At 37.0% G+C, this 57,671-nt stretch carries 34 protein-coding genes, 3 tRNA genes and 2 pseudogenes (2 of these 39 cut by a window edge); 19 read left to right on the forward strand and 20 right to left on the reverse strand.

Features of this window, described 5'->3' with window-relative positions:
* From cyoB to gpsA, 4 genes are all read left to right on the forward strand, one after another.
* On the forward strand, positions 1-1,747 hold the 3' portion of the coding sequence (gene cyoB, locus AC6ER9_RS04580) for a cytochrome o ubiquinol oxidase subunit I (protein WP_497075191.1). Its footprint begins 272 nt before the window's first position; 1,747 of the gene's 2,019 nt are visible here — the last part of the coding sequence; the start codon falls outside the window, past its left edge; the stop codon is at positions 1,745-1,747.
* The gene (locus AC6ER9_RS04585) at positions 1,744-2,412 is read left to right on the forward strand and encodes a cytochrome (ubi)quinol oxidase subunit III (RefSeq protein WP_497075192.1); all 669 of its coding nucleotides are present in this window, start codon (positions 1,744-1,746) and stop codon (positions 2,410-2,412) included. The genes cyoB and AC6ER9_RS04585 overlap by 4 nt, the downstream gene beginning before the upstream one ends.
* Positions 2,412-3,080: a cytochrome o ubiquinol oxidase subunit IV gene (gene cyoD, locus AC6ER9_RS04590; protein WP_497075193.1), complete on the forward strand. Its 669-nt coding sequence runs from the start codon at positions 2,412-2,414 to the stop codon at positions 3,078-3,080. The genes AC6ER9_RS04585 and cyoD overlap by 1 nt, the downstream gene beginning before the upstream one ends.
* A gap of 401 nt (positions 3,081-3,481) precedes the next feature.
* Positions 3,482-4,486 (forward strand): NAD(P)H-dependent glycerol-3-phosphate dehydrogenase, encoded by a 1,005-nt coding sequence (gpsA, locus tag AC6ER9_RS04595; RefSeq protein ID WP_497075194.1) that lies wholly within the window; start codon positions 3,482-3,484, stop codon positions 4,484-4,486.
* A 2,221-nt stretch (positions 4,487-6,707) separates the two neighbouring features.
* On the opposite strand, the gene fabI is transcribed toward gpsA, so the two are convergent.
* From fabI to fabA, 3 genes are read right to left on the reverse strand one after another with little or no spacing between them, the layout of a single operon-like run.
* Complete coding sequence (gene fabI / locus AC6ER9_RS04600) at positions 6,708-7,526, reverse strand: enoyl-ACP reductase FabI (protein ID WP_497075195.1); 819 nt, start codon at positions 7,524-7,526, stop codon at positions 6,708-6,710.
* Between the two features lie 44 nt (positions 7,527-7,570).
* Positions 7,571-8,794 carry a beta-ketoacyl-ACP synthase I gene (gene fabB / locus AC6ER9_RS04605; RefSeq protein WP_497075196.1) on the reverse strand — a complete coding sequence of 408 codons (1,224 nt, stop codon included), beginning with the start codon at positions 8,792-8,794 and terminating at the stop codon, positions 7,571-7,573.
* 57 nt (positions 8,795-8,851) lie between these two features.
* Positions 8,852-9,361 carry a 3-hydroxyacyl-[acyl-carrier-protein] dehydratase FabA gene (gene fabA, locus AC6ER9_RS04610; protein ID WP_497075197.1) on the reverse strand — a complete coding sequence of 170 codons (510 nt, stop codon included), beginning with the start codon at positions 9,359-9,361 and terminating at the stop codon, positions 8,852-8,854.
* 233 nt (positions 9,362-9,594) lie between these two features.
* Between fabA and irrA the strand changes: the two genes are divergently transcribed.
* Entirely contained in the window at positions 9,595-10,134 is a 540-nt protein-coding gene (gene irrA / locus AC6ER9_RS04615) for an iron response transcriptional regulator IrrA (protein WP_497075198.1), read from the forward strand.
* Between the two features lie 19 nt (positions 10,135-10,153).
* On the opposite strand, the gene AC6ER9_RS04620 is transcribed toward irrA, so the two are convergent.
* The gene (locus AC6ER9_RS04620) at positions 10,154-10,714 is read right to left on the reverse strand and encodes an SH3 domain-containing protein (RefSeq protein WP_497075199.1); all 561 of its coding nucleotides are present in this window, start codon (positions 10,712-10,714) and stop codon (positions 10,154-10,156) included.
* A 1,309-nt stretch (positions 10,715-12,023) separates the two neighbouring features.
* Between AC6ER9_RS04620 and AC6ER9_RS04625 the strand changes: the two genes are divergently transcribed.
* Positions 12,024-12,263 (forward strand): hypothetical protein, encoded by a 240-nt coding sequence (locus AC6ER9_RS04625; protein ID WP_497075200.1) that lies wholly within the window; start codon positions 12,024-12,026, stop codon positions 12,261-12,263.
* Between the two features lie 659 nt (positions 12,264-12,922).
* Here the strand turns inward: AC6ER9_RS04625 and rpsU are convergent.
* The 3 genes from rpsU to AC6ER9_RS04640 all read right to left on the reverse strand — a co-directional run bounded on the left by rpsU (position 12,923) and on the right by AC6ER9_RS04640 (position 16,153).
* A complete protein-coding gene (rpsU, locus tag AC6ER9_RS04630; RefSeq protein ID WP_497075201.1) occupies positions 12,923-13,156 on the reverse strand; it encodes a 30S ribosomal protein S21 in 234 nt (77 codons plus the stop codon).
* Positions 13,157-13,344: 188 nt separating this feature from the next.
* A complete protein-coding gene (locus AC6ER9_RS04635; protein ID WP_497075202.1) occupies positions 13,345-15,018 on the reverse strand; it encodes a formate--tetrahydrofolate ligase in 1,674 nt (557 codons plus the stop codon).
* Positions 15,019-16,076: 1,058 nt separating this feature from the next.
* Positions 16,077-16,153 (reverse strand) — tRNA-Arg (locus AC6ER9_RS04640).
* A gap of 368 nt (positions 16,154-16,521) precedes the next feature.
* Here AC6ER9_RS04640 and AC6ER9_RS04645 point away from each other — a divergent pair.
* The 3 genes from AC6ER9_RS04645 to pgi all read left to right on the forward strand — a co-directional run bounded on the left by AC6ER9_RS04645 (position 16,522) and on the right by pgi (position 22,660).
* Positions 16,522-17,673: an efflux RND transporter periplasmic adaptor subunit gene (locus tag AC6ER9_RS04645; protein WP_497075203.1), complete on the forward strand. Its 1,152-nt coding sequence runs from the start codon at positions 16,522-16,524 to the stop codon at positions 17,671-17,673.
* On the forward strand, positions 17,670-20,804 hold the full coding sequence (locus AC6ER9_RS04650; protein ID WP_497075204.1) for an efflux RND transporter permease subunit: 3,135 nt from the start codon (positions 17,670-17,672) through the stop codon (positions 20,802-20,804). Before AC6ER9_RS04645 ends, AC6ER9_RS04650 begins: the two co-directional genes overlap by 4 nt.
* Positions 20,805-20,995: 191 nt before the next feature.
* The gene (gene pgi, locus AC6ER9_RS04655; protein WP_497075205.1) at positions 20,996-22,660 is read left to right on the forward strand and encodes a glucose-6-phosphate isomerase; all 1,665 of its coding nucleotides are present in this window, start codon (positions 20,996-20,998) and stop codon (positions 22,658-22,660) included.
* A 606-nt stretch (positions 22,661-23,266) separates the two neighbouring features.
* Here the strand turns inward: pgi and AC6ER9_RS04660 are convergent.
* Positions 23,267-23,497, reverse strand: a pseudogene (locus AC6ER9_RS04660) (helix-turn-helix domain-containing protein); the annotation flags it as partial.
* On the opposite strand from AC6ER9_RS04660, the gene AC6ER9_RS04665 reads away from it, so the two are divergent.
* Genes AC6ER9_RS04665 through AC6ER9_RS04685 form a run of 5 tightly spaced genes read left to right on the forward strand, consistent with a single transcriptional unit; the run spans position 23,496 to position 26,954 of the window.
* Entirely contained in the window at positions 23,496-23,720 is a 225-nt protein-coding gene (locus tag AC6ER9_RS04665; RefSeq protein ID WP_497075206.1) for a hypothetical protein, read from the forward strand. The pseudogene AC6ER9_RS04660 and the gene AC6ER9_RS04665 sit on opposite strands and share 2 nt — an antisense overlap.
* A 45-nt stretch (positions 23,721-23,765) precedes the next feature.
* Positions 23,766-24,236 (forward strand): phage tail protein, encoded by a 471-nt coding sequence (locus AC6ER9_RS04670; protein WP_497075207.1) that lies wholly within the window; start codon positions 23,766-23,768, stop codon positions 24,234-24,236.
* Positions 24,233-24,487 (forward strand): tail protein X, encoded by a 255-nt coding sequence (locus AC6ER9_RS04675; protein ID WP_497074126.1) that lies wholly within the window; start codon positions 24,233-24,235, stop codon positions 24,485-24,487. Before AC6ER9_RS04670 ends, AC6ER9_RS04675 begins: the two co-directional genes overlap by 4 nt.
* On the forward strand, positions 24,487-25,467 hold the full coding sequence (locus AC6ER9_RS04680) for a phage late control D family protein (protein ID WP_497075278.1): 981 nt from the start codon (positions 24,487-24,489) through the stop codon (positions 25,465-25,467). Before AC6ER9_RS04675 ends, AC6ER9_RS04680 begins: the two co-directional genes overlap by 1 nt.
* Complete coding sequence (locus AC6ER9_RS04685) at positions 25,464-26,954, forward strand: replicative DNA helicase (RefSeq protein ID WP_497075208.1); 1,491 nt, start codon at positions 25,464-25,466, stop codon at positions 26,952-26,954. The genes AC6ER9_RS04680 and AC6ER9_RS04685 overlap by 4 nt, the downstream gene beginning before the upstream one ends.
* Before the next feature lie 219 nt (positions 26,955-27,173).
* Here AC6ER9_RS04685 and AC6ER9_RS04690 read toward each other — a convergent pair.
* The 5 genes from AC6ER9_RS04690 to rplU form a co-directional block, all read right to left on the reverse strand.
* Positions 27,174-27,263 (reverse strand) — tRNA-Ser (locus AC6ER9_RS04690).
* 1,684 nt (positions 27,264-28,947) lie between these two features.
* A complete protein-coding gene (gene ptsP / locus AC6ER9_RS04695; RefSeq protein ID WP_497075279.1) occupies positions 28,948-31,455 on the reverse strand; it encodes a phosphoenolpyruvate--protein phosphotransferase in 2,508 nt (835 codons plus the stop codon).
* 926 nt (positions 31,456-32,381) lie between these two features.
* Positions 32,382-32,585 (reverse strand): hypothetical protein, encoded by a 204-nt coding sequence (locus AC6ER9_RS04700; protein WP_497075209.1) that lies wholly within the window; start codon positions 32,583-32,585, stop codon positions 32,382-32,384.
* 313 nt (positions 32,586-32,898) lie between these two features.
* Positions 32,899-33,168, reverse strand: coding sequence for a 50S ribosomal protein L27 (rpmA, locus tag AC6ER9_RS04705; protein WP_497075210.1), 270 nt, complete (start codon positions 33,166-33,168; stop codon positions 32,899-32,901).
* Between the two features lie 14 nt (positions 33,169-33,182).
* On the reverse strand, positions 33,183-33,659 hold the full coding sequence (rplU, locus tag AC6ER9_RS04710; RefSeq protein ID WP_497075211.1) for a 50S ribosomal protein L21: 477 nt from the start codon (positions 33,657-33,659) through the stop codon (positions 33,183-33,185).
* Positions 33,660-33,951: 292 nt separating this feature from the next.
* Here rplU and AC6ER9_RS04715 point away from each other — a divergent pair.
* A tRNA-Ser gene (locus AC6ER9_RS04715) sits at positions 33,952-34,041 on the forward strand.
* A gap of 465 nt (positions 34,042-34,506) precedes the next feature.
* Here the strand turns inward: AC6ER9_RS04715 and AC6ER9_RS04720 are convergent.
* The 6 genes from AC6ER9_RS04720 to AC6ER9_RS04745 all read right to left on the reverse strand — a co-directional run bounded on the left by AC6ER9_RS04720 (position 34,507) and on the right by AC6ER9_RS04745 (position 41,509).
* On the reverse strand, positions 34,507-35,730 hold the full coding sequence (locus AC6ER9_RS04720) for an MFS transporter (RefSeq protein WP_497075212.1): 1,224 nt from the start codon (positions 35,728-35,730) through the stop codon (positions 34,507-34,509).
* Positions 35,720-36,247, reverse strand: a complete 528-nt coding sequence (locus tag AC6ER9_RS04725; protein ID WP_497075213.1) for a hypothetical protein — start codon at positions 36,245-36,247, stop codon at positions 35,720-35,722. Before AC6ER9_RS04725 ends, AC6ER9_RS04720 begins: the two co-directional genes overlap by 11 nt.
* 1,238 nt (positions 36,248-37,485) lie before the next feature.
* The gene (locus AC6ER9_RS04730; protein WP_497075214.1) at positions 37,486-37,623 is read right to left on the reverse strand and encodes a hypothetical protein; all 138 of its coding nucleotides are present in this window, start codon (positions 37,621-37,623) and stop codon (positions 37,486-37,488) included.
* A gap of 148 nt (positions 37,624-37,771) precedes the next feature.
* Positions 37,772-38,977 (reverse strand): ATP-grasp domain-containing protein, encoded by a 1,206-nt coding sequence (locus AC6ER9_RS04735; protein WP_497075215.1) that lies wholly within the window; start codon positions 38,975-38,977, stop codon positions 37,772-37,774.
* On the reverse strand, positions 38,974-40,188 hold the full coding sequence (locus tag AC6ER9_RS04740; RefSeq protein ID WP_497075216.1) for an MFS transporter: 1,215 nt from the start codon (positions 40,186-40,188) through the stop codon (positions 38,974-38,976). The genes AC6ER9_RS04735 and AC6ER9_RS04740 overlap by 4 nt, the downstream gene beginning before the upstream one ends.
* A gap of 544 nt (positions 40,189-40,732) precedes the next feature.
* On the reverse strand, positions 40,733-41,509 hold the full coding sequence (locus AC6ER9_RS04745) for a class I SAM-dependent methyltransferase (protein ID WP_497075217.1): 777 nt from the start codon (positions 41,507-41,509) through the stop codon (positions 40,733-40,735).
* A 631-nt stretch (positions 41,510-42,140) separates the two neighbouring features.
* Here AC6ER9_RS04745 and AC6ER9_RS04750 point away from each other — a divergent pair.
* Complete coding sequence (locus AC6ER9_RS04750) at positions 42,141-43,358, forward strand: MFS transporter (RefSeq protein WP_497075218.1); 1,218 nt, start codon at positions 42,141-42,143, stop codon at positions 43,356-43,358.
* A 308-nt stretch (positions 43,359-43,666) separates the two neighbouring features.
* Here AC6ER9_RS04750 and AC6ER9_RS04755 read toward each other — a convergent pair whose 3' ends face one another.
* Entirely contained in the window at positions 43,667-43,936 is a 270-nt protein-coding gene (locus tag AC6ER9_RS04755) for a hypothetical protein (RefSeq protein ID WP_497075219.1), read from the reverse strand.
* A gap of 942 nt (positions 43,937-44,878) precedes the next feature.
* On the opposite strand from AC6ER9_RS04755, the gene AC6ER9_RS04760 reads away from it, so the two are divergent.
* The 3 genes and pseudogenes from AC6ER9_RS04760 to AC6ER9_RS04770 form a co-directional block, all read left to right on the forward strand.
* Positions 44,879-45,382, forward strand: coding sequence for a helix-turn-helix domain-containing protein (locus tag AC6ER9_RS04760; protein ID WP_497075220.1), 504 nt, complete (start codon positions 44,879-44,881; stop codon positions 45,380-45,382).
* 1,107 nt (positions 45,383-46,489) lie between these two features.
* Positions 46,490-51,600: pseudogene (locus AC6ER9_RS04765) on the forward strand (Vomp family autotransporter).
* A 900-nt stretch (positions 51,601-52,500) separates the two neighbouring features.
* Positions 52,501-57,671, forward strand: partial view of a Vomp family autotransporter gene (locus tag AC6ER9_RS04770; RefSeq protein WP_497075221.1) — the 5' portion only. 1,930 nt of this gene lie beyond the right edge of the window; the window shows 5,171 of its 7,101 coding nt (coding positions 1-5,171); the start codon lies at positions 52,501-52,503; its stop codon lies beyond the right edge, outside the window.

A 57,671-nucleotide genomic window follows, 5' to 3' on the forward strand; every position in this document is an offset into this window, starting at 1 on the left:
TCTTGGGAGTGAAGCAGCGGGTTATTTGCCCCCTGATCATTTTGATCAAATTTTTTCTGCGCATGGCACGATCATGATTTTTTTCATGGCCACGCCCATTTTATTTGGTCTTTTCAATTATCTTATACCGCTTCAAATTGGTGCGCGTGATGTTGCTTTTCCCTTTGCAAATAATCTAGGTTTTTGGATTACGGCAGCAGGGGCGATCTTGATTAATATATCACTCGGTGTTGGTAATTTTGGCCGTGGTGGTTGGCTTATGTATCCACCTTTTACAGAGTTGCAAACAAGTCCAGATACAGGGGTGGACTATTATTTATGGTCACTTCAGCTTTCTGGTATCGCGACAACAATGGGAGCAATCAATTTCATTGCAACGATGATTAAGATGCGTGCTCCTGGCATGACAATGATGAGAATGCCGATCTTTTGTTGGAGTGCTTTTGTTAGCAATGTTCTTATTTTAGTTATTTATCCTGTTTTAACTGTAGCCTTTGCACTCTTGGCATGTGATCGTTATTTAGGCATGAATTTTTTTACCAATGTTGGTGGTGGCAATCCGATGGTATGGATTAACTATGTCTGGATCTTTGGTCATCCTGAGGTTTATGTTTTGGTTGTTCCTGCTTTTGGAATTGTTTCTGAAATCGTGTCGACTTTTACGTCGAAACGCCTCTTTGGTTATATCTCCATGGTATGGGCCATGTTGGTTATTTTAATTCTTTCGCTTCTTGTTTGGGGACATCATTTCTTCACAATGGGTGGCGGTGAAGCTGTAAATACTTTCTTTGGTATTGCGACAATGATTATTGCTGTCCCAACGGGTGTAAAAGTCTTTAATTGGTTGCTTACTATGCAGAAAGGTCGTATACGTTTTGAGCCTCCAATGCTTTGGTGTATGGGGATGATCTTTACGTTTGTTGGTGGTGGGTTAACCGGTGTTTTATTATCGATTGTTCCTGCTGATTGGCAATTTCATAATTCGCTGTTTTTGGTAGCGCATTTCCATCATACAATTATTGGAGGTGTGGTTTTTGCTTATTTAGCAGGACTTGCTTTTTGGTTTCCAAAAGCTTTTGGTTATAAACCAAACCGCATGTTAGGTATTGCTTCTTTCTGGTGTTGGTTTGTTGGTTTTTACCTTGCTTTCTTTCCCGTTTATGCGCTCGGTTTAATGGGGGCAACACGTCGTCTTCAACATTACATGGAACCTAGTTGGCAGCCAATGTTTGTAATAGCAGCACTGGGTGCTTTTATTATCTTGCTTGGTATCCTTTGTTTTGTTCTGCAAGTTGTTTTGGCAATTTGGTATGGTATTAAACATAAAGGACATTTGCCGGTAACGATAAATGATTCTTGGGGTGATGCACGGACCCTTGAGTGGTTTACTTCTTCACCACCTCCTTCCTATAATTTTGCTCTTCTTCCGAAGATAGAGTCTGATGATGCTTATTGGAATATGAAGAAAAGTGGTTATCAACGTCCGACAAGTGGATTTACAAAAATTCATATGCCGTCGAATACATCGGCTGGAATTATTGCTGGCTTCTTCTCACTAGTTGTTGGCTTTGCGCTTGTTTGGCATATTTGGTGGCTTGTTGCGGTCGGGCTGATTGGTTTTATTGCAACACTTTTGTGTCATTCATTAACAGGTGATCATCATGGTTATTATATTCCAGCTGAAGAAGTACAAAAAACTGAAGATGCCTTTACAGCTGTTCTTAAAGAACAAGGAGTGACAGTATGAGTGCTGTAACAATGAATAACGCGAGTACAGTGGATGAGCTTCATCATGATAGTAGCTCGGTCATGACGTTTGGTTTTTGGGTCTATATTCTTTCAGACTTGATTCTATTTTCGACACTTTTTTCAAGTTTTGCTGTTTTTTCTGCTTCTTATGGTGGTGGTAAAGCGGGCAATGAATTTATAGATTTAAAGTTTGTTTTGGTTGAGACGGCTTTCTTATTGTTGTCATCAATTACTTATGGGTTTGCAATGGTACAGGCACATAAGAATAACATCAGTGGTGTGCGTTTATGGATGGCCATTACCTTTGTACTTGGAGGCTGCTTCATTGCTATGGAGCTTTACGAATTCCATGAATTATTGGGTGAGGTCTTTTATTACGATCCTCGTGCTTATGCTGGTATTGACCCTGTAACAGGTTTACAGCTTTTTGGACGGGAGATACTTTCTGCTTATTGGTCAGCATTTTTTGCTTTGGTTGGCACCCACGGACTTCACGTAAGTGTTGGTCTTCTTTGGATGGTGGTGATGTTTTTTCATCTTCGTCGGAGTGGTTTAGATAAAGATAATAAAACACGTTTAGCATGTCTTTCTATTTTTTGGCATTTACTTGATATTGTGTGGGTTGGTGTTTTCACCATGGTTTATTTATTAGGAGCGTTGTGATGAGCATGCAAAATGAAGCACATGGTCCCAGTACTGGTTCCTATTTGATTGGTTTTATTCTGGCTGTATTTTTCACTTTGGGTTCTTTTATTCCTGTAATGTATGGAATGATGGAAAGTTGGGCCATTAGTACAAAGGTTGCATATCTTATTGGGATGGCACTTATCCAGATTATAGTACAAATTGTTTTCTTTTTGCACTTGAGCTCTGGTCCAGATGCAAAGTGGAATTTAACTGCTTTATGGTTTGCTGCTATTTGCGTTTTTATTATTATTGGGGGAACTTGGTGGGCTATTTCCCATTTGAATTATAATATGATGGGTGGTTCAGGACGTGTTATTGAACCGAAAATATCGGGTGTAGACGGTGCTTCAGTATCTGAGCCATTGTCAAATAAAGATATATCTGTGAGAAAACAGCCAGAAAAGATTCTGGATTCACAAATGCCTATGGAGCAAACGCCGGATATGCAAACTCCTGTGGATCAAGTTCCTAGTTCAGAAATTCCTATGGAGCAAGTTCCAAGTATGCAGTCTCCTGTTGATCAAGTACCTGGTTCAGAAATGCCTATGGAGCAAGTTCCAAGTATGCAAACTCCTGTTGATCAAGTACTTGGTTCAGAAACTCCTATGGAGCAAACACCAGGTGTGCATTCTCCTGTAGAATAGTTGTGAGAAATGCTTGTAGGGCTGATGCGGACTGTATCAGCTCTTACAAGGTGCTACTGTAGAAATTCTTAGGATATGAAAGAGGGGACTTAAGTGTAAGATATCAGTGAAATGCGTATCATGATTTTGACTGTGCTTTTGTTTTTAACAAGACGGTCCATTGAGTGTTTCGTCAAGCTTTAAAACAAATAGCTATTGTAGAATATACAAAGAATGGTTTTTATAAAATTCAATATAAAGAAAGAGAATGTAAAAAAACAAGTTTTTATGTTGTGTGCGATAAAGCTACGAAGAAATAACATTTTAGTTTTATAGGATTTATATTAAAGATAACATTGAAGTTATTTGTAATAATAAGAAGCAGTTGAAATCGAAAATTTAGAGAATAAACAGAAAGTTTAATGAAAACCATTGCGATGACAGTTATTGGTGCTGGTTCTTTTGGTACTGCATTAGCGATTGCTCTTGCTCGTAATGGTCATAATGTTGTACTTTGGGGATATAATTCTCAACATATCAAAAAATTACAGGAACAACGTTGTAATCAAATATATTTACCTGATATTCGATTTCCTGAAAATTTATTACTTGAAGTTTCCCTTGAAACTGCCATAACAGCAAGTGATGATATATTAATTGCTGTTCCAAGCCATGTATTTCATCAAGTGTTGTGTAATATTCAGCCTTATTTGGATCAACATTCACGCGTTATTTGGGCAACCAAAGGTTTAGAGCATGGTACTGGACGTCTTTTACAAGAAGTCGTTCGTGAGATTTTAGGTGAAAAAATCCCTTTAGCTGTTTTTTCTGGACCAACTTTTGCTAAAGAACTCGCTCTTGGTTGGCCTACTGCAATGACGATAGCAGCTTCTGATGTTGAGTTTGGTAAAGAGCTACAACAACTTTTTCATTGTGACAAAAATTTTAGAGTTTATAAAAGCTCAGATATGATTGGTGTTCAATTAGGGGGAGCCGTCAAAAATGTTATTGCTATAGGTGCAGGAATATCAGATGGCATGGGATTTGGGGCAAACGCACGAATAGCTCTCATCACACGAGGATTAGCTGAAATCAGTCGTTTAGGGGGCGCTATGGGGGCTGAGCTTTCCACATTCATGGGAATGACAGGTTTAGGTGACCTTGTTTTGACATGTACAGATAATCAGTCGCGTAATCGTCGTTTTGGAATACTTCTTGGTAAAGGAATAGAGATAAAAGAGGCGGAAAAACAAATTGGTCAGGTTGTGGAAGGCTACTTAAATACCAAAGAAGTACATATGTTAGCGCAACGTCAAGGGGTGGAAATGCCCATTGTAGAGCAAATTTATCAAATTCTTTATTGTGGTAAAAACGTAACTGAAGCGGCTAACACATTACTAAGCCGCGCTCTTAAGGACGAAATATAATACGATCCTTGTGTTTTTAAATATTTCCAATCTTAAAAAAATAGAAGCATTCTATGAAGAAATATAAAATAGATTTTGTTGATAATTTTATGAGATAGTTATAACTCGAAAAATTATAGATTTATGTCGTTTGATTTTTTTTATGAAAAATGGCTGAAATATAAAAGCTTTGGTTTTTGTTAAGACATTGCTTTGAAATAAATTATCGTTTCCACTTAAATATGTTTTGTAATACAATGAAAGCGATATTGTGATTTTCTTTTAAACGCATCTCACAATAATATTTACAAACAGAATAATTAGAAGATTTATTGGGGAAAAACATCTCATTTATGTAAGGTATAAGCTAAAAATATCATTTCCTATTACCACAATTTCCAATATTATTTGCCGCGTGTAATAGCTTTTTCATGCTAGATAGGGGGGAGAGGGTTTTGTTTATATAAGCTCTGAAAAAAGATGGGCAACCTAATTTGGTAAGAATATGAAGTTTTAACAATCCAGTTCCCATCTTTACCATCATTTTCTTATTCAGCTTTACTAATTCCAAAAACATCTAAAGCAATATTTTTTAAATCGCCGTAGATTATCTCATGCTTTTGTTTTTTCTTGTTCTTGGGGTATGTTCTCAAGCACAACACAACACTATTGCTCTTTCACGTACTTTTTAAAAGGTATCTCTCAATACATATAATTTCATTCCAAAATGCTACTATAAACAGTATAATTAAAATCTCTGAGAAATACATAAAAACGCATCATGTTTTTTCTCTTAAAGTTTTGTGAAGAAGAAAGCCGAAATTATTACATATTTTTCCAGCTCACCAATTTAGGCTAAGCTTTAACATTTGAGACGGTTCAGAAAGATATTTACACCTTTTCTTTTCCTACAGATTAATTCTGTTTTTTTATATGCAAAAAGCGATTTTTTTGATTTGAATATGAAGGTCTGAAATTGAAAGAATATTATTGTATTTGTGATTATCTTCTAAGTTGAAAAATAATGTGATTATAAAAATAATATTGAGTTGTTTCTATTAAATTAGAATTCTAAATATCGAGAGATTCTCTCATTTCAAATCTCTCTCATGTTGAATCAACAAAAATTATTCTCTTGCACGTTACAAGTAGGAAAAGCCGTGTGGATAAAAACGATTAAGAAAGGACTGAAAATTCTTCTTATAACCCGTCTAAAGTTCTAAAAACTGTTGCTACATTGGGAAGAAAATATAACGATGGTGTCGGCTTTTTTCTTCATAAGCATAAAAACGAGGGCACAATGGCTTTTATGGCTACACAAATGGTTATTCCCATTGCGAAATGGGCTTGAGGGCAAGATGTCTCTTAAAAAAACACTTGAATTGGCAACCTAAGTGTATTGAGTTTAGGGTGTTCTATTTTGCATGAGGATCATGACCCAAAAAGATATGCGATAAACAAAGGCATAATCTTCATGGTTTAAAAATATTGCTGTCGATACTTTTGAAAGTCGTACAGTTGAATTAGAGGATGATGGTAAGGCTTGAAAGATGGCTTATACCTTTATATTCTTTCCATAATTATGTTGTCTCCTCGTTTCAGAGATAAATCAAACAGAGAGATGCAACATATTTGCTCCTATCTGGCCTATACAAAGCTGCAACAGTAGAGAAAGTAATAAACCTGCCTTTGTCCTTATGTTACAGCTTTAGGACTGGATGTTGATTTATAAGCAGTAGAAAAAGTATAGGACTTGTTGGGAAAATAACGCTATAAAACACAAAACTTTCGAGCAAAATAAATGGATTGTAGAGGTATGGCAGCTTTTTATGCAAAACAACAACGCGATATAATTGTCTCTGTGTTTTCTTATCCTTATAGTATAGGGATTTGTACACAGTCCTTTGTGTTATATGTATAAAAATTAATTGAAAAAAATATCAATTATACTTGGCTCGAAAATATGCAAAGAAAGCGTAATTCTACCATAAAATTTCGTTTTTTCTTGTCATCAGAGGGATTAAAAATTTTAGAAATAAGCACGTTTTCTCTCTCGGAATGATTTTTGTATTCTGCGACAGATTATGGTCCCCTTGGTGAGGGTTATATGCCCCATTATATATGCAACAGATTGGTCTTAAAGCCTTTCCCATGATGTGTCGGGTTTAGCGAGACAGCACTCAATATACGATTTAAAGTACCCTATATATGATCAATTTACTTGTTGAAGTCGGATGTTTTTTTATCCCTCTGGGGAATCTTCAGTTTTTTTCAGTTCTTCAAGTATTGGCATAGACATGATGTTATAGCCTGAATCAACATAATGGATTTCACCTGTAACGCCGGATGATAAATCAGAGAGTAAATAAAGGGCAGATTGTCCAATTTCCTGAATATTCACGGTACGACGTAATGGGGCATTACGACGTTGATGTGAAAATATTGCACGTGCAGCTGCAATACCATTACCTGCTAAGGTTCTAACAGGACCCGCTGAAATTGCGTTGACACGGATATTTTGCGGGCCAAAGTCCGCTGCTAAATAACGAACCATAGCTTCTAAAGCAGCTTTAGCAACCCCCATGATATTATAATTAGGCACAACTTGCTGTGAAGCACCATAGGTAAGGGTTAAAAGTGCTCCTCCATTAGGCATAAGCTTGCCTGCACGCTGAGCAATTTCAGTAAAGGAATAAGCTGAAATGACCATTGTACGTTGAAAGTTTTCACGTGTTGTAACATCAACGTAACGTCCTTTTAGCTGATTTTTATCTGAAAAACCAATGGCATGGACAATAAAATCAATCGTTTTCCATTCTTTTTCAAGTTTCTCAAAAACCTCATCAACATTTTCAATTTTTTCAACATCACACTCTAGAACTAATTTGCAGCCAAGCTTATCTGCTAGAGGCTGAACTCGTTTTCCAAAAGCATCTCCTTGATAAGTTAATGCTAATTCAGCGCCTGCTTGTGCGAGTTGACAGGCAATGCCCCAAGCAATTGAATGGTCATTTGCAATTCCCATAATAAGGCCACGTTTGCCCTCCATCAAACCTTTCATATTATTCTCCGTAAGACCGTATTTTTTTCAATTACTAAGAACTTTCATTTATCATAGCGTTGAAAAACAAGCGTTGCATTGGTACCGCCAAAGCCAAAAGTATTTGACAATACGGTATTCAGTTGTTGATGATCACGTCGTTCACGAACAATTGGCATATCAGCAAAAGCTGGATCAAGTTCTTCAATATGGGCACTTTCACAAATAAAATTATGATTTATCATTAATAATGTATAGATCGCCTCGTGGACCCCTGCTGCTCCTAGGGAATGTCCTGTTAGAGATTTGGTGGCAGAAATGGGGGGACATTGATCACCCGCTCCAAAAATACGGCGGATAGCTCCTATTTCAGGAGGATCACCAACAGGCGTTGCTGTTGCATGGGGATTGATATAATCAATTTTATTATTGACTGTTGCAAGGGCCATGCGCATGCATCGTTCTGCTCCCTCTCCTGATGGAGCAACCATATCATGTCCATCAGATGTTGCACCATATCCAACGATTTCTCCATAGATTTTTGCACCACGTGCTTTAGCGCATTCCAGTTCTTCAAGAACCAAAACACCAGCGCCTCCAGCAATAACAAATCCATCACGATTGATGTCATAGGCACGTGAAGCTTTGTGAGGGACGTCATTATATCTGCTAGACATAGCGCCCATGGCATCAAATAAAACAGAAAGTGTCCAATCCAAATCTTCGCAGCCACCGGCAAAGATACGATCTTGCTTGCCATATTGTATTATTTCATAAGCATTCCCAATACAATGATTAGAGGTAGCACAAGCTGAAGAGATTGAATAATTGATCCCTTTTATTTTAAAAAAAGTTGCAAGTGTTGCAGATGCTGTAGAACTCATCGCTTTAGGCACAACAAAAGGCCCAACACGTTTTGGACTCTTTTGGCGTGTAACATCGGCCGCTTCTACGATTGAATGGGTTGAAGCACCTCCAGAACCCATAATAATACCGGTGTGTTCGTTTGATACTTCATGAGGCTCTAGACCAGCATCAGCAATCGCCTGATCCATGGCAATATGATTCCATGCTGTTCCACGTCCATGAAAACGTAGAGCACGTCGATCTACGAGTTCCTCTATATTAATATCGGGTTTACCGTAAACTCTACTACGGAAGCCCAATTTGGCATACTGAGGTGCGTAAGAAATCCCAGATTTTGCTTCATATAAACTGGTTAAAACGGTCTCTGGATTATTTCCAATTGCAGAGACAATTCCCATTCCAGTTACAACAACTCGACGCATCCATACCTCCTTGTTCCATACAGAATAGTAAAAGATTCTTTCTGATGAAAATAATATTCAATCTTCTTTGAATAAAGCAACGCGTAAATCATTCGCCTTATAAATAGTTTCTCCATCTGCTTTTAGCCATCCATCAGCTATTCCTAAGACTAAATTTCCACGTCGAATACGCTTAAAATCTATTTCATATTCAAGAAGTTTGGTTTTTGGTGTTACCATACCTGACAACTTTACTTCACCTGTTGATATAGCCCTACCTTTCCCTGGTTCCCCCAGCCAACCAAGAAAAAAACCTGTTAATTGCCACATACCATCCAACCCAAGACATCCTGGCATAACGGGATCACCTATAAAGTGACAATTAAAGAACCATAGGTCTGGTGTAATGTCAAATTCGGCGCGAACCATTCCTTTGTCGTATTTACCACAAGTTTCACTGATTTGAGTGATTCGATGAATCATCAACATTGGTGGTGCCGGCAATTGCGCATTACCCTTACCAAACATTTCGCCGCGAGCGCAGCTTAGAAGCTCTTCATAAGTGTAGCGAGACTTTTGTTCAGCCATGGTTACTCCATTTATTTGTATATATCTTTATTTCTGCGCTTTTCTTCAACTTACTTTTAGAGCAAATTGTAAAGAGAGGGAAATGATTTTATATCATTTTTAGTGACAAAAGCTCTTTTTTATGTATTCTACATAGGTAATTATTTAAGAATGGAATACAAGATTGCACCATATTATTCCCATTTTTTTGTATTTTTATCCTATTGGAGCGAGAAGGCATTTTGGTTTGTAACATGTCAGGGAGTCCAGACAATTTGGATATGAAGGAAGAGCAACAGTTCACAAAAGAGTCTGGAGAAGGTGTGCAATATGATTCCACTTCTATGTTAGAAAAACGTTTGCGTGAAAATGGTTTGCGTCCAACACGTCAGCGATTGGAACTTGCGCATATGATTTTTTCTCAGGGAAATCGTCATATTACTGCTGAAGAGCTTTATGAGGAAGCGGTGAGGGCCGGTGTTCCTGTATCCTTAGCAACGGTTTACAATACGCTGCATCAATTTACGGAAGCGGGATTGTTACGGATTATTGCCGTAGAAGGTTCGAAGACTTGGTTTGATACAAATACCTCTGATCACTACCATTTTTATATAGAAGGTAAAAATCGTATTCTTGATATTCCTTGCAATTTGGAAGAGTCTCCCATTATTGAGAATTTACCTAAGCCACCAGAAGGTATGGAAATTTCACATGTTGATTTGATTATACGATTAAAACCGAAAAATCAGTTTCGTGATAGGGAGCAAGAATATTCAATGAGGAATAAAAATTGAACTTGGTGCGTTTGAGCATTCACCAGCCTTTTATTTTTTCATCAGGATAGATTCCCCACAGTTGAGATTGATGAAGCCATCCATGAATATTATTAAGAGTGATTTCGCACCATTGTCCATCGCATTGGTGAATATTGCCAATGACATTAGGCTCTACTTCTGCTACAAGTTCTGCATTGTCAATGGGTTTTTTTCGTAGCATGAGCCTTTTTGTTTTATCTTTTTGCCATGGAATCGTTATAGCTGTTCGCTTTCCTGATAAAAGTGATTGATACACCCACCCTTCATCACCTTCCGCATCACGAATTTTACGCCATTGATCATATTCTTGGATGATTTCAATAGGTAATCCCTTTTTTTGATAGGTGAAAATGATAGAATAGTTGCTTCCTGGTCCAACGCGCACATTAACACGGTTAGGTTTAATCGAAGCAAATCGCGGAAGTGGTAAACCACTGGGTCCTAAATTTTGATTCAATGTTTGTGCATGCAACAAACGCGGTGAACCCAATACAATGACTTTTACGATTAAAATACATGATGCGAGCATTAAAACGCGAAACCAACGAGAATTTTGCACACTGAACTCCTTTATTTCATCATATATTGGTCATTTAAAATCTGGAAGATAAGATTGGAGACTAATAAAATTATGCCATATCGCTCGTTAAAGAGATCTAAACAATGAAAAAATTGTTATGAAAAGAGCAAAATAAGGAAAACAAAAGTTTAAATTTCTTAGTATTTATGTAGGGGGAGTTATAAATAAATATTGGATTTTTAGTAAGCTATATGTGTGAGAAAGTTATTAAAATAGCAAAGTATATTGTGGCCAAGGCAGTTTTTGTATAGGGAATCAGAGCTAAAATATTCTCTCTTTTTTCTAAGAATATTTCTTTAAATAAAAACACAGTTATGCATACGAAAACTGTTTGGTAAAAAATTATGATATGGCTTGAGAAGACAGCTTTAAATGGACCAAATAATACGATGAATGAAGTACTTAAGCGTAAAAATTGAGCAACATTATAGGATAGATTTATATATGAAGAGCTAATTTAAACAGAATAGTTTATCCATGATAATCTATTGCATAAAATTTGCTATGCGATAATCTTATGCAAAGATAATGCTTATCCATATGGTAGGGAGAGCGATACTATAATTCTATTTCACAGCTCTTAAAGTTATACAGTTCCTATTATTGAGAGCATTCATAAAAAGCATTTTATTTTATTTGCATATGACCCTCGCTTGTTGAGGTACAAAAAATTTGATTTACAATGACAATTTATCATCATGAATAGCTTAGGATTCTCTCGTTTTAAATCTCTTTCATGTTAAATCAATCAAAATCATTTGCTTGCACATTACAAGCGGGGGAGTCCGTGTAGATAAGAAACTGTATAAGAAAGGAATAAAAAAGGCCTCTTATGAATCGTTTTACGTACCAAGGGTTGGTCCGCAACACTCAAAGGCTGGAAAAGTGTATGATGGTGCCAGCTTATTACTTCATAAGCGTAAAAATGGGGGTGCCCAATGGATTGATCGTTATACCATTCACGGGTGCTGCCGTGAAATGGGCTTGAGGATGTTGAAAAATGTTTCTTTAAAAAAGCTCGTGAATTGGCAACTATTTCAAGGATATAGCTCTAGATGTTTTTGAAAGACGTAAAGCTGAATTAAAAGATGGACGATAAGAATGGGAACTGGTTTTCACCTTTAAAATTCCATATTTTCCCTAATTTAGGTATGTCTGTTCGTTTCAGAGATTACACAAACTAAAGATATGCAATACTCTTTCCTCTATTTGATGTACAAAAGCTGGAGCAGCTCGTGCTGCACTAAATCGTCTTAATATTTGTCTTAAACATGTGGTTTCTCTGAGGTTGAATGTTGACTTACAGGCAATAGAAAAAACAAAAAATCTCTTAAGGTCGACAAACATTATAAAACCATTATTAGATCCGCAATGGATTGGAAAGATGTGCTGGCTTTCACACAAAACGCTTTGTCAAAAAACAACAATGACGCATTTGGCTTTGCATCACTTTACCCTTACAGGTATGCGTAAACGCTTTTTTCGTCATATTCGTGAAGATCAGATTGAACTCAGTATAAAAAGTTGAATGCAATAGGTGGGGATTTGAAATGAGATCAATGATATAAGTGATGAGTAGAAGAAATTTATTAAGAAAAGAGAATCTGTAGTGCAGAAGCTGAAATTCTTCATTCTTTAGAGATATGTAAAGAGATGTGGAATTATATCGTTTCATTACATAAATGAAAAAAAGAAGATTATGTATTGTCATACCTTTATCCACGCAAAATCGCATATTGCGACAGCCACTTGTGTTTTGAACTTGATCTAAAACCTTCGAAGAATACAGGATATTCAAAGACCAAAAAAAGAAAATCATCACGGGATTTGCATAGGAGAAACAGCTAGTTGAAAGATAACAAAAGGGAAGAAAATTATAGCGAAAAGTGATAAGTAAATATCTGACACTCATCCACATTATACATAGAAACAAGTTTCTTAAATATCAAAGTATCGTTTGTTATCTATTTTCTGAAAATTACAAAAGTAAAATAAACTTCACCCCTATGATAAAAAGCTTATCACTTTCAGATAATTAACACATCAGTTTATATAACTCAAGCACTAGACAAAATTGCCAAAAAACACCACAGCTAAACAACCTGTTACAATTATCCATGAAGATAAAACTTTTTCAGTAGCTTATTGTATACTACTTACGCAATTCTATAACGCGTTAAAAGTATATCATTTTACTGCAACAGTTCGCCCGTTACTAATAAAACCTTCTCTTTGCGCACGCTTACGAGCAAGCTTACGTGTACGACGAATAGCCTCAGCTTTTTCGCGAGCACGCTTTTCAGATGGCTTTTCATAATAACTACGCATTTTCATTTCACGGAAGATACCTTCACGCTGCATCTTTTTTTTCAATGCGCGGAGCGCTTGGTCAACATTATTATCACGAACGAGTACTTGCACTATTTATCCTGCTTTTTTTCAGTGTCATAAATGATAGGAAAAACCCACGTCCTTTTAAAGGCATATCCAAAAGGACAAAAGCTTATATCACATAAATAAGACATTTGTCTATATTGCTTTTTAAAATTCTATTTCTTTTTGCAATAAAAGGTTTGTTATAGTGAATGATAGAGTTAACGGTTATAAACTTATGAAAGTCCTTGTATTTGATCATTTTTGTCAAGATAAATTTTTTCAGCAGTAGGATAATGCGGTAAACCGGGCATCGTCATAACATCTCCACAAATAACAACAATAAAACCAGCTCCCGCACAGAGACGAACCTCTCGTACAGGAATTTCAAAATCAACAGGTGCACCATATTGCTTGGGATCAGCAGAAAAAGAATAAGGTGTTTTTGCCATACAAATAGGGTAAGTGCCAAAACCTTCTTTTTCCCAAGATTCAAGTTGCTTAAGAATAGGAGTTGAGATGATAGCGCCACGCCCGCCATATAGTTTTGTTATAACACAATTAATTTTTTGAATAAGGGGAATATCATCTTGATAGAGAACTTGAAAATGAGAATCTTGTTTTTCAATTAAGTCAACGAGTTCTTGTGCAAGTTCTACAGCGCCTTTTCCACCTTGTTCCCAATGCCTACAAATAATCGCTTTGTGTCCAGTTGTGGTAACTATTTTTTGTAATGTTCTTATTTCAGCATCGCTATCGCTGTTGAAATGATTAATTGCGACAACACAAGGGATACCGTAGAGCTTCATATTTTGGATATGTCGTAAAAGATTCGCTGCTCCCTTTTCTAAAGCGGTAATATTTTCTTCTGTCAGATTATTTTTATCCACACCACCATTCATTTTTAATGCACGAATCGTTGCAACAATTACTGTTGCATTTGGTACAAGACCTGCTTGTCGACATTTAATGTTGAAAAACTTTTCTGCTCCAAGATCAGCTCCAAATCCTGCCTCTGTGACAACATAATCCGCAAGTTTTAAAGCGGTTTTTGTTGCTATAACGGAGTTACAACCATGAGCAATATTGGCAAAAGGTCCTCCATGAACAAGAACAGGATTATTTTCAATTGTTTGTACAAGATTGGGTTGTATAGCATCTTTAAGAAGAACGGCCATGGCACCTTCCGCATTGAGATCAGCCACTGTCACGGGTGTTTTGTCATAACGATAGGCAACAATAATTTTTTTAAGCCTTTGTGTAAGGTTTTCTAAATTTTCAGAAAGGCAAAGAAGTGCCATAATTTCTGATGCAACAGTAATATCAAAACCTGTTTGGCGCGGAAAACCATTTGTTATGCCTCCCAATGAAATGACAATATCGCGCAATGCACGGTCATTCATATCAAGAACGCGTTTCCAAACAATGCGACGTGGATCAATGTTGAGAGTATTTCCCCAATAGATATGATTATCGATCATTGCAGCAAGAAGATTATGAGCCGCCGTAATAGCATGAAAATCACCGGTAAAATGCAAATTAAGGTCATCCATTGGGATGACTTGCGCATAACCACCACCAGCAGCCCCACCTTTTACACCAAAACAGGGTCCTAAAGACGGTTCTCTCAAAGTAGCTATTGTTTTTTTTCCGATGAGGTTAAGAGCATCACTCAGTCCAACGGTTGTTGTTGTTTTTCCTTCTCCAGCAGGTGTAGGATTGATAGCTGTGACGAGGATAAGTTTACCATCTGGATTTTTATTGAGCGATTTTATGTAGGAGGACGCAATTTTAGCTTTATCATGGCCATAGGGAATGAGATTTTCATGTGAAATGCCAATTTTTTGTGCAATTTCAGTAATATGTTTCTTTTTAGCAGTGCGAGCAATTTCAATATCTGTTTGAGGCATGGAAAAATTCTTTAAACTAAACTTTTATTAATAGTTGATATCTACATTCTATGAATTAATGAGAAGAACGCATAGAGAATAGAAGGTGCAAGATATCATAAAGGTCGATGATATGCTGTGCAAGAGATAATCCTAAAAGAACGCAAGAAGAGTTTTATCGTTTTTTTTGGAAAAAACTCTGCGTTCTAATTATTGATAATTTATTAGCAAGCCTAATATCATTCTTCAATATCAGCAGCCCATGATGAACATTCGAAGCCAAGTTTTTGGGTAATTAATTTAAGAATTTTTTACGCAAGCGGTATTGTTACACTTTTTATTCTCAGCTTTTTATATATCAAGAATTACGTCAACTCTAGAAGTTTTGTTAAAGAGGATTGTGTTAGAAGAGCAAAGATTCTCTAAAAGGTGTTCTAGGATATCTGATTTTAAAGTTTAAATCATGATGATAAACAAATAATTTTAAAGTTATTTGTTTTAAACAGTAAGAATATGTTGAGTATTTCATTCAATAAAAATATCTCGAAAAGATTTTTTTATTTTAGAAAAAGTGTTGCTGACATTAATGGATATCATAAGTGTTTTATGGTACTGCGTTTGAGAAGTCGTTTATTTGTTATTTCAAGCCATACGCTGAAAAAGTTTTATAGAGTGGTAAACCGGAATTTATGACAGCACATCTGAAGACCACTTTAAAATAGGACGATCAGAAAGAAATAAAATATTTAGAAATATTCATTGATGGAAAAGGTCAAAATAAGCCTGTAAAAATTATCAACGGATCAAGAAATATAATCCAGAAGAGCTTTAAAACAGGCACATAAATTAAGAAAAGAAAGCAACAGTATATGACCAATGCACACAATCGCTACAATTAGTGCTAATAAAAGCATCTTTGGATTGAATTGAAGGTCGCATAACATCTCATTCTATCAAAATTTTTAAAGAAACGACTCAATTAATAGAAGAAAGAAAGGCTATAAAAAGATCAAAGATAAGCAAAAAATAAACCCAAAGGGTTCGAATTTCTAAGTTAAGATACTGAATTTATTTATAGATGGCGCACCCGAAGAGATTCGAACTCCTGACCCCCAGATTCGTAGTCTGGTGCTCTATCCAGCTGAGCTACGGGTGCATACACTTCGATTTTCTACATTGTCTAAGACACAAGGGTTCCTAATCGTTTCATTAAAGAAATGCAAGTGAAACTTAAATTATAATCAAAAAAATATCTTTTTCTATGAAATATTTTTAGAAAGAGCATGATAGATTATGGTTTTAGTTGGATTTTTGATCAGACCACTTTATTTTTTTGATCGTATAAAGCAATATGAACGATAGTTAACTTGACGTTTTTTTCTATGAAAGATAGTCAAGCAAGGGTGAGATATGTTTTTTTACAGCGGGGGGTAAATATGTACCTGCTGTTTGGTTTTTTTGTAAAACGCCGATATTACTGTTGAAAACTATTTCAGATCAATATGACACAGTGAGGGTGAATGTATGGCGTCATTAAAAAAGATCTTTCCATTGGTATTTTTTATTATCATTTTAATGGTTACTTATTGGGCTGGGAAACAGAGTGCAAAACAACCTATTTCTATGGCGGATAAAACAAGTGTATCGTATAAAGCTTCAAAGGGAGAAACGGGAAGACCACCGACGAATGTTGTCGTTGATTTTGTAAAAACTGAAGACTTTTATGAACACCTTAACGTTTTAGGAAGTGGACAAGCACTTGAAGAAGTCGAGCTTACCCCTTTATCGCCAGGTGTTATTGATAAATTTTTTGTGTCAGCCGGTGCAAAAGTAAAAGTAGGTGATATGATTGCGAAGCTTGATTCTAAAAAAGAGGAAATAGCGGCTGCAAAAGCAAAAGTACAACGAGATAATGATGCATTAACGCTTTCGCGCATTCTTAAATTACGAGCTAGTCATACAGCAACAGAAGTTCAAGAAATTACGGCACGCTTAGAGTTAGATAATGCAAATTTGGTTTTACGGAATGCTGAGGTTGATCTCGACCGGCGAACAATTCGTGCACCAATCTCTGGAGTTGTCGGTATTTTACCTATTGATGTGGGAAATAACGTGACCCTTAACACGGTCATTGGCCGTATTGAGAATAGAGAACGTATTTTAGTCGATATATGGGCTCCTGAGCGATATGTATCACGCCTTCATAAAGGAGATGAGGTAACGGCAATATTAACTGCGCAACCAGATAAATCTTTTGTTGGTCATATTTATGCGATTGATAATGTCGTTGATCCAGAAAGTCGTACACTTCATGTTCAGGTTGAAATCAATAATGAAAAAGATACGCTCATGTCTGGTATGTCCTTTTCTATTGTTCTGCAATTTCATGATGGTTCTTTCCCTGTTGTTAATCCTCTTGCGATTCAATGGAACAGTAAAGGGTCATTCGTTTGGCGTGTGAGAGATGGAAAAGTAGAGTCGATACCTGTATCAATTATTCAGCATAAAGCAGATCAAGTTTTTGTAAAAGCTTCTCTAGAAGATGGTGATAAAGTTGTTATTCAAGGGGTACAAACGCTTTATCCAGGAAGTAAAGTAACTATTGATAACCCAAATGATGATTCAAAATCCCATCAACAGAAATTATCAGCAGTTTATAGAACGGATATACAATGAGCCAAGAGTTGAGCACAAAACAGCCAATGTCACAGGCGGAACAAGGTGGTCTCATTGCCTTATTCATTCGCAGACCGGTTTTTACTTTTGTTTTAAATGCGCTGATCATCATTGCAGGATTTGCAGCATGGTTGAATGTTGATATTAGAGAGTTACCCGATGTTGATACGCCTGTAACAACAATTGTGACACTGTTTTCTGGTGCGTCGGCAGAGACAATTGATCGTGAAGTAACAAAAATTATAGAAGATGCTGTTTCTCGTGTTTCAGGTGTTAAGACGATTTCTTCAACATCTTCTTTTGGAAGCTCCTATGTACAAATTAATTTTAATGTTGGCGTTGATTTGAATGTAGCAGCATCTGATATCCGTGATGCTCTATCTCGCGTTACTTATTCTTTACCTAAGGATGCGGATGCTCCTTTGATCATTAAAGCAGATTCGAATGCTGCTGCCATGATGTATTTGGCTGTGACATCACCAACAATGAGTATTGATGATTTAACAATGATTGTAGACGATAAGATTGTTGATGCGGTTTCTGCTGTTGATGGCGTTGGTGATGTACAGGTTGATAATGCTCGCAAAAAGATTTTTCAGATTGATATAGATCAAGCAAAACTTGCAAGTTATGGATTAACTGTCGCAGATATTTCACGTGTTCTTGCTGATATGAAAACAGATGTTCCAGTAGGGTCAATACGCAATTCGAAGCAAACTTTAGTTGTCCGTGCTACTGCGCGTTTAACAACACCAGAAGCTTTTGAACAAGTTGTTTTAAAGCCTCATGTACATCTTCGTGATGTTGCGCATGTTACTTTATCACCGGATATAGAAGACGTTATTCTTCGTATCAACGGAAAAACAGGGGTTGGATTAGGTATTGTACGTAAAGCTCAATCCAATACTCTTGATATTTCTGAAGGTGTGAGAGCCGTTGTCGATAATCTCAAAAATATACTGCCTTCTTCCGTACATATAGAAGTTGTAAATGACGATGCGACTTTTATTAAAAGCGCACTTCATGAGGTTGAGGTTGCGTTGATCATTGCTATTTTAAGCGTTATCTTGGTTATTTTTCTTTTTCTCAGAGATATTCGTGTAACGCTGATCCCTGCTGTATCTCTTCCAGTCGCTTTGATTGGTACTATTGCAGCTATTTATCTTGTAGGGTTTTCATTAAATATTCTCACATTTTTAGGGCTTGTTTTGGCAACAGGGCTTGTTGTCGATGATGCCATTGTGGTTCTGGAAAATATTGTTCGACGGCGCAATATGGGGATAGGTGTTAGAGCTGCTGCAGTGTTAGGAACCCGTGAAGTCTTTTTTGCTGTTATTGCAACAACATTGACTTTAGTGGCCGTATTTGTGCCTATCTCCTTTCTTCCTGGACAAGTTGGAGGACTCTTTAGAGAATTTGGGTTTGTTTTAGCAATTGCTATTTTGCTTTCTGCAATTGTTGCCTTAACGCTTTGTCCTATGTTGGCTTCACGTTTTCTCAAAGAATATGTTGAGGAGACAGAGGAAAAGACCCATTATTTGGCTTTTTTATATAAATGGGGTTCTCTGCTTCATGAGGCATATACTTACACTTTGCATAAGTGTTTAGAAAAGCCTTGGGCTGTTGTTGTTGCTTCACTTGTTTTTGCAGCTCTTTGCGTTGGAGGCTATACGAAGTTGCAACAAGAATTAACACCAGCAGAAGACAGAGCTCTCATCTTTTTGGTCATTAATGGGCCACAAGGTATTTCAGCAGAATATTTGAACAAACAGATAGAGAAAATTGAAGAAAGTTTTCAGCCATTACGTGATGCGGGTGAAATTTCTGGCAGTTACTCTATCGTGGGTATTGGTGGTGCACCCAATACTGCTTTTTTGATTTTAAAACTTTCACCTTGGGATAAACGTGTACGCTCTCAGCAAGAAATTGTAAACGATATTAATGAAAAGGTTCGACAATTTCCGGCAGTTTTTGTGTTTGCAGCGCAGGGAAACTCTCTAGGTGTGAGAGGAACGGGGCAAGGGTTACAATTTGCCATTCTAGGCGATGATTATGCAGCATTACAACCCGTTGCTGATAAGTTGGTACATGCTTTACAAGCTGATTCACGTTTTATTCGTCCACGTCTTACTGTTGATGCTAAACAACCGCAATTTTTTATTGAAATCAATCGAAAAAAAGCCTCTGATTTAGGGATTGATATCACCAATTTGGGCGATACATTACAAGCAATGTTGGATGGTAAAAAGATTGGTTCCATTAATGTGGATAATCATTCTTACGATGTTAAATTGATATCGCGTAAAAATTCTATGAAGAGTCCTAGCGATTTAGAAAATATTTTTTTAAAGACCAAAGACAATCGATATATTCCTTTATCGGTTATTGCGCGTTTGCATGAAAAAGCTATCGCTCCCCAATTAAAACGGGAAAAGCGCATGAGTGCTGTTATTTTAAGCTCAAATCTTGCTCAAGGTATTGCTTTAGGGGAAGCTTACCAAGCTGTACAGAACATTGCTTCTCCTTTGTTATCGAAAGGAACTTACATTGTTCCCTTAGGGGAAGCCGAAACGCTTAACGAAACATCTTCCAGTTTTATGATTGTTTTTGGCATTGCCTTTTTGATTATTTTACTCATTTTAGCGGCTCAGTTTGAAAGCTTTATTTCAGGATTCATTATTATGGCTATTGTGCCATTAGGGATTGGTTGTGCTGTAATTGCTATGCTCTTAAGTGGTGTGAGTCTTAATATTTACAGTCAAATTGGGTTAATTTTGTTAATTGGTATTATGGCAAAAAATGGTATTCTGATTGTTGAATTTGCAGATAAATTACGTGATCAGGGAAGAAGTGTGCGTGAAGCTGTGGAAGAGGCAGCAAATATTCGTCTGCGTCCAGTTTTTATGACAATGATTTGTGCCATTTTAGGGGGTGTCCCTTTGGTTTTAGCTAAAGGGGCTGGTGCAGAAGCGCGTGTAGCTTTAGGTTGGGTGATCGTTGGTGGTTTAGGTTTAGCAACGGTTTTTACGCTTTATGTCACACCGGTTGTTTATCTTTTTTTAGGGCGTTTTATAAGATCAAAAGTAGAAGAAGATTTGCGCTTAGCACAAGAACTTAATCAAGTTAAATGATAGTTCGAGTAGAAAAAAATTTGAATGTTTATTCTTGTAAAAAATATCATTTTCGGATCTTGTTTTTTTACTTTTACGTTCCTTCATTTTTTGTGTGAGCAGTGAAAAGAGCGAGCAATCAAGGAGACACTTTTTACTTTATTATTGTTTGGGCCTAGATTTCATTATCAATAACCGTATAGGATAAGCTTATGGGAGATAGCTTTTCGATTCGAGATGAAAAGGCTTTTGAAGCCGTATTAAAAGCTTTAAGGAGGCATGCTGCAGAGGATGGGGTCTATGATATTCGTCGGCATTTTTTAGCAGATGACCAGCGTTTTTCCCATTTTTCTCTAAGGCTTGATGATCTTCTTTTTGATTTTTCAAAATGTGGTGTAACATTTAAAACATTACAGCTTCTTGATGAGTTAGCTGTTGCAGCAGACGTATTGGGGCGGCGTGATGCTATGTTTTCGGGTAAAGCCATTAATACAACTGAAAAACGCTCCGTTCTTCATATTGCATTACGTTTACCGGCTGATGAAATTTTCATGTTGGATGGTCATGATCTCATTCGTGATATTCAAGATGTTCTTGAGGATATGGAAAGATTTGCTGAAAAGGTTCGTGATGGAAGTTATAAGGGAAGTTGTGGAGAGAAAATAAGTGATATTGTCAACATTGGTATTGGTGGTTCTGATCTTGGTCCTTCAATGGTTACATATGCTTTAAAACCTTATCATGATGGTCCACGTTGTCATTTTGTTTCTAATGCTGACAGCGCTCATATTTCTGATACTCTCTCCATTTTAAATCCGGCAACAACACTGTTTATCATTTCTTCTAAAACTTTTACAACGGCTGAAACAATGGCGAATGCTCGAGTTGCTCGTCAATGGATTCGTTCACATTTAGGGGAAGAAGCTATTCATACACATTTTGTTGCTATCTCGAGTGCGCTTGATAAAGTGGCCGAATTTGGCATAGATTCCACAAGAGTTTTTAAATTTTGGAATTGGGTTGGAGGCCGTTATTCAATTTGGTCTGCTATTGGACTTATTGTAATGTTTGCAATAGGAGGGCAAAATTTTCGCCAATTTCTCAATGGTGCTTTGCAAATGGACCAGCATTTTAAAACCATGCCTTTGCATAAAAATATTCCTATTCGCTTTGCTCTTTTAGGTTTTTGGCATCGTGTTATTTGTGGTTATTCATCACGCTCTATCATTCCCTATGCACAGCGTTTAATACATTTTCCAGCTTATTTACAACAACTTGATATGGAATCAAATGGTAAACAAGTTTCGTTGGATGGAAAACCATTAAATTTTTCAAGTGGTCCAATCGTTTGGGGTGATTCTGGAACAAATAGCCAGCATGCTTTCTTTCAGCTTCTGCATCAAGGAACAGATGTTGTTCCAGTAGAGTTTATTTTATTTATAAAAGGGCATGAGAAAAATTTACATTCTATGTATGAAATATTGCTGGCAAATTGTTTAGCACAATCAAAGGCTTTGATGAAGGGTCGTAGTATTGAAGACGCGCGCCATATATTGATAAAAAATGGTGTTGATGAGCGTGAAGCAGATCATTTAGCACTTCATAGAAGTTTTAAAGGAAACCGTCCCAGTATGATGCTGGTTCAAGATTTATTAACACCTTTTACACTTGGTCGTCTCATTGCGCTTTATGAGCATCGTATCTTTGTTGAAGGTATTTTAATGAATATTAATTCATTTGATCAATGGGGTGTTGAACTCGGTAAAGAATTAGCAAATGAATTACTCCCCATTCTTCGTGGCGAAAGTAAAGCGGATAATCGCGATAGTTCAACATTAGGGTTGCTCGCTCATATTCAAGCAAGACGTGAAAAATAAATATAATTTGATCATAGATTCTGTACGAATTAAGCAAAGGTAAAGTGAGAGAGAAATATGAGATAACTCTCTATGTTACTCTGCGTTTCCCTACGGTCTAAATTGAATTTTGGTCATAGAAAATTAAAAAAGGATAAAAACTATCAAAATGAGAATTTATTAGAATAAAGGGCAAAAAGCTTTGAAAAGTCTTGACCTTCTTAGGTTTTTTTTAAAATCTTTTGAAAAAATGGATTGGTATTGTAGTTTGACACTAGGTTTTGTACTAAGTGGGATTAGTTAGGAATACGTGATAATTTATTGTTTTTATGTATAAAATTTAGCATTAAATGCGTGTTTTGTCAAAATCAATTTTTACACCGGAAATTGCAAAAAATTCTAAAAAAGAGCGAAAATCGGAATTTGAGCGTAAATAATGAGAGAAAGCTTTGAAAGGTCTTTGAAAATCCTTTGAAGATTTTTAAAAAGTCTTTGAAAGCCCAGAAAACCGCTTTGAAGACCCTTTGAAAAAAATCCAATAAGATGTGAAGCCAACTCTAAAATCAACCTAAAATGACCAAAAAGCAAAAAAGATTTTCATAGTAATTTTTCATTTTAAATGATGTTTTAGATGGAATTTTGGTGTGCTTTTAAGTGTGCTCTTTCAGCTTCGATTTGACGCTTTAAATGTAATTTTAGAAGAGGCAAGGTCAGCTCGACTTCTTCCGTGTCGTTGATGTCTTGAATTAACTCTTGCAGTTTTTTATAAAGTTCCGCCGCGAGTTCCGCTATATCTTCAGGGGGGAGTTTTATATTTTCATCGCGATAGGTTGTATAAACTATGCGACCAAGTTTTTTGGGAGGCAAAACGTCTATCCAAGCACTTGTGCAATTTGCAAGCGCAGGGCATGGCAATGCCCCTCTCACAGAGCGGCGAGAGAAAGAGCGCGTCCCCATCACGCACAATCAAAATGTCACGGTGCATGTCAATGGCGCACGTGATCCTGTTGCAACAGGTTATGCGGTTCGTCATGCTTTGCAACGGGCAGGAGCCAATGCCTTGCACGGCGGAACAGAGTAATGGAGAGAACAAAATGAGGGGGAATAGAATGAGGGGAAGAGGGGAATGCAAGATCCTTTGCTGATGTTAGGACCGCATCAATTTTATGTGGACTGGTTAAATTTTCAATCTTTTGAGGAAGAGTTTTCTGCTTCATGGGTTTGCTTAGAACGTTTTGGCCGTTCCCCTAGTTTGCAATTTACCGGCTATGGCAATGATCCCAAAACCATCCACGGGGTATTGTTTCCAGAAGAGTTTGGAGACCGTGCGGCTATTGATGCTATCACCAGAACAATTCGAAGAGCCAAGCCCGTTCAGATGATCCGTTGGATGCGTGATGATAGCTACAGTGCTTTGATGCATGGTTTAGTCGTGATTACCCATATTCGTAAAGACCATGATTACATTAACCGTTCTGGTCAATCGGGGCGCATTCGCTATTCCATAAGCCTGTTACCGTTTTTTGATTGGGGAAAACCGCAAGGTCAATATCAAATAGGGCAATACCAAGAGGGGCAAGAGGAGGACACCCCATGAAGATTCCCGCAAAGCAGTTTGTGGTCGAGCTTGAGGATATGAGTTTAGATCTGATTTGTTATCACCATGCCTTGTCTGTTTTAGGAGACCGGCGGCAAGCGGGTTTATTAAAAGGCTATTTAGAAGCCACGCTGGAGGCTAATCCAGAGATTGCGGGATATGGGGCTTTTTTACCGCGGGGCTTAAAAGTCTTTTTGCCTGAATTTGTCTCATGCGAAAAGAACAGTGTGGTCAAACGGCTATGGGATTAATGCGCACATATCCCTTTATTGAGGTAAGGGTGGGGGAGAAACTTGTTCATGAGGTTTTTTACCAGCGTCTTTTAACGGCAACCATCACGGATAATACGAGTAATGAAGCCGATAGCTTTGAAGCAGAATTTGATGATAGCGGCAATGATTTAGAAGTTCCAGCAGCGGGTAGCACACTCCAAGTCACCTTTGGTTATGAGAACAGCATTCGTGCCTTTATGGGGCGTTTTGTTGTCGAATCGGTGATCAGTTGTGGGGGCAGTGATGGAGAGATTTTACGCCTTTGTGGCAAAAGCGCTTCCATGCGTGCGGAGATCAAAGAACAGGTGAGCGAACATTTTGACCATCAAACCGTTGGCAAGATTGTTGAGACCCTTGCCAAACGTCATGGCTATCAAGCAAAGGTTAGTCCCCAATTTACCAAACAAACCTTGCCTTATGTGGTGCGCACGGATCAATCGGCGATTGATTTTTTAACCCGCCTTGCTGATCGGATGCAGGCGCGTTTTTTGATCAAAGACAATAAGTTTTTATTTTTAAGCGGGGACAATCTTCCCCTCCAGACAATTCATCAACAGGATTGTTCCCATTGGGAATTTAGTCTCGAGCCGCGTACCCAATACGGCACCATTGAAGCCTCTTATTTTGATCGCGCAAAAGGGCAACAGCATTCTGTCAAACATCGCACGGGGTATATGGGGCCCATTCGCCGTCTACGAACCTGCTACCCTTGTGAGAGCCAAGCACAAGCAGCAGCAGCCTCTGAGTCGGAACGTCTTTGCCGCGCGATGGGCAGTGGTTCTGTAAGCCTTGAGGGGCGCCCTGAGATCATGGCGGGTCAACCACTGCTATTGCAAGGGTTCCGTAGAGAAATCAATGGTCCATGGCATGCGGCAACGGTGACCCATCGCTATGAAAAGCAAAGCGGATACACCACAGAAATCACCTTTGAGGCACCAAATCAAGGAAAAGAGGCATGAGAAAATTAAATGTGTTAGAAGCAGAAAACCCAAGAGATACTTTTGCCTCTTCTTTTCGGCAACTGCTCCATAATATTGAAGCAGAACAAGCTTTGCTTGGGGCAATCATGATCAATAATAATGCGCTTGAGAGCGTTGCTGATTTTCTCAAAGCAGAACATTTTTTTGAAGCCCTTCATCAAAGGCTTTTTGATATCATCTCACAAATTGTTCAAAAGGGAAAAGTTGCAGATCCCATTACCATGAAGCCCTTTATTGCAAATGATGAGAAAGTTGGAGATATCACAGTCTTTAATTATGTGGTGCGTTTAGCCAAAGAAGCAGTCACAATCATCAATACTCAAGAGTATGGACAGGTCATTTATGATCTGTTTATTCGCCGCTCTTTAATTAACCTTGGCACTCAAATTGTGAATAGATCTTTTGATGCTCCTCTAGAACTTAGTCCTTTACAACAAATTGAAGCGATTGAAAATCAGTTGTTTGCATTAGCCGAAAAAGGCAAATATGGGGGTGGTTTTGAAAAGTTTAATACCGCCATTACAAAGGCACTTAACATGGCAAGTGCTGCGAAACAGCGTTCTTCAAAGCTTTCTGGTATGGCAACCCATATTAAAAGTCTTGATGCGAAAATGGGTGGGTTGCAAGCATCTGATTTGATTATTCTAGCAGGGCGCCCCGGTATGGGGAAAACGTCCCTTGCAACCAATATTGCTTTTAACATTGCCAATGCTTGCAAGCGTGATAGCAACACAAAAGAAGGTGAAGGGGGGATTGTTGGTTTCTTCTCTCTTGAAATGTCAACAGAACAGCTTGCAACCCGCATTATCTCAGAACAAACGAAGGTTTCTTCTTCTGATATACGGCGGGGGAATCTTTCTGATGATCAGTTTATAAACATTGTTCATATGACGCGTTCCCTTCAAACCATTCCTCTTTATATTGATCAAACGGGGGCTGTATCCCTTGCACAATTGGCTGCGCGTGCAAGGCGTCTTAAACGACAACATGGTCTAGATGTTTTGATCATTGATTATATCCAACTGATGACAAGCGGTTCAAAGCGTTCTTTAGAAAACCGCGTTCAAGAGATTACAGCCATCACTATGGGGCTTAAAGCACTTGCAAAAGAACTCAATATTCCCATCATTGCGCTTTCACAATTATCACGACAAGTTGAAAACCGTACAGATAAACGTCCACAACTGTCTGACTTACGGGAATCAGGTTCAATTGAGCAAGATGCCGATATTGTGTTGTTTGTTTATCGTGAAGAATATTATCTCAACAATGAAGAGCCCCAAGAAGGCACGCTTGAATATCACAAATGGAAAGAGGCAATGGAGCAAGCCAAGGGCAAAGCTGAGGTTATCATAGCCAAGCAACGCCATGGTCCAACAGGAATCGTCCCTCTTGCTTTCCAATCTGACTTTACATGCTTTAGTGATTTAACAGATCATACTCATCTCTCAGAAATATCTGCTTGAGCTCAAAATGATGATCCGATGATTGAGAAGAAAAAAACCATCGATTCTCACAAACAATTACGAATCTTAAAACATCCTTTGAAAGGCCTTTGAAGACCCTTTGAGAACCCCTTAAAAATCATGTGAAAAAAAATAAATTGGTACAAAACCTAGTGGCAAAATATACAAAACCCGCTGGCAAGCTACACTGGTAGGCTACCATATCATTTTAGTTAAATTTGGCGGAGAGAGAGGGATTCGAACCCTCGATATGGTTTCCCATATACACGCGTTCCAGGCGTGCGCCTTCAACCACTCGGCCACCTCTCCAGAAGTCTTGCACTATACCCAGAAAGAAATAACGTGCAAGCCTAAATATACATTCAAAATTCGAAATTCAAATCTATTGATTAAATAAGAGCACATATTTGTTGAATAACAAACACATCCTGTCTTTTTTAAAAAAACTTTTTCCGTGGATAGGCCTGTACAATAATGAAAGTAAAAAGAGTGTTATCAAATCATAAACTTTCATGCTGACTGAAAAACTTTCTGCTTTATTGAAAGAACACTGCTTAAAATTGACATACAGTGCATGTTTTCTGTACAATAAAATAATTAAATCTGTCCTGTTTATTACTATTGATTGCCCCAACAATAAAATAGAATAATAACGCTATGAACTTCTTATATCTCTAACATTAAAATTGCTGCATCTAAATAATAAATTTCATCTCAATAACAATTATTTTCAATCTCCTTTTTACCTTAAGAATGAGGATCCTTAAACACGACAAATCTCATTACAAATTGCTCTCTTAAAATAAGAGCTACCTGCTTCATCACTTTTAGGTTTCATTTTATAGAAAAAATTTAATTTATAATGATAACTTATTTTTTACATTGTTATATCTTCAACTGGTGTAAAGTTTTCTTCTCATACCCTTCTTCATATTGAATGAATTAAAATCACATGCCCATGCATCATCAGCAAGGATAGTATGTAAAAAAACGTTTAAGAGAGAATAAATACCTCTTATAAATTTTATTAACTAACAAGAGCTGTTATAAAACATTGGGGGGATTGTAAAATAAGTAGTAATGGTGTGAACTTGCTCTTTTATGAAGCATAAAGAGGTGAATGGATTGACCATTTAGCAGTTTCGATGTGAAGGGGCTTGGATGTACTAATATTTCTTTAAAACAAGCCTGTGAATAAGCCATCTAATGGCGTTTTGTTTTACGTGAAAGATGTATCCTCATGAAAAATGTGAAAATAAAAGCATGAGGAAATGGGTAATTTCCATCATTTAAAAGATATGGGACACTTTTGAAAGCCGTAAAGTCGAATTAAGATATGATGATAAAGAGATGTTAGTTTGCATCTTTAGGTTTTCATATTCTTTCCAAATTAGGTTGTCCGCTTACTTTAGAGATTATACAAACAGAGATATAGAATATACTCTCCCCCATTTAGCCATACAAAAACCAATAACAGTAGAGAAAGTATTAAATTGCCTTAACAACCTATCTCAAATATGGGTGAGTACTCTAAATTGAGATGTTGATTTACAGACAAAAAATAAAATACTATTATCTTGTTCATTCACGCATTTATTTTAAAAAACATTTTTTAATTCTTGTCACATTCATCCCATAACAATTATGATGCTCATAACGATGTTTATGAATGAGATAAAATCTATTGGATAGCATTATCACGCTATTTACCAACGCCAATTGTTGCAACAACTTTTGTTATTTAAGAAAATCTATGAAAAAGGTATTTATTCTTTATTAAAGTGCTTTTATCCTCACTTTAATCGTACTTATAAAGTATAAAAGGATGATTTTTATGAATTTAAGCCAAATTCGAGGCTCTCATTATATAAAACGATAATTTATCATTATAAATTTATATGTTGCCTGTAATCGCTCCCAAAGACAAATAGTCTTACAATACTAAAGATCTGATGATTTTGCACATAAGCAAGTTCTTTCCTCCTCACATTCTTTACCACCGGATATCCTTGCTTAGAGTGCGTACAGCTCGTGCTGTTTCACATTGTAGTGCTTTTTGTGCTAAAATTTTCATCTCTTCAAAACTATGAGTCTGTAAACACGCTTTTACTGAAGAAATATCGCAAGGTATCATAGAGAGTTCATTAATTCCCAATCCAGTCAAAATCATTGCACCAAAAGGATCTCCAGCCATACCACCACATACACTAACCCAACATTTATGTTGTGCTGCTCCCTGAATAGTCTGATAAATCATACGTAAAACTGCTGGATCAAGGCTATCAGCCTCAGACACAAGGTACGGATTTTGCCGATCAACAGCCATTGTATACTGCGTTAAATCGTTGGTCCCAATTGAAAAAAAATCAACATGAGCGCTCAACACATCTGCCATAATGGCTGCAGCTGGAACTTCAACCATAATACCAAGTTTTAATTTTGGAGCATCAATATCATTGCGGATTTCTTCTGCAATTTTTTTTATAGTAACAATCTCTGAAACAGACATCACCATCGGAAATACAATCCATAGATCTCCGACCTCTTTTGCAGCTCTGTACAAAGCACGTAGTTGAGGCACTAAAAGATCACGCCGACGTAACAAAAGCCGCATTCCTCGAACACCTAAAAAAGGATTGTCTTCTTTAGATAAATGTAAATGCGTAACCTGTTTATCTCCACCAATATCGAGCGCACGAATAATTAATGGCTTATCTCCTACGGCTGCAATCATCGCCCGATATATATCAAATTGGATCTCCTCATCCGGAATATGTGGATTCTCTAAAAATAAAAACTCTGTGCGCATGAGTCCTACACCTTCGGCTCCCAAATCAAGTGCAGCAGGAACCTGAGTTGCATGATTGACATTAGCCATGATACGAATTCTTTGACCATCTGTCGTTTGCATTGGTGTTCTAAACGTACTTATCTCACTGAAACGTTTTTGTACAACAGTATCAAGATGCCTTTGAACATCTTCAACATCTTCAAGCGTAGGATCAAGGTAAATGAACCCGTTATCACCATCAATAATAGCTTGAATATCAGGCTGAACCTCTAAAATATCATCACCTGTAGCCACAACCATCGGAATATCAAGAGTACGTGCCAAAATAGCTGTATGAGAGAGTGGACCTCCCCATGCTGTTGCTAATCCTTTTATTTTTTTACAATCAAGTTGTGCAATATCAGAAGGAGAAAGATCGTTTGTAACCAGAATAACACCACTTGGAATATCATTTAAAAAGAATGTTCTATAGGATGGATTTATTTCCCCTAAAACACGACGACCAACATCAATTAAATTAACTGCGCGTGCTGCTAACAAAGGATTATCTACTTTAGAAAACATATTTGAAAACTGCTGAACTGCTTTATCCCAAGACCAAGCAACACCATGACCTTCTGCTATAAAACGACAAGCTTGAGCTATGAGATTTTCATCTTCAAGCAAAACCATTTGCGCAGAAAAAATCGCAGCAGAATCCGCACCCATACGCATTGTAATATCAGAAATTACAGATGCCATTTTATGTTTTGTTTTTGTAAGCGCATTTTCAAGACATGCTGTACCAACTGCAAAATCAATTGGCTGGTCTATTATGGAAATATCATTTTGCCTTAAAACAAAAATTTTACCAAACGCTAATCCTGAACTTGCTCCAACACCAGAAATACCTTTTTGCATGGAGCGTGGATACCAACCATGAAAGGCCTTTGTTTGAGATTCAATTTCTCTCTCCACGCATTTCTCACGAATACTTACTTTTTTCACAATGGCAATGGCATCATTGAGAAGTTGTGCTCCTTCTGCAGCATCTGTAGAAAAAATTAGAACATCACCATTTTTTGCTCCTAATTGCAATAAACCGACCAAGTTTTTCATTTCAACGGCATATAGACCATGACGAACTCTGATAGAGTTTTGAATCTTTTTCGCAAAATCAACCCAAATAGAAGCTGGTCGTGCATGAAGACCACTTGGATAATCTAAAATCCATTCCTGACACACCGAAAGATCACCAATAAAAGTTTTTTCTTTCTGCATATCTTGATCAAACAGAGTTGTAATAATTTGCTGTTTGTCCGTAGTTGTTGCAAGTAGTTCAAGCTGTTTTGTATCAAATAAAAGAGATGTCAACTTTTTGCAAATTTCTCTATAGCGATCTGGAGACGCTGCAATGGCAATAACCAAATGTGCTTTCTTTCCATCTTGCCACTCAACACCAGCAGGAACTTGTATAACAGCAACAGCATCTTTGATGATTAAATCACTATTTTCAACCAATCCATGAGGAATGGCTATACCATTTCCAAGCCAGGTATTGGTCGTTTCTTCACGTGCGAGCATGCTTGCCAGATAACATTTGTCAACTGCACCAACCTGTACAAGCAATTCAGCAGCAGCTGAGATCGCATCATTTTTATGGTCAAAAGCAGCTGCAAGTTTTACAGATCTTATAGACAAGATTTCACTCTGGGTAAAATCTACATTCATTATTTCTACTTTCTCACATCTCATCATGCATTCAAATCGCCTCACATTTGAACACGAACACCTCTGATAAATTCCTTTTCAAAGCTACACTTCTCAAAATACAAGCTATAAACATCGCTATAGCTCTCTTGTATTTGACGGAATACTGCTAAATGAGCTTCCTAAATACCCTAATATAACCGATAAAACGATTAGATATTACAATTGCGTAGGTTGCTTAAAACCATCATCAGAAAATCTGCTTCTTCACTCCTACTTTACAAAGACAAAACCTCGATTTTTACAGCCCCAATCACCTGAAAAACTATGTTTTTAAAATGCTCTCTTCCCAAATTATTCAATATAACTTGTCATTATTCTCTTTATAAGAAAGCATTCTCCACAATCACTTATAACTTCAGCTAACACTTTAACCCTTCCTCCAAGTTGATTTTACCTAGTGATCCCCTTTTATAAATTTATTACACCATTAAAAATTGCCCCACACAACTTACTATCCTTAAAATTTCGTGCAACTCATCCTATGATACTAAATCCTCCATCATATAACATTGATACATTTTAAGCTAATCCTTTGCTTCAATCAATATCGCAAACACATAATGCCCTCTGTCGCACATTTGCAAAATATGCACATTCCTCAAACACCATCATCGACCACTAAACCTAAGAAAAACTTTATAAAGTAATCTTACTTTCTAGATATTTCGATAAATAAAGCACAAAAACGAAAAACAATTACCGCCTTAACCTTAGCTCTTATGCTAATTAATTTTCAACAATACATAATAAATAGTGGAGTCAGAAAAAATACTCTTGAAGATAACTGATTGCACAGTGGTTATTTTATGTTTTCAGTCCTCTTAAAAAATATAATTTTACGCTCAATTGACTGAAACGCCATATTCCCTTCAAAGCAGCTTTAATCATTCAGTCTTATAGATTTGTATTCCTTCTTTTTTAAATGAAATGCCTCGCGCCGCCCTATTACTCTCTAAAAACATTCTGCCCCCATCACCAGCACACATGCCGATAAACAGAATTCTCTTTATCAAAATGATCGCATAAATAATGTTTTCATTAAATTTATCATAATTTCCAGAAAAAATTGCCTCTCTTATAAAAAACACTAGACTCCTCTTTAATAAATCAGAAAAGACTGTCTCTTTTCGCGATTACCATATATAAGTTTATCAACAAATTTTATGATAATATTAATACCTTCAGCGCAAATATCACACAAGCCTTCTCTCTTATTTAGAAAGTTACTTCCCCAATCCTACTTTTTGCATTGGTACTCTAAATTTATTAGAGTACCAATGCAAAAAGGGAAAGATAACACTCTATCTTTCCCTTCTAACGTTCATAAAATCACAATTTCAATTCAACGAAATGACAAAACCCAATAAAATTCCAGTTGATTTCTAGAGAAAATGCTTCAGATTACTCTGTTGCTTCCACCATAGGAATAACTGAAACATAGGAACGGTTACCAGCTTTCCGTTGAAAAGAAACCTTTCCATTTGATAGCGCAAAAAGCGTATGATCTTTTCCAATGCCGACATTGTCACCTGGATGCCAACGTGTACCACGCTGACGAATAATAATATTTCCAGCAATAACGGTTTCACCACCAAATTTCTTAACGCCTAGACGTTTCGATTCTGAATCGCGACCATTCCGCGATGAACCACCAGCTTTTTTATGTGCCATAGACGCGCTCTCCTTTAATCTTTCTTACTCTTTGATGCTGCAGTCGCTTTTTTCTGCGATGCTGTCTTTTTTTCAGCTGTTTTCTCATCTTTTTTCTCAATAACAGCAGCTTTTGTTTCTTTTTGTGCAGTTGCTTTCTCTTTTATGGGTTTTACTACTGCTTTTTTAGGCTTTGAACCACCCATTAGAATTTCTAAAACACGCAGTGTTGTAAATTCTTGACGATGACCACGTGTCCGTTTAGAATTTTGACGACGGCGCTTCTTAAATGCGATAACCTTGCGCCCACGTGCTTGTTCTACAATCTCAGCTGTCACCAACGCATCAGCAACAACGGGTGTACCAATAACCGCATTGCCCTCTTGTCCAATTATTAATACGTCATTGAATTCAATAACATCACCCGCATTTCCATTTACTTTTTCTACTTTTACCACTTGGTTAGCAACAATGCGGTATTGCTTACCACCGGTTTTAATGACTGCGAACATTTTTTATCCTTCCGTTCACTCCAGCTCTTATTTTCTACCTTGAAATAAGGGAAAATAGGCTGCTTTTTATCAGTCGTAACCACCCTTCAGGAAGGATAAAACCTTCCTCAACACAAACATGCGCAGATTTCCCCACGCTTATATTCTACTTATATGAAGGAATTTCTATTCTCTGTCAATAAAGTCCCACAAAAAAGAAAAAAAGGTTGTACCAAAAACAATTGAAGGGTATCTACCCCTCGTATACTATAATTAACTTAAATAGTGCGTATTTTTGTCGCACTTTAATATTGGAGAGGTGGCTGAGTGGTTGAAAGCACCGCACTCGAAATGCGGCATAGGGGTGACTCTATCGAGGGTTCAAATCCCTCTCTCTCCGCCATTGACTTAAAACGGACTTGTTTATGCTCAGTATGGTATAGCTAAAAGCCTAGAATTTGCAGGTTTTTTTGTTTGCAATTAACTATAGCGTGCCAATCTATGCTTATCATTATCTATCTCCAGATAAAAACTGGTATTGGATTTCCACGCATTTTACAATTTTTAGGATTCTCTTCTCCCGATCTTCAGATTACTAGATCTGGCATAAAATATCTCTTCAATATTATTAAAGGATTTTTGCCAATCACCAACCTTTGATAAATTTTTAGAAACAATGGTGATCATAGGGCTCTTTGCAATTCTACTGATTAACAGACTAAATGTGTTTTATCCGTATCAGAGATAACGAGCACATCAGCTTTTCTCACGCAATGTGCTTATTTAAAATTAATGTTATTGAGTATTTCTACAAAATTTTTATCTCTTACTATAATCATAAAAAAGGAGCGTAATAATTGAATATCGTTCACACAGAATTTTCTTTTATTTCTAAACCTTTTAAGTAGATAGATAGTCCTTGTAAAATAAATAAAGGTGCGCAAAACCCTATGAATATACAAAGGCTGTATAATATAGAAAATGAAAAAAAGTTTGCTGCATATAAAAGCATAATAGAAAATAAAGCTGTTATAATACGCACGCTGGCATCACCTACCAAAATCACCTCAGCTAAATTGTCACTAGGTGTAACAGCTTGACCAATTGTTATCCCAGATACCCTAAAATAAAATTGTCCAATACCTAATAAAAAGCCCATGATATAAAGAGAATATTGGGTGAAATTTAAATATAAAGCGAAAGAAATTGCGATTATTGCAAAAGCTGGTGCGCCCCATACGAAGAAACGAATTAAAGATGGGAATTTCCGTAAATAATAGGATGAAACGAAGCCATTAATTACAAAACCCAGTGCCGACAAAGCAAAAACAGAATTTTGAATGGCTGTAAATTTTATATTATCCGATGTTATAGATGCAAGAACCAATGGCAATAAAACGATAGCCCCTGTATAGAGAAAATTGTTCAAAATACGATTAATCGTCAAAAAACGCAAAGCAGAAATTCGCCAAAGGCACTTAAAACCAACTCCATAAGCTCTTTGGGTTGCTTCTTTCGATGGCTCTTTTATCCTATTTATTTGTTGTATAGACTTTATATGAAACCATAAACCAGCATTTAAAAGATAAACAAATACAATAAAGGCTATAGCTATTTTATGGCCAAAACGCGCAATTATAAAATATATAAGCAATGGAGACACAATAATAAAGAACTGACAGCAACTCGTGTAAAATGCAAAAATATTAGCTTTTTGTTTAGGGTCTGGAATTAATTTATTCAAGGCAGTGTTATTATTTGGGTTATCAACTCCCATCAATAGTGCGAGTAAAAAAAACACAAATAAAATAAGTACTGGGTTGTTTATGAATAATAAGAAAGACAATAAGCAAGCACAAATAATTTGACTATAAAATCCAATAATAAAACCTTGATAGCGAGCTAACACATTTCCCAAACATAAGCCTGCGATTCCAATGGCAATTAAATTAACAACATTTAAAGTAGCAGATGCTTCTCCCGTTGTATCTTGTAATTGTAATAAAGAAAGGCCAATAGATAATACACTACCAGCACAAAAACTTGTCAAAGATCCAATCAAAATCATAAGAAAAACAGAATTACGCAACACTTTTCTCATTTCCAGATAAAGCGTTAAGCCATTTTGTAATCTCTTCTGTTGTTAAATGTGGTTTGGCACTAAACTCTAGTTTTTCATAAAATTCAAATGCATTGCGAGTGCTCATTTTTTGCAAGCCATCTATTAGCATGAATTCTATACTAGGTAATATTGCGCTCATAGATTGAGACAAATAATAAGAAACTGCTCTCCAATATATATTACGATCTTTAGCCAAATAATTTTCTAAAGCATATTTCGGGTAACTGCCATCTAAAATACGTTTTGGACAACGATATAATGGATAACAAATACGAATAGCGTCTACTTCACGCACGGGAAAAGGAGAAATATTTTTTCCTCTTATGATGTTATAAAAACTTTCAGCTCGTAAATCCTCTAGATTCAGTCCAACCACAACAAGATTGGTTTCTAATTTTCGAGCAACATGAGATAAAGCTAGCCGAACTGCTAAAATTCCAATGAACTCTAAGTTAGATTCTGGATAAGCTTTTTTAAAATTTCCCATTCTGATATCTCAATTTGATATTTAAAGAACTTTTCGATCTTCTAACTTTTATTAAATTTTACAATAATGTATTAGAATCTTTATCTGTAATAATCTTGACAAGTATTTTCTTATTTCTCGCAAGATTAATAATCTTCCTTAACTAAAAGAAACATACTCTCTACCCTTTTATGAATATCAAAAACGCATTCCATTACAATGTAATCATCGACTTTAGAATAAATATTCGGCTTTCAGCGTAATAAATTATTATAATCAATCTTTCTCTCTGTTCTAGAAAGCAGCATTTCTTCTTTTTGCTCTCTTCGTAACTGCTGTATAATCTTTCCGAAAAAAGGCACTTCTTCAACACTGCTATCCTGAAGAATTTTTATATAAATACACTGTATGAGAGACAATGCCATGTATTTTTTTATCTTCTCAACTCATAACATCTTCTAATGGGAAGGATAAGGTACGAAACGTATGTGCTGTTAGAATTTGAAAAATAAGCACATGTCTCTCTCTTTGATAATGGGGGTATAACCTTCACGAAGAACAGAGCGCTATTAGTTTGCACATTCGCGTGCTTGTTTTTAAGAGACATTTCTCAAAGCACGTCATATCCATTTCATGATGGCGGTTTGTGAATGGTATAATGATCAATCTACTGAGCACTCCCATTTTTACGCTTATGAAATAATAAGCCGGTACCACCACACACTTTGCTAGCCCTAGAATGTTGTGACAGTCATTGGTATCTAATCTTCATAAGAGGTCTTTTTAGTTCTTTCTTAATCGTTTTTTAGTCCACACGAGCTTCCTCCGCTTGTAACGTGCAAGCAAGTGATTTTAATTGATTCAACACGAGAGAGATTTGAAATGAGAGAATCTTACGGTATTCAAGGTTCTAATTCAAGTTGAATAACGCTAGATTATATATAAATCAATTATATTGACTTAATGATAGACGATGTCATGAAAATAAAGTCCTAGTGATATAGATAGAACAAATGAATTATCCTAAAAGGTCTAAAGTTGCTGGAACAAATTTTATTGTACACTTTGTAATCTCATCTAAATTTTAATCATTTTTGTTAAAGGTTTAAATGCAACTTTTTTACATTCAGCATTCTTTTTCTGCGTATTTATAATAAAAAATGAATAGCTAAAGGCATTCTCTGTTGTAAAGCCTTCTCAAATCTTTCAGTATAGACCAGAATTTTCTCTATAAGCTTTGATACTTTGTATGGGAGTTCCTAGAATGCCACAAAAGATGTGTTTTTTCCAAAGCTCTTATAATTATCGCAATAATTTATAAGGTTTTCCATAATATCTTTTGCAGTCAGCTTTTTGTAGAATCCAAATCTCAGCATGTCTTTTTGGTATCCATTCATTCCGAATATACAAGGAAAAGGCCTTAATTTTATTATTCATTATAGTATCAAATTCTTTTAACAATTCCTTGCTTCCATTTTTCATATTTGTCTATATTCTTAATTATTTGTACGGCTGAATCCATGTATTTCTCCCAATTGTTGTATTTTATAAAAAATTGCTACGAATTATCCTTTCCAAAGTTGATAATTCATTATCACTCTGGCCACAAATTGCTATAATGGCTGGGCAGGTATTTAAATCGGTGGTTAGGGGAAGGGGCTCATTTTCTTTAAAAAAGAGCATAAAATGAACCACATTTTGCCAAGAATGAAGTTTTTGCTTCCACAGGTTAACATCTTTTATAATATGCCCATCAATCTTGTTGATAAGAAAGATAATACGTCCTTTTTTCTTAAAACGACTTGGGGTTTGCGAAAACACACCCGCAATAAGATTAACGGAGCTTTCAAGTAAATCATCTTCATAGCAATGTGCGAACAAAGTGGGAGCAATCCCTCCGTGGAGGCGGGCTCCTACTTCGATCATTACTGGACCGCGAGCGGTTTGCATGATTTCCATATGCGCGGGTCCATATTCAATTCCCACTGCATAAATGCACTGTTTTGCATAAGAGATAAGAGGGGCATAAAGGGGATCTTGAACATCAAGCACATCAAGCGATTCATAAACAAAGGCACTTCCATTATGCATACCCTTTTTATATCGCGATAAAGCGCATATCTTTATAGCTTCTCCCTTTACAACGGCATCTACGATGTACTCTTCTCCCTCCAATCTTTCTTGGAGCAAATAAGCCTCGTTAGGTGTACCAAAAATATTTTTCTGCGTCCAGTCAATTTCAGAGACCCACGTTGCCACTTCCTCACGGCTAGAGAAAAATAAAACACCATCGCTCCCAGCAGAATCGTTTGGCTTTACCACATAGCCACTGAAGCTTTCAAAATTATCAAGAGCACAATCATCTTTTGTAAGCATTTTTGAGCGAATATAGGATAAACCCTTTTCACAAAGCCGCCTTTGCATTGCTGCCTTTTTCCGCCGCCAATCGGTGGTCAAGGGGTTATTTCCAGCACAACCGTAATAAGCAGCCAATTGCTCTGCACAATAAATACTGACCTCAGCACCTGCTATAACAGCTTCTATTGTGCCGACAGGAAAGCGCCGTTTTATCTCATCGACACTCTGAAGTTTTGCTTCTGCCATGCCTTCTCCCTGATAAGAGAGCATATAATGTGAAAAAGGTGCTGGTTGAGAGACAGCGCCGTAACAGGTATAGCCTAATTTTTGTAAGACAGGGGCATAGAGGGCACCTGTGGAGAAAGGGTCGACAATAAGAATAGTTTTGCTCATGTTTTGGCCCGCTGTAATGAAAGAAAAAGAACATAAATAAAGATTATCAGTCCGATAAGGGGAAGAAGGTAAATGGCTGCTTGAGGCCCCATAAGGACAGAGCTTGTAAGAAGACCAAGAATAACATAACCCGCCGATTGGGAGAGCGTATAAAGCATGCCACTATAGCTTCCCACCAGCTCTGCTTGAGTTTCTGTTTTTGTTGCTTCAATCATATGTTTGCGGGCGTTAATCCGCATGGTATTCATTGAAAAGCCAATAAAAAAGCAAAAGACTACAGCCAAATAAGGTGATTGTGTGGTGCTGAAAATAAGATCAGCTAAACACAATATAAGAGCTGGAAAAATGAATTCAAAGCGCGGGATTTTGATAAAAGCAGCCAGAAAAGCGCCTACACCTGCAACTGCGCTGCACAGGCCATAATATTCAGAGCCAAAATTTTTCACACTCTGAAAAAGAATGGTTGCCAGTGTATTATAGGCGCAAATGTGAAAGCCAATAAAACCTATACAAACGCATAAAAGTTTAAGCTCTAGGGAAAGCCTCTCTGCTTGCGGTATAAGCGTTGGTTCTTTATCGGTGACAGGGGACAAGCCATTCGTCGTGCACTCGGTACTATATTCATCGCGAAAGATAACATATCCCGCCACAAGGCTTACGATAACGTCAAACACACAAATGGCTGCAATCAAACCATTATAGCCAATTTCAGGGGCTATTCCTCGTGGGCTGGTGGCTTCTAAGAGATAGCCGCTCAGTGCTGCCCCCAAAAAGGCGCCAATCTGCACTACTGTTTGCATAATGCGAGAAGCCTTTTGGGCACTAATATAACCACTAAGCGCGAGTTTCGTATTATAAGTTTCCAACGTACTTAAGGTGATCAAAGAGAGATAACCGATCGAGATAGAGACCACAATAAAACCAAAAGGAGAGTCGACATAATGAAAAAGAGAAATCAATAAAAGAAGGCTATAGATGACAATCCGCCTTTTGTATAAATCTCCCAATTGCAGCGAGGCTTTAATATGCACGAGGCCACTTTTTTTCAAAAGAGTGGGTGTAAGGGTTCCCAAAGCCATGGTTATCCCTAGAAAAACCGATGAAGATGTTATGCGATAAGCATTCCAAAGGTTACTTAAGAAGAGCACCATATCAGAAAGATAGAGCAAGACAACAAGCCCATAAAACCGAAACATTAGCTGTTTACGCATATCATTCCCCCATGTTCACATCTTTTAAAATATGCAATATTATAATCGGTCTATATGTCTATAAACAGTTAGTACACTTATGACTAGAGAGGTCAAGTTTTTTGATAGGGGCATGATATAAAGTTGAACGTTGATATTGATTGTAATGATAGTTTATTTCCAGAAAGTTGAGTAGCGGAGACGGTGAATATTTTTGCTGCGTTTCTTGTGGGGGTATTTTGCCGATAAGGGCTTAGCTTTGACTGATAATGAACACAGCTACATTTGAGAGCTATCTTTTGTGTTCTCAAGGCCGACACTGTTTAATTCAAAGTTGCGGGGTTAATTCTTGACCATTGCAGCGATGAGTTTGGATTTTAAGCTGGCAATAATCCTGCATTATAAGACAGAAATTATTTTATAGTCTCAAATTGAGGGGTATTTACACAACTTTAGGCAGCATTTATGTGACCAACTATACAACCAATTTGGGTGGCATGACTTTATTTGTTGAGGGGGTCATAATGCGTTGCAAGGTAACGGGAGAGGGATCATAGATATAAGATTATTTTGTATAGATGTAGAGTTCACTGCGATATAAAAGTTCTAAATTTCCCTGCACTTCATATTGTTTTGTCAGTGTAACCAATTCCTGCAAATATTCTTCTCCATGGCTGGCAATGGCGCGCTGCGCTTGCGTTGAAGAGCGGCTCATGCCTATAAAAGCTTCGGAGGGGATCGTCATCGTCCAATCGTGTGTATGTAAAGCAACATTTTCTGGATTGACATCAAGACCATCACGCATTTCTTGTAAAAAATCAAAATGACGATAATAACGAGAATAGTGAGGGCTCATCTCTTCTAATAATGTTTCATAAGCAGCGAGAAATTGACTATTTTGAAAATCGCGATTGTTTTGAATAACCGCCATAACGCCTCCAGAGCGAAGCTGGTTTGAGACAGTGTTCAGCAATAGAGGGCGATCCATCCACTGAAACGCTTGTGCTGCAACAACAAGATCAACCTTGCCGATTTGGGGCAAGAGACTTTCGGATTTACCGTGATACCACTGCACAAAAGGAAATTTTCTTTGACCCTGCTTAATCATATCTTCTGATACATAAATCGCATGATATTGATGTTCATTGCCTAGAAGTTCAACAATTCCCTCTAATGCGATGCCCGTTCCTGCTCCCACATCCACGATGGACAAATGTTTTTTGTCTTTAAAAGGAAGCAGCATGGTTTTTAATAAGTTAAGGGGATAGCGTGGACGATAGCGATCATAGTCATCAGCCAATCCATCAAATTTTTCACTTTGTGGTTGGATAGTTTGTAGCATGTAGTGCAGTCCTCCCCTCACGAATTGTGCCGTGCATAAAGAAGCTCTCCTTTGTCCATTATGTCAAGTATAAATTTTAAAAGAAAGTTGAATGAGAACTGCTCTTTGAGACCTTCTATAGGGCTGATATGAACATTTTTCTCGGCTTTAAATGATGTATTTTGAAAACCAATTGTTTTTTTTATGCAAATTACTCATGAGATTCCATACATTCCTCTAAAAATCTGTCTTACTTCTGGTGCGATTATCCCTTTGAATGCTTTTTATGAGGATCAAATTTATAACCTGCTTGCGGAAATGATCAATCTAAATACCCTATCGTAAAAATGAGATCACCTATTTGCTTTGTAGTTATTACAGTTAAAACAAAAGATTTTAGTGCTACTGTTTTACATCTATGATGCCAATGTAACGCGCAATGAAAGTGAAAATATTTATCAATCTTCAGTATATTAAGATTGTCCCATATGATGCCTAGAATGTTTTCTTTCCATAAACAAATGAATAACGCTCTAACAAAATGAGGAGTTTTGTTCTTTTAAATTTAATGAACGAGAATAAAAAACTCAATATATGTTTGAAAATATGATTATACTCCATACTAAATGATGTGTGTATGAGGGAATAATTTATGTTCGTTGCAAATTTGAAAGAACGCGCTGCTCTATTCGAGAATAGAACTTTCCTCTATTTTACCTTGAGCGGTTTGTTTGCTACATTTGGAAATGGGCTAAATTATATTGCATTATCATGGTTTGCCTACCATCAGACAAGTTCAATTCGTGGTGTCGCGTTGATGATGTTTTTTCTCTGGGCTCCTAGTATTCTTTTTGCACCTATTTTTGGCATATTGGCAGATAAATATAATCGTAAAGTGCAGATTATCATTTCAAATCTTGTTAGAGGTTTGGTGATTGTGGGGTGGAGTATACTTGGGCATTTGGGCATAGAAATTGATTTGATGATTTTATCGGCTCTGTTGGGTATTTTTATCTCTTTTTATATGCCATCAGCTGTACCTTTAATCCAAAGCATTGTGCCTAAAAAACAGCTCATCACTGCAAATGCAACCATCGACATGGTCTATGAACTTGGTATGATTATCGGTATGGGCTTGAGTGGATTTATACTTGCCTATGCAGGAACAAAAGGAGCTCTTCTGATAGGCGGTATATTTTTTATTATTGCTGGTTTATTTAATTTTGCAATGAAAGTACCTAAACCCCGAAAATCTAAAAATAAAAACCAGCAAAATTGGTGGGAAAATTATACAGCATCCCTTCATTATCTTAAGCAGAATCCAGTTCTTTTTATGCCTTATATAAACCAGATGATTATTATGACGCTGTTAATGACTATTCCTGTTATTCTGGTGCCTTATACACAAGAGGTTTTAAACGCGGATAGCAGGACCTTTGCAATATTTGAGGTGCTTTATTCGATGGGTGTAGTGACAGGTGCGTTTTTTTCACCACTTCTTTGTAAAGTTTTATCCATAAGGAAAACATTGGCACTTTTATTAGCTTTCATGGTTATAGGGCTTGTCATTTTGTCTATTAATACACACACTTTTGTTGTTTTTCCTGTTTACTTTATAATTGGATTTGGACTTTCGAGTTGGGCTCTTTCGATTTCTTTATCGCAACTCTCTTGTGATCCCCAATACCAAGGAAGATTGCAGGCAAGTTTTAATGGTCTGTCTGGATGCTTTATCCTCGGAGTTTATCTCATTATGGCAATCGATAGCAGTCGCATATCACCTCAATTGATATATTTTCTTCAAAGCATTGTGGCGCTTGTTGGAATATTCATTGTGCTGTTTTATAAGAAAAATGATAAATTACATTGAAGTTGGTTAAAACGATACCAAACATTCACGAGGCGGCATATTTCATCTTTTTTAAAGGATAGGTGAGAAAATATGAAAGTGTTGCTCTGTCTTTAATGAAAAAGCATATATTTATAAAGCATAAACTTATGTTGTTATAAAATAACAATGACTTTTTATGATGACCAAAAGGAGTTGATGTGTTTCTCTCATCCATCGGACTTTTATAAGGAGGGAAAGACACAACATTTTAGAGCTTCTTAGAAGTTTCTTAGTTTCAGGATAGCAGAAAGTAAAAAGCCTTCTCATCAGAGGGGAAGATTGTTGCATTATTTTTGTTTTTCATAATCCATATGAAAAATTGTATCAATTTCATCCTCGTTGGAATGAGCATTTCTACGACGATGCAAGGTTTGAACAATCTCTTTTTTAAAAAGCGCATCTGATTCACTTAAACGGAGAATACTGAGTTCCAATTCAAGAGATAAAGCTAAATCTACACATAATTTAAGCTCTTCTCCAATGTCTAAACCACGTTTATAGTCGTCATAAAGACCAACCAGTGTATCGGATAATTCTTTATCGCATAAAGGGGCCATGCTCACTCCTCCACGTTGCGGTTTTCTGTTCAGCTTTGGCATATTTAAGTATTACTCCGCTATCATTACTCAAAATTGCCATGTATACGGACCTCATGTTTTTTTCAATGTTTTGCAAAATACGTGCTTTTAAATCAATGCCTATTAAAAATTTATCACTTCAAGATTTTGAAGCGCCTAATTGTCAATAGGGATGACAATGTGTTTACTACAGAACTTATAGCATTTAAAATACATTGCCAAAAGGCTTTTAATTTGCGTAGGGGAAAAGTATTTTGACGATAAACCAAATACCCAGCAATCACTATAGCCAATCACAGCTAAATCAGTGCCATTAATGTCTACAATAAGCCAGCATGGTTTGTAAACGTTCAGCCTCTTAAGAAGGCATGATAATCTCATTTTTTGTAAATGTGCAATTATTTTGCCTCTTTTATATTGATTTTCAGACATTGATAAACCTTTTATCTTATAAAACTGTGAGAGAGATGTATTTACATATTTTTGTAATAAGATTTCAGTGGTATATTGCACAACACGCAATGAAAAAACGTATTGGATTTTTACTGTTCTAAAATCTAAAAACATATGACAGCGCTTTTTGAGAGAGCAGATGATAGAACTTCGCTCGATGAGTGTGCAATTGGCAAATATCATTTTTTCATGAGAGGATACTCAAATGTTTTTGACACTGGAGGTCGGTATTTGGTAAAATTCCACGCGTTTTGCCTAGGGTGTATGAGAATGGGGGCTTGGCAAAATACTATGGTGATTGCTCTTTTTGTGTGATTGTCATAAATTTCGCTCCTGCAAATGGATGCGGCAACATCCGTTTTTTGTGGGGTTATGTATTTAAATTTTTGCCCAACATAAAGGGCAGTAACAAGAGGTATAATGCAAATATTGCATTTAGTCAATTCAATATTTGCATTATTGTGCAATTTGGCAAAAAAAGAAATTGAACCCAAAACAGAACAGGCGAAGCGATTACGTTTGATACGAAAAAGTTTGCTGCTTAGTAGGCATCAAATAGCGATTCATTTAGGTATTAATAAAGCCATTTATGACCACGCTGAAAGAGGTACGACCTTTCCTAATGTGGAATTTTTGGTTGTTCTATCACAGAAATTAAAAGTCAATTTAAACTGGCTTGTAACAGGTAATGGCGAGATGTTTTCAGATACGGCAAAGGCGCAAGCATCTGGTTTAAAACCGCAAGCGATTCCTGTGGGGTTAATGAAAAAGCTTGGGCATTTAGCTTATACAACGTATCATGATGCAAAAATAGATATATCCCCTGAAGATATCGCAGAACTTGCAGGAGAGCTTTACGGAAAACTGCAAGAGCTTATCCAAAATCTCAATGATATAGAAGAGGTCGAAGCAACTTTTCCGCTTTTAAAACTTCATTTAAAGCGTAAAATCGAAGGTGAGAAAGCGCCTTAAGTCACGTCACAAGATACAAATGAACAGTTCTTTTAAAAAATAGAATTTTTTTGATTTTCTACTGTATGAATAGGTCTGAAATAGGAAAAGCGTACGGTTTTCGGCTCGTTTATTCACCATAAAAGAAATCATCATTATAAATCAAGATATTGCTCTAATATCGATAAAACCGTTCATAAAAAGAATAATGATTGATGATACAAATAGAGAATTATTTAAAAAGAAGCTGACACCACTAATATTTCTTGGTGAAGGAAAAATACGGACAATATTGAAAATATAATGCGTTATATGAAGGAAAAGATTTTAGAAAACAGCTTCTTTTCGGTTTGTGATATTTTAAAAATTATCTAACAGTAAAAATACAATGACGATGTTTGGTGCCTCTATAAAACAAGCGCGCGGATATAAAACCTAATGGTGTTCTTTTCTTCGTGAGGGCATGCCCTTGTGAAGGTAATAGCTCAGAAGAGAAAGGAACGAAAGGTCGTTTATAGCGCGCTTTTATCTTTTGACAAAGATGATTAAATGAGCACGTGGACATTAAAAAGTTGCCCATTCTATTAAGAAATTTTTCTTATCAAAAGGCATGCATCATACATTGAGACAAATAACCTTGTATAGCAAGGAGAGAGCTTGCGATGATCATACTCTATGAGATTATACGATAAGTTAAAAGACATCATAAGGTAATGCTTACAAGAAAAGCTCTTTTATTTAAGAAGTATTTTTATAAATTGACAAAAAATTATTTTTACACCCTTGCCATTTTGCTGCTGCGCTTTATTTGAAAAGTAGAATTGCTCTTTAGTGAGACTATTTTTGTTAAGAGATAAATCGCAGTATTTTTGAATGGAGATAACGGTATATTTTCAAAGTTTTGTGTTTTTATTTATTTTTTAGCTTGAATCCCTCTAGATAAAAGGGTTGGGGACTTTTCTAGATTCGATGTTGTTACAAAGATTTTAGGCTGATGCCGAATGAATAGCGGTGTCAGAGGGGGAGTTTTTGTCTTGATTTATTGGTTTTTAAGGTGCGCAAGCGGAGCGTTTTGCCATGGTTTTTTTGCGCGTTGTGATGATGTTAAACTCTGTTGGAGGGGTCCTTATGAAAAAAAAATATTCCACACCAAATTTAATTAAAGCTGTCTCGCTTAGCGCAGCGATGGCTACACTTTTATCCAGTGTTTCCCCTGTTTTTTCTGCAGGTGTTTCTACAACAGGAGGGCTTGTTCGGAACTCGAGTGGTATGGATGTTCCTTATCCACATGGTAGCCATGGCAGTATTGTATTTGCTGGTGATGATAATTACTGTGGTGTAGATAATGTCATTGGTCGTGGTGGTAAGCAACAGCAAGCGATTACTGATAATCAACGAATAACTGCACAAGAACAATATGACAGATTTATCAAGGGCTATTCTGCTCCTAACGGAAGAAACCCCTACGGTACAACTGCTGAGAAGGTTACTTGGACTGGAGATGGGAATCTAATCAATAAAGCTAGTTATATGGGAACAGCTACTAGTGGTTCTCAAGATATTCTACCTGAAGCTTATGGTGTTTATTCTTTTGCAACGGGTTGTGGAGCTTCTGCAACGGGGAATTATTCAACGGCATTTGGCGCTGGTGCAACTGCGAAAACTGGTGGATCACAAGCTTTTGGTGTTTCTGCACTGGCAAGTGGTAAAGCAACGGTCGCTATAGGCATAGGTTCAGAAGCATCAGGTGAATCTTCTGTTGCATTTGGTGGTCTTGCAACAGCCTCTGGTAAAGAAAGTGTTGCTTTAGGTTTCAGAACTAAGGCAAGCAATCAATATGCGATTGCTATAGGCTCAAAGGCTGAAGCGACAGCTTCAGGTGCTATTGCAATAGGTGCTAGCGAACCTGTAGAAGAAGATGATGATGATGATGAACAAGAGAGATACGTCCAAGCGAGTGCTAAAGATGCGGTTGCTATAGGCTCTTTTGCTCATGCTGCGGAGGAGGATTCTGTTGCGATTGGTTCAAATGCACAAGTGCGAGTTATAGATGGTGTTGCTATCGGTGGTGGCTCTGTTTCTCGTGTTAAAAGTGGAAATAAGGGTTATGATCCTGCAACAGGTACAGAAACAACAAAAACAAAGGATAAGGTATGGCAAAGTACAGCAGGGGCTTTTAGTATTGGTAATGTTTATGATGGTGCGAATCTAACACGACAAATTACAGGTGTGGCTGCTGGTACTGAAGATACTGATGCGGTCAACGTAGCACAGTTAAAAGCTCTGAGAAGTATCGTGGGAAAAGGAGGAGGAGCTTGGAAAATTTCTGCTAACGGTACAGATTCTACAGATGTTCAAGGTGGCAATACCGTAGATTTTTCAGTGAAAGATACAACAGTAGGAAAAGATAATCTAAAGATTGAAAAAAATACTGCAGAAAATGAGCAGAAAATTCAATTTGCTTTGAATGATAATCTTGAATTGACGAGTGTTACTACAAAAAGAAGCACTATGAGTGATGATGGTTTTATTATTGCTAATGGTCCAAGTATGACTATCGATGGTATTGAAGCTGATAATAAAACGATTAAAGGAGTAGCGGCAGGGGCTGATGATACTGATGCTGTAAATTATAAGCAGCTGAAAGATGTAAAGGACATTGCAGAACAAGGCTGGAAACTTTCTGTTGATGGTAATAATGCTACAGATGTTAAAGCTGGCAATACAGTGAATCTTGTTGCTGGTGCGAGGGAAGATGGTAGCAAAAATATCACAATAAAAAAAGACAATGGCAATAAAGTCACATTTGATTTAGCTGATGATATTAATGTAATGAGTGTCAAAACAGGAGAAAGCATTATGGATGCTTCGGGCTTTCGGTTTAAAAATGGTGAGGGGCCGAGCATAACTATTAATGGCATTCATGCTGGAGATAAAACGATTAAAGGAGTAGCGGCGGGGGCTGATGATACTGATGCTGTAAATTATAAACAGCTAAAAGATGTAAAAACACTTGCAGAAAAAGGCTGGAAGCTTTCTGTTAATGGTGATCGAGCGATAGATGTTGGGGCAGGTAGTACAGTAAACTTTGTTGCCATTAAGCAGAAAGACGATGATAATAATGAGAGTGAACTCACCAATATCAAAATTATCAAAGGCGATAAAAATGAAGTACAGTTTGATTTAAGTGAATATATTAAAGTTGGTCGTGTAGAAACGGGGCTTAGCAGAATGAGTAATGCTGGTTTCATGATCAAGGATGGTCCAAGAATGACTAAGGGTGGTATTCATGCGGCTTATAAAACGATTACAGGAGTCGCAGATGGTAAATTGAAAAACGATGCCGTTAACGTTTCACAGTTGAATGAAGTAAAAGATCAGATAGCGGGTAATAGTCTTGTAAAATGGGAAGAAACGCAGAATCTTATTACCATTGGTAAGGAAAAAGGCGGTACAAAAATTGATATTACAAATAAATCAGGTGGTGATCGGACAATTTCTGGTGTGAAAGATGGGGCGGTACATGAAGATTCAACTGAAGCTGTAAATGGTTCACAGCTTTGGAAGACAAATGAGAGTGTTAAAGGTTTTGAAAAAGACATTGAGCATTTTCGTACGAGAGTTGATACTATATCGGGTACGGTTACTGATGTTAGTAAGGAGGTTTATCAACTTTCTCAAGATGCTTTATTGTGGAATGAAAATGAACAAGCATTTGTTGCACGTCATAAAGAAGGAAATGAAACGACAAATAGTAAGATTAAATTCCTCGCAGATGGTGATATTTCTGAAGATTCACATGAAGCAATCAATGGTAGCCAGATTAATAAAATTTCAGGAGATGTTGCAAAATATTTTGGTGGTGATGCTGCATTTCAGAATGGTGCTTTTGTAGGTCCTCAATATAATTTATCTAAAGTTTCTACAGATGGTAAAGTGGAGCAAAAAATCTTTGAAAATGTTGGTGATGCTTTAACAGGGCTTGATGCGAATGTCAAAAATGTGAATAGTCGTTTAACATATGTGGACAATAAATTTGATGAGTTTTCTCAGGACGCCTTGCTTTGGAATGAAGGCAAGAACGCATTTTCTGCACTTCATGGACCAAATGGGAAGAAAACAGAAAGTAAGATTACGTTTCTTTTGGGTGGTGAGATTTCTGAAGATTCAGCAGATGCAATAAATGGTTCCCAAATTCATTCTATAGGAAGCGACATTGCAAAATATTTTGGTGGTGGTACAGAATTTAATAATGGTATTTTTTCAGGACCAAGGTATAATTTAACGACTATTGATGCAAATAGTAAAGTCGCACGGAAAGAATATAATAGTGTTGGTGATGCTTTGTCGGGGCTTGATATGAATATCAGGAATGTTAATCATCACTTTATAAATGCAATGAATGATGTCGCTAAATATTTCGGTGGTGGCGCTGGATATGATAAAAATGGAGAATGGCATGCTCCTACTTTCAAAGTTTATACAGTAAACGCTAATGGTTCAGTTTCTAAACAACCCTATAATAATGTTGCTGATGCTTTTGAAGGTGTAAACAGTACTTTTAAAAATATTCACAATCAAATTTCTAGTATAACAGAGAATAGTCTTGTTAAATGGAATGAGGGTGAGAAGCTTATTACCATTGGTAAGGAAAAAGGCGGTACAAAAATTAATGTCGCAGGTACTGAGGGAGAGCGGACTATTACAGGTGTAAAAAATGGCAGCATTTCTGAAAATTCTCACGATGCCATAAATGGTAGCCAAATTAATAAAATATCAGCAGATATTGCAAAATATTTTGGTGGTGGTGCAAAATTTGTTGATGGTGCTTTGAAAGGTCTGAAATATACTTTATCCGCTATTGTTGGTGGTAAGGTAGGAAAGGCTCATTATTATGATGTTGGTTCTGCTTTGAAAGGTCTTGATGGGAATGTTCAAGATGTTAATCAGCGCTTAACGAAGGTATCCAATGAGTTTAATCAGAAAATTGAAGGGATCTCAAAGGATGCTTTATTGTGGGATAATGATGAAGGGGCATTTGTTGCACGTCATGAAAAAGATGGCAAGAAGACTAATAGCAAAATTAAGTATCTCGCGAATGGTGACATTTCTAAAAATTCAACGGATGCGATTAATGGCAGCCAGCTTTATTCCATGAGCAACAAACTTGCTTCTTATTTCGGTGGTGGTGCCAAATATGAGAATGGCAAATGGACAGCGCCTACTTTCAAGGTTGTTCAAGTTGACGCGAATGGTAAAACGATTAAGAATAGCTATAACACAGTTTCTGATGCTTTTGATGGTATTAGCAAAGGAATGTCAAATATTAATAATCGTATTGATGAGGCTATCAACAAAGCTGATTCAGATGCTTTAAAATGGAATAGTGATAAAAAAGCCTATGATGCTAGTCATGATGGTAAACCAAGTAAGATTATCAATGTAGCTGATGGCAAAATTGCAAAAGATTCCAAAGACGCGGTTAATGGTGGACAACTTTGGAAAACCAATGAGCGTGTTGCAAAGGTTGAAAATCGTGTCACAGGTGTTGAAAAAGATGTTAAGCATCTTACCGACAGAGTTGATAATATCTCGGGCACAGTTACTGATATTAGTGAAACTGTTTACCATATTGAAAACAAAGTCGATAACATTGATAACAAAGTTAATGACATTGCTGAGGATGCTGTTCGCTATGACAGAGATGAAAAAGGCAAAAAGACCAATAAAATCACATTAGTGGGGGGGATGCCAGTGAGCCTGTTGTGATTGATAATGTCGCTGATGGCAAAATTGAGAAAGGATCAAAAGAAGCTGTAAATGGTGGTCAACTCCATGATTACACCAAAGAACAGATGAAAATTGTTCTCGATGAATCAAAGCGTTATACAGATCAACGGATTGATAATATTACGGTTGATGCGATTGACAAAGCTGTTGATCAGTCTAAGCAATATACTGATATGAAGTTTGATGTTTTAAACTACAGCATTGAGAGTGTGAAGAAGGAGGCAAGACAAGCAGCAGCTATTGGTCTAGCGGTATCTAACTTACGCTACAATGATACGCCTGGAAAGTTAAGCGTTGGATTTGGTACTGGTTTATGGCGTAGTCAGTCTGCATTTGCCTTTGGTGCTGGTTACACTTCAGAAAATGGAAAATTTCGTTCTAATGTATCTGCAACAACTTCTGGCGGTCATTGGGGTGTAGGTGCGGGATTCAATATGACATTGAATTGATAATCAATAAAACATATAAAAAATTCTTTTCACCCTTGTCTCATGAGGCAGGGGTGAATTGTTTTTAACATCTGTAAAATATGCGGCTTACATCTATAAAAGATACGCATAGAGAGCTTGATAAGGTCTATAATGATAGACCTTAAAAACAGAACAAACCGCTACGCTCGCGTTCAAGAGTTTGCTTTTTCAAAAGAAAAATCATACATTATTTTCAATAATGATGCATTTTTTATTTTTGCTTCAGAATTTTTGCAATATTTTAAAAAGAGAGAAAAGGAACACTCCTTGACCCTCAAAAAAACTGTAAATTGACGCTTCACCTTCGGGCAAAGATAGAAATATATTAAATTTAACTGGGGCGGTGATAACAATGACACAACAAATTAGCTTGCGGTAATTTACATCATTTTTGTTTTCGTCACTTGTTCGCGTCTATAAGCTATAAGAAGGTTATTTTAGGGGTAAAAATGAAGCTAAAATCCCCCTCCTTTGCACATTTTTTAGGAAAAATCATAGATTTTATTAATTTATTTACACAAAAAACACCTTTGTTTAACACGCAGATAAAAAGAAAAAAGTTCTATTTATCAATATATTCAAATATAATTTGTGAATAAAATGAAAAACAAGGAACTAATTTAACTTGCAAAAAATAACAAATAAGTTAAGAATTAAATAAATATTAACCAATATGCCAAAAGATAAAGCTTGTTTCTTACGAAACACAAAAAATGAAAACACATCCAATTTAACGTCTAAAGACATCACTTCTCTAACTTTTTCAATCACACCTTAAAATTTAGCACATGCAAAAGAATAAGTCTCAGAAGTTAACTAGCGTTTAAATGTGTCTTTTTTGTGTTTACGGTTAAAATTTTTTTCATTGGGGAATTTGTTATGAAAAAATTATATACAAAATTAGCGGGGAATGATTCAAAATTTTCTCGTTTTCCTTTTATTAAAGTTGTGTCATTAACTTCAATTGCTGCACTTTTATCGAGTGCTTCTCCTGTTTTTTCAAAAAGTCTTGTTTCAGGAGGAAGGGATTCTACAAACATTTCTACCAACACACAGGAGACTGTTGTGGCATATCCCCAAAGTATGATTTCAGTTTATGGTGACTCTACGGGTTATTTGAGACCTATTAATGTCTCTCAAAGCGATTATGTAACAGCATTGAATACGGCGTTAGCATCAAAAGTGAGTGCTTTAAACGGCTATGTAAATTTTTTAACCGAAACCCTTTCTGAGATAAGCGATAATAATTCTGTTGCGAATATTCTTAAAACAGATAGCAGTAATCGATTGAAAAAAGCGGTCGGCACAGAGGAGAAAAAGCAACAATCGATCATCAATCCCAGATTGTTCGTCCGTGACAACATATTGTCCCAACAATTTACTCAGGATGATGATGGATTAGCAGTTGATGCATCTGATATCACGCAAAATGATTTACCTCCAATAATGCCACGTGATGTATCGGGAAGTAAGGTTACTTTAGGGGAGGAAATTGATGAAAAAACCAACAAAAGTGTTGTTATTGGTGCCAAGTCAACGGTAAAAATGTTAGATCAGAGTATGGGTATTTTGGGGCCGACCACGGTGCTCGGTTATCAGGCGCAAGTTTTTAGAGGGGGAAGTGTTGCTGTTGGTAATAATACACTGATAACGAAAGACGCAGTAGACGGAATTGTTGTTGGTTCTTATGCACAAGTGGGGCAACGAGGTGCTATAGGGTTAGGTTATGGGGCAAAGGGGTCAGGAAAGTCTAGCATTGCTATAGGTTATGCCGTGCAAACTGAAGGGGAGGGTGCTATTGCAATAGGCTCTACGATGCAGGTAAGTTCTTTAAAGGGTGATAATCCAAATGACGAGCAGAACAAAGATGTTGGTCGCACCAAGGCACTTGGTGAAAATTCTTTAGCGATTGGTTCTGAGTCCTTGGCAAGTGCCACTCAGTCTATGGCTTTTGGAATGCAGTCACAAGCAACAGGTGAGAATGCAGTTGCTATAGGTGCTCTGGCTAAGAGTGATAAAGAGAATTCTGTAGCTATCGGTCCTGAGTCATCTGCAAGTGCCCTTCAATCTATGGCTTTTGGATATCAATCGCAAGCAACGGGTAAGAGTTCTGTAGCTATAGGTGCTCTGGCTAAGAGTGATCAAGAGAATTCAGTTTCTATTGGTCCTGAGTCATCTGCAAGTGCTGTTAAGTCTATGGCTTTAGGATATCAATCGCGAGTAACAGCGCAAGAAGGGGTTGCTATAGGGGCACTTTCTGTAGCGGATGTTGGTGGTGCTATTGGAGGTTATGAGCCTTTCACGAAAGGCGATACAAATAATAGGGGCTATGTATGGAAAAGTACGTCAGGGGCCGTTAGTGTTGGTGATAATACTAATAAAATTTCACGGCAAATTACAGGGATAGCAGCTGGTATGAAGGACACCGATGCGGTGAATGTTGCACAGTTGAAGTCATTACAAGACTACGTGGACAAAGGCTGGAAGTTATCTGTTGGTGGTAAAGGTGCTAAAGCTGTTTCTATAGACGGCTCGGTAGATTTGGCAGCTGGAAGTGGCAATTTCGAAATCACAAGAGGCAAAGACGACAATAATATCAAATTTGACCTCGCAAAGGATATTACCCTTAATAGCATAAAAGCAGGCGAAAATACTTTAAATGCAACAGGTTTAACAATTACCGGTGGTTTGCAAATAACGGCTGAGGGTATTAAGGCTGGCAATAAAAAGATAACAGGAGTAGCAGAAGGGACTGATGCTACTGACGCTGTAAATTTTGCACAGCTTCAGCAAGTCGAACAACAAGTTGCAGCCAGTGGCTTTGTAAAACAAGATGATACAACAAGAGATATTACCATTGGTAAGGATACAGATGGTAATAAAATCGATTTTATGAATAAGACTGGTGAGGTTAGAACTCTTACAGGCATAAAAGCTGGTACACTCTCAGAAGACTCAAATGAAGCTGTTATCGGGTCTCAACTGTTTAAGACCAATGAAAATGTAACAACTGCCGCCACAAATATAGCCAAATCCTTTGGAGGTGGAGCTGAATATAAAGATGGCACATGGACAGACCCTACTTTTACGCTTAAAACTTTTGACGCTGAAGGTAATGAAAAAGCTGAAACTTATCATGATGTAGCAAAAGCTTTTGAAGGTGTGGGGCAGTCTTTTACAAACGTTCAGGATAAAATTACCAAAGATATTACAAATAAGTTCAACGACTTTACACAAAACATCACACAGATTACACAAGAAGTTCAAGGCGATGCTTTATTGTGGAGTGACAGTGATAGTGCATTTGTGGCCAAACATGGCGAAAAAGAAGCAAGCAGAAGCAGCAAAATCACGTTTCTTTTAGACGGTGATATTAATGCAGATTCTACAGATGCCATTACAGGTAAACAGCTTTATACTTTAGGTGATAAAGTTGCAAAGTCCTTGGGTGGTGGTGCAGGTTATGAAAATGGCACATGGAATGCTCCTAACTTCACTGTTAAGTCTGTAAATGATGATGGCTCTTTTGAAGAGACAAACTATGATACTGTAGCGGATGCCTTTTCTGGAGTTGGTACTTCTATCACGAATGTTCAGAATAAATTGACTGAACAGATTAATAATGTAGTAAACAAAGTGGAAAGCGAAAGCTTTGTTCAACAAAATGAAGCAACGCATGATCTTACTATTGGTGCAAAAGCAGAAGGAGATAAAATCAACATTGCCAATAAAGATGGTGATGATCGGACTATTTCTGGTGTAAAAGCTGGTACTGAAAGCAACGATGCAGTGAATTTTGCACAACTGAAGGAATTAAAAGAGCAAGTAGCCGCCAGTAGTTTTGTGAAGCAAGATGATACAACAAGAGACATCACCATTGGTAAGGGTACAGATGGTAATAAAATTGATATTACCAACAATAAAAGTGAAAAGCGCACTCTTACAGGCATAAAAGCTGGTACACTCTCAGCAGATTCAAATGAAGCTGTCACGGGTTCTCAGCTTTTTACAACCAATCAAAATGTAACAACTGCCGCTACGAACATAGCCAAGTCTTTTGGTGGTGGTGCTGAATATAAAGATGGTGAATGGACAAAACCTACTTTTACGCTTAAAACGGTTAATGCTGATGGTGAGGAAAAAGATGAAACTTATCATAATGTAGCTGAGGCTTTGAGTGGTGTAGGTCAATCTTTTACAAACGTTCAGGATAAAATCACCAAAGATTTTACAAATAAGTTCAACGATTTTACACAAAACATCACGCAGATTACAGAGCAAGTTAAAGACGATGCCTTATTATGGAGCGATACTGAGCAAGCCTTTGTAGCGGATCATGGTAAGGATGCAGAAAAGAAAAATAGCAAAATTACACATCTTTTAGAGGGTAATATTGCTTCTGATTCAACAGATGCCGTGACAGGTAAACAGCTTTATACTTTAGGTGATAAGGTTGCACAGTCCTTGGGTGGTGGTGCGGAATATAAAGATGGCACATGGAATGCTCCAAGTTTCAAATTTAAGTCTGTTAATGATGATGGTAGCTCTGAAGATAAGACATATAACAATGTAGCGGATGCCTTTTCTGGTGTTGGTACATCTTTCATGAATATTCAGGATAAAATTACCACAGTAAAAGATGAAATAACCAATACAATTAATAATAAAGTCATCAAAGAGCTTAATAAAACAAAGGATGATGCTTTATTGTGGGATGATAAAGTTAGTGCTTTTGTTGCTCAACATGCCCAAAAACCCACAGATGGTGATGAAGATGCTGTTAAGAGCAATAGTAAAATCACATTTCTTTTAAATGGTGATGTTACCGAAGACTCAACCGATGCAATTAACGGTTCCCAACTTTATGCTTTGGGGAACGGAGTTGCGCAGTCTTTTGGTGGTGATGCTAGCTATCAAAATGGCACATGGGTTTCTCCAAAATTTAAGTTTCAAAAGGTTGGTGCTGATGGTAAAACAGAAGAAGTCAACTATGATGATGTGACATCTGCATTTACTGGTGTTGGAGAGAGTTTCCAGAATGTTGTTAAGAAATTTGATGACAAAGTAGAAGAGGTTACACAAACAGTTCAAGGTGATGCCTTATTGTGGAGCGAGAGTGATAATGCATTTGTAGCACAGCACGGTGAAGGAAAGAGCAAGAGTAAAATCACATCTCTTTTGAAGGGTGATGTTACCGAAGAGTCAACCGATGCAATTAACGGTTCTCAACTTTATGCTTTAGGTAGCAGTGTTGCTAAATCTTTAGGGGGAAGCGCTAGCTATGAAAATGGTGAATGGACAGCACCAAGTTTCTCGGTCACATCCGTTGATGATAAAGGTCAGACAGCCACAAAAGAATACCAAAATGTTGCTGATGCATTCACGGGTGTTGGCAGCAGCTTCACGAATGTTGTTAAGAATGTTGATGACAAAGTCGATAGTGTAAAAAAAGACTTTGATGAGAAAATCAATGATATAACGGCAAAAGTGCAAGGCGATGCGTTATTGTGGAGCGAAGATGATGAAGCCTTTGTTGCCAAGCATAACAAGGGTGGAAATGAAGAAAACCAAGAAAAAGTTGCTAGTAAGATAAAATATCTCGCACAAGGAGATATTAATAACACCTCCACAGATGCAATTAACGGTTCCCAACTTTATGCTTTGGGTAGCAGTGTTGCGCAATCTTTAGGGGGGAGTGCTAGCTATGAAAATGGCACATGGGTTTCTCCAAAATTTAAGTTTCAAAAGGTTGGTGCTGATGGTAAAACAGAAGAAGTCAACTATGATGATGTGACATCTGCATTTACTGGTGTTGGAGAGAGTTTCAATAACGTTGTTAAGAAATTTGATGACAAAGTAGAACAGATTACACAAACAGTTCAAGGTGATGCGTTATTGTGGAACAAAAGTGCTAATGCATTTTCTGCGCAGCACGGTGAAGAAAAGAGCAATAGTAAGATTACCTTCCTTGCCGATGGTAACATTAAGCAAGACTCCACCGATGCAATTAACGGTTCCCAACTTTACGGTTTAGGTAACAGTGTTGCTCA

The sequence above is a fragment of the Bartonella sp. SL317 genome (assembly GCF_059687655.1).

Coding starts and splice junctions, on each gene's coding strand:
- AC6ER9_RS04730 (WP_497075214.1), bottom strand. CDS start 37,623: ATGAATGGATACCAAAAAGACATGCTGAGATTTGGATTCTACAAAAAG.
- AC6ER9_RS04740 (WP_497075216.1), bottom strand. CDS start 40,188: ATGCGTAAACAGCTAATGTTTCGGTTTTATGGGCTTGTTGTCTTGCTC.
- AC6ER9_RS04670 (WP_497075207.1), top strand. CDS start 23,766: ATGCAAGATCCTTTGCTGATGTTAGGACCGCATCAATTTTATGTGGAC.
- gpsA (WP_497075194.1), top strand. CDS start 3,482: ATGAAAACCATTGCGATGACAGTTATTGGTGCTGGTTCTTTTGGTACT.
- rpmA (WP_497075210.1), bottom strand. CDS start 33,168: ATGGCACATAAAAAAGCTGGTGGTTCATCGCGGAATGGTCGCGATTCA.
- AC6ER9_RS04675 (WP_497074126.1), top strand. CDS start 24,233: ATGAAGATTCCCGCAAAGCAGTTTGTGGTCGAGCTTGAGGATATGAGT.
- AC6ER9_RS04725 (WP_497075213.1), bottom strand. CDS start 36,247: ATGGGAAATTTTAAAAAAGCTTATCCAGAATCTAACTTAGAGTTCATT.
- AC6ER9_RS04680 (WP_497075278.1), top strand. CDS start 24,487: ATGCGCACATATCCCTTTATTGAGGTAAGGGTGGGGGAGAAACTTGTT.
- AC6ER9_RS04755 (WP_497075219.1), bottom strand. CDS start 43,936: ATGGCCCCTTTATGCGATAAAGAATTATCCGATACACTGGTTGGTCTT.
- irrA (WP_497075198.1), top strand. CDS start 9,595: ATGTCAGGGAGTCCAGACAATTTGGATATGAAGGAAGAGCAACAGTTC.
- AC6ER9_RS04745 (WP_497075217.1), bottom strand. CDS start 41,509: ATGCTACAAACTATCCAACCACAAAGTGAAAAATTTGATGGATTGGCT.
- AC6ER9_RS04735 (WP_497075215.1), bottom strand. CDS start 38,977: ATGAGCAAAACTATTCTTATTGTCGACCCTTTCTCCACAGGTGCCCTC.
- AC6ER9_RS04635 (WP_497075202.1), bottom strand. CDS start 15,018: ATGCCTCAAACAGATATTGAAATTGCTCGCACTGCTAAAAAGAAACAT.
- AC6ER9_RS04645 (WP_497075203.1), top strand. CDS start 16,522: ATGGCGTCATTAAAAAAGATCTTTCCATTGGTATTTTTTATTATCATT.
- ptsP (WP_497075279.1), bottom strand. CDS start 31,455: ATGAATGTAGATTTTACCCAGAGTGAAATCTTGTCTATAAGATCTGTA.
- fabB (WP_497075196.1), bottom strand. CDS start 8,794: ATGCGTCGAGTTGTTGTAACTGGAATGGGAATTGTCTCTGCAATTGGA.
- pgi (WP_497075205.1), top strand. CDS start 20,996: ATGGGAGATAGCTTTTCGATTCGAGATGAAAAGGCTTTTGAAGCCGTA.
- AC6ER9_RS04585 (WP_497075192.1), top strand. CDS start 1,744: ATGAGTGCTGTAACAATGAATAACGCGAGTACAGTGGATGAGCTTCAT.
- fabI (WP_497075195.1), bottom strand. CDS start 7,526: ATGAAAGGTTTGATGGAGGGCAAACGTGGCCTTATTATGGGAATTGCA.
- cyoD (WP_497075193.1), top strand. CDS start 2,412: ATGAGCATGCAAAATGAAGCACATGGTCCCAGTACTGGTTCCTATTTG.
- AC6ER9_RS04650 (WP_497075204.1), top strand. CDS start 17,670: ATGAGCCAAGAGTTGAGCACAAAACAGCCAATGTCACAGGCGGAACAA.
- AC6ER9_RS04750 (WP_497075218.1), top strand. CDS start 42,141: ATGTTCGTTGCAAATTTGAAAGAACGCGCTGCTCTATTCGAGAATAGA.
- rplU (WP_497075211.1), bottom strand. CDS start 33,659: ATGTTCGCAGTCATTAAAACCGGTGGTAAGCAATACCGCATTGTTGCT.
- AC6ER9_RS04685 (WP_497075208.1), top strand. CDS start 25,464: ATGAGAAAATTAAATGTGTTAGAAGCAGAAAACCCAAGAGATACTTTT.
- fabA (WP_497075197.1), bottom strand. CDS start 9,361: ATGGCTGAACAAAAGTCTCGCTACACTTATGAAGAGCTTCTAAGCTGC.